Below are 56065 nucleotides of genomic sequence, written 5' to 3' on the forward strand. Positions count from 1 at the left end.
GCGTCGACAACCAGCCCGCCGACACCGACAACTGCCACACCGCCAGCAAAAGAATCGGTAGCACCCACGGTGCCACGCGATGGCTCAATTTTTCAAAGTTCATGGCGGCGCCTCAACTCTGTGACGCAGCTTTGGGAAGGATATCGTTGGCGACCATCTCGCCAAACGGGCTGACGTAACCGGCGCTTTTCGGCAGCTCGGGACGTTCGATATCCAGGTGGGGAAACAGCAGTTCCGCGACGCGATACGACTCTTCCAGGTGTGGGTAACCGGAGAAGATAAAGGTGTCGATGCCCAGTGCGGCGTATTCCTTCACGCGTTCCGCCACGGTGGGGCCATCGCCCACCAGCGCGGTGCCCGCACCGCCACGTACCAGGCCGACGCCAGCCCACAGGTTGGGGCTGACTTCCAGGTTGTCGCGGTTGCCGCCATGCAAGGCAGCCATGCGTTGCTGGCCGACGGAATCGAAGCGCGCCAGGGAGGCCTGGGCACGGGCGATGGTGTCGTCGTCCAGGTGGGAGATCAGTTTGTCGGCGGCTTTCCACGCCTCTTCGTTGGTTTCACGCACGATCACATGCAGGCGAATACCGAAGCGCACGGTGCGCCCCAGTTTCGCGGCCTTGGCCCGCACCTGCGCGATTTTTTCCGCGACAGCCGCCGGCGGCTCGCCCCAGGTCAGCACCATTTCCACTTGTTCGGCTGCCAGGTCCTGGGCCGCTTCGGAGGAGCCGCCGAAGTACAGTGGCGGACGCGGCTGCTGGATCGGCGGGTAGAGCAATTTCGCGCCTTTGACACTGATGTGCTCGCCGTCGTAATCGACGGTTTCGCCTTCCAGCACACGCCGCCAGATCCGCGTGAATTCTACCGAGGCCTGGTAGCGCTCTTCATGGCTCAAGAACAAACCGTCGCCGGCCAACTCTTCCGGATCACCGCCCGTCACCAGGTTGAACAGTGCACGGCCACCGGACAGGCGATCCAGGGTCGCGGCCTGGCGCGCGGCCACCGTCGGGGAAATGATCCCGGGGCGCAGTGCGACAAGGAATTTCAAACGCTGGGTCACCGGAATCAGCGAAGCCGCCACCAGCCACGAATCTTCGCAGGAGCGACCGGTTGGGATCAGCACCCCACCGAACCCGAGGCGGTCCGCCGCCTGGGCCACTTGCTGCAGATAACCGTGATCAACGGCGCGAGCGCCTTCGGCGGTGCCAAGGTAATGGCCGTCGCCGTGGGTAGGCAGGAACCAGAAAATATTGAGGCTCATGGAGTTGTCTCCTGAAGAAGTCGGATTACGGCGCTTTGGCCACAGCGGCAGGTGGCGTCCAGATCACGTCCTTGATGTTCAAGGGTTTGGGGATCAATTTGAGTTGGTAGAACCTGTCGGCGATTTTCTGTTGGGCCGCCACCACTTCCGGCGTCAGGAAATGCGCACCGTAGCCTTGGCGTTTCACCGAGGTCAGGGTGATGTCAGCCGGCAGGCCGAGCAGCGGCGCCACTTGTTCAGTGACTTCCTGCGGGTTGGCCTTGGACCATTCGCCCACGGCGCGCACTTCTTCAATCAGCGCCTTGACCACTTCAGGGTGTTTTTCGGCGTAGGGCTTGGTTGCCAGGTAGAACTGATGGTTGTCGGCGATGCCGGTACCGTCACGCAGGGTGCGCGCTTGCAGCTGTTTCTCGGCGGCCGCCTGGTAGGGGTCCCAGATCACCCACGCATCGACACTGCCACGCTCGAACGCGGCACGCGCATCGGCGGGCGGCAGGAAGACGGTCTGCACGTCGGTGTATTTGAGGCCGGCATCTTCCAGCGCACGCACCAGCAGGTAGTGCACGTTGGAGCCTTTGTTCAGCACGATTTTCTTGCCCTTGAGCTCGGCCACCGATTTGATCGTCGAATCTTTCGGCACCAGGATCGCTTCACTGGTCGGCGCTGGAGGCTCATAGGCCACGTAGACCAGATCGGCACCGGCCGCCTGGGCGAATACCGGCGGGGTTTCGCCCGTGACGCCAAAGTCGATCGAGCCGACGTTCAGGCCTTCGAGCAATTGCGGGCCGCCGGGAAACTCGGTCCACTGCACCTGCACGCCCTCGGCGGCCAGGCGTTTTTCCAGGGTGCCCTTGGCCTTGAGCAGCACCAGGGTGCCGTATTTCTGGTAACCGATACGCAAGGTTTCGGCAGCCTGGGCTTGAACCATGGCGCCGAAGGACACAGCCGCAGCAAACAGTGCGACCAGACCACGACGCAAGATGACAGTGCGCATGGCGCTCTCTCCAAATAGTGCGATTAGGGGGTTGGCTGCACCTGCTTGGCCGTTGGCGGCTGAGTAAGGTGAGTACTTCTAAATGGCTGGCTGAGGCTCAGATGCTCCAGCGAGCACTCAACAAACGTTCATTCAACACATGGGGGTCAAGCGGTTTCGGGCGACGGGCCATGGCGCCGTACAGCGTCTCCAGGGCCTCGTGCAAACGGTGTTCGAGCACAGGCACCAGTTGCGCCTGGGCACTGCCTTCGCCATAGGCGATCTGGCTGTCTTCGGCAAAGATGCCGTGAAGCAATTCCTGCGCCTTGAGGGCCGACAAAACCGGCTTCAAGGCGTAATCCACCGCCAGCATGTGGGCGATGCTGCCGCCGGTAGCCATCGGCAACACAATCTTGTGAGCCAGGGCGCGTTCGGGCAGCAGGTCGAGCACGGTCTTCAGCGCGCCCGAGAACGACGCCTTGTACACCGGCGTGGCGATCACCAGGCCATCGGCGTTGGCCACCTGCTGCAACAGGTCAATGACCTTGGGACTGTCGAAGCGCGCGTGCAGCAAGTCTTCAGCCGGGAAGTCCCGTATCTGGTAACTCACCACTTCCACCCCTTTGTCTTGCAACCACTGACGGGTTTTATCCAGCAAGACCCCGGAGCGGGAACGCTGGCTGGGACTGCCTCCAAGTGTTACGACCAACATGCAGGAATTCCTTGAGCAGGTGTCGGCGGTTCGCTGTGTGACGATGGCGCCAAGATGGAACAGACCTTATCAGCAGATTTATATATCTTTAAATCTTATTTTTTCATGTGTTTATTCTTTAAATGCATATGAGAGCTATCAAATCCCAGGCGAAAAAAAAGGCCGTCGAAACGGCCTGAAAACCCTTGCTATGTGAGTCGTCGGAACTATCGCTATCGCCGGCAAGCCAGCTCCTACAAATGGAATGCGATCACCTGCAGGAACCGGCTCGCCGGCGATGGCGGGATCAGCCTTAACGATTAGGCTGAGGGGTAAGGCGCAGATACGGCTTCACCGCCCGGTAACCCTTCGGAAAGCGCTTCTTGATTTCTTCCTCGTCCTTGAGCGAAGGCACGATCACCACTTCATCACCGTCCTGCCAGTTGGCGGGGGTGGCGACCTTGTGGTTGTCGGTCAGCTGCAACGAGTCGATGACCCGCAGGATTTCGTGGAAGTTGCGGCCGGTGCTGGCCGGGTAGGTGATGGTCAGGCGAATCTTTTTGTTCGGATCGATCACGAACAGGGAGCGCACGGTGAGGGTGTCACTGGCGTTCGGGTGGATCAGGTCATAAAGGTCCGACACCTTGCGATCGGCATCCGCCAGGATCGGGAAGTTGACGATGGTGTTCTGGGTTTCGTTGATGTCTTCGATCCACTTGTGGTGCGAGTCCACCGGGTCTACGGACAGCGCGATGGCCTTGACACCGCGCTTGGCGAACTCGTCCTTGAGCTTGGCAGTGAAGCCCAGCTCGGTGGTGCACACCGGGGTGAAGTCCGCCGGGTGGGAAAACAACACACCCCAGCTATCGCCCAGCCATTCGTGGAAACGAATCTTGCCGGCGCTGGAATCCTGTTCGAAGTCGGGGGCGATATCGCCCAGTCTTAGGCTCATGGTGTGGCTCCTGGTGAGTGCTTATGGAGCCCACTGTGCATGGATTGACGATTATTTAAAAAGAATAAATATCGATTTATCTAGACGATAAAGGAATATTAAAAATCTGTTCATTGGACGCCGCAACGGGCGAGGAGCAACATCCGCTTCAAGGTTCGAGAAGGCCTTGAGACGCTGTAAAAAGAGGGGTTCAGGAAGGGCCTGCGGGGGTTTGGCCCGACTTGAAACGCAAGACACCTTGCCCGGCGTAGCGCCGGGCAAGGTTTACAGTCTTACTACAGCTTCACGCTACTAGAACAGTGGCAGCGAGTAGCTGACGATCAGGCGGTTTTCGTCCTGGGAGCGGGTGCTCGCCAGGTCGGTACGCCACATAGCGTTTTTCCAGGCGAAGCCGAGGTTTTTCAACGGGCCTTCTGGAATCACGTAGGCAACGGTGATGTCGCGTTCCCACTCGGACTGGCCGGTGGTTTCAGCGCGGGCAGTAGTGTTGGCGATGGTGTCGATGTCGCTACCTTTAAGGTACACAACGCCCGCAGTCAGACCAGGTACGCCAACCTTGGCGAAGTCGTAGGCGTAACGAGCTTGCCAGGTACGCTCACCGGCACGTGCAAACTTCTGGATCTGCATATCGGTGGTGATATACGCCGACGAACCGTCACCCTGGTTCAACCAAGGGAAGTCGCTGCTGCCGTTGCTCACCTGATAGCCGCCACCAAAGGTGTGACCTGCCACGGTGTACAGGAAAAGGCCGCTGTACAGGTTGTTATCAACCTTGCCTTTACCAGCACGGAAGCCGTTGTAGTTACCAGTGGTGTAATAAGCAGAATCGTGACCGTTTGCACCGTCATCAGAGCTATTGAAATAGCGCAAATCGGATTTCAGTACGCCTGGACCGATCGACCAGTTGTGAGTCAGACCGAGGAAGTGCTGCTTATAGAAATCTTCCAGGTTGCCGTAGTAGTACTGTGCAGTCAGGTCCTTGGTGAGTTTGTAATCACCACCAGCGTAGTAAAACTTGTTGCTGTCGCGGAAGGTAACGCCACGGGTATTAGCACCGGCAAGCGACAGACTTTCGTTGTTGGTGGAGTTACGACCCTTGGCCTTTTCGATCTGACCGGCAACCAGAGTCAAATCCTTGATGTCGTTGGTGGTGATCTGGCCACCTTGGAAGGTTTGCGGCAGCAGACGACCGTCGTTGGTCACGATCACTGGCAGCTTAGGCTGCAGGGTGCCCAGCTTCAGTTCGGTTTGGGAGATCTTGACCTTACCGGTTACGCCCAGGCTGGCGTAATCGTTGACGGCTTTGTTGCCATCGCTTGGGAACACGGTGCCGCCGGAAGCGGAGCCAGTGTAGTTACCGTGTTCTGCACGGCTGGAATCGAGGCGTACGCCATAAAGGCCGATCGCGTCAACACCGAACTGAACAGTACCTTGGGTGTAACCCGAGATGAAACGCAGGTCGAAGCCTTGGCCCCATTCGGCGTTTTTGCTCGCCGAGTTAGAGGTGCCACGGTGGCCATCACGGTTATCGGTGTTGATGTAGAAGTTACGCAGCCCCAGTGTTGCCTTGCTATCTTCGATGAAACCGGCGGAGTTTGCCTGTTGGGCAATCGCAGCTACAGCCACGGCCAACGCCAATGTTGACTTCTTCATGTACCGCTCCTCTCATTTCTAATTTTTGTATTTCTTTGGTCTCGGGTCTGACGCCCTCGATCCACAGATGCGCGATTAGCGCCAGATAGTGACTACCAAGTCAATCGTAACCTTGTGTGTCTACTACCTTCGTCTAATCGCAGTTAATTTGGTCCCTGCAGGGTAATGAGTTTTTCATACACCCAAAAAGAATTGTTTCATTCTTTTTCATACGATTCGGGAATAAGACTTTCCATGGCGCGAACGGGTCAGCATAGACGAGCCGCTCCATAAGCTAATTCCCAAAGGGTATTTGTTAGCGCTTTTTTAGATCGATTAGTGTGGCCGTACCGTTTCATACGTCACCCACGATCAAAAAGGCGACGCCATCATGGCCAAAGGCACATCCTCCCGTCAATTTGTTACAGTTTTTGTGTCACTAATACTTTCTTTTGGTGTCAAAGCCGCCGATTTAACCGTCGGCTACCAAACGGGTATCGATCCCAGCAAAGTCCCACAGGCCGATGGCCTCTATGAAAAGGCCATTGGCGAGAAAATTGCCTGGCGCCGATTCAACAGCGGGCCGGAAGTCGTCACCGCGATCGCCTCGGGTGATGTGCAAATCGGCAACCTCGGTTCCAGCCCCCTCGCCGCAGCTGCATCGCGCAATCTACCGATCGTCGCGTTTATCGTATCGGCGCAGATCAATACTTCTGAAGCATTGGTGGTGCGCAACGGCAGCGGCATCGACAAACCCGAAGACCTGGTCGGCAAGACCATCGCCACGCCCTTTGTCTCCACCTCTCATTACAGCCTGCTCGGTGCATTGAAGCATTGGGGGCTGGACACCCGGAAAGTCAAAGTGGTGAACCTGCAACCCGCCGAAATTGCCGCCGCGTGGAAACGGGGTGATATCGACGGCGCTTTTGTCTGGTCACCTGCGCTCGGAGAGATCCGCAAGACCGGCAAGACCCTGACAGACGCGGCCCAGGTGGGTCAGTGGGGCGCACCGACGTTTGAGGTGTGGGTAGCACGCAAGGATTTTGCGCAAAAACATCCTGACGTAGTGGCCAGGTTTGCCAAGGTCACGCTGGACTCTTTCGCTGACTACGCCGCCCATAAAGATGCCTGGACAGTGGACTCCGAGCCGGTACAGAAAATCGCCAAACTGACAGGATCAAACGCCGCCGACATTCCAGAGCTGTTGGCCGGTACCACCTTCCCGGACGCCAAGGCGCAGCAGACCGACGCACTGCTCAAAGGCGGCACGGCGAAGGCGATTGGAGAGACGGCGAAGTTCTTGAAGGAACAAGGCAAGGTCGAGACGGTGCTGCCGGACTATTCGGCCTTTGTGACCGACCAATTCATCAAGCCCTGACCCTGCAGGAGCCGGCTTGCCGGCTCCTGCAGAATGGGGGTTACAGCGCCTTTTCGAAGATCTTCGAATTACGCTGGTAGTTGTACAGCGACGCCCGTGCCGACGGCAGGCGATCAACACTGCTCGGCACAAAGCCCCGCTCGCGGAACCAGTGGGCGGTACGCGTGGTAAGCACGAACAAGGTCTTCAAACCCTGGGCCCGCGCACGAGTTTCGATGCGTTCGAGCAGCTCATCACCGCGCCCGCCGTGGCGGTATTCCGGGTTCACCGCCAGACACGCCAGCTCACCTGCGTCCGAATCCGCGATCTGATACAGCGCCGCACAGGCGATGATCATGCCTTCGCGCTCGACCACACTGAATTGCTCGATCTCACGCTCCAGCACTTCGCGCGAACGACGCACCAGGATGCCCTGTTCTTCCAGCGGGCTGATCAGGTCCAGCAAGCCACCGACGTCTTCAATCGCCGCCTCACGGACCAGCTCGAATTGTTCCTGGGCCACCAGCGTACCGCCGCCGTCCCGGGTGAACAGTTCGGTGAGCAGCGCGCCGTCTTCGGCGTAACTGACGATATGGCTGCGCCCGACGCCGCCACGGCAAGCCTCGGCGGCGGCATCCAACAGCTCGGCCTGGTAGTTGCTGCCCAGGCGTTGCAGGTGCGCCGGCACTTGCTGCGGACGCAGCTCGCGGACCAGGCGACCATTTTCATCGATCAGGCCGAGGTCGGCGCCGAACAGCAACAGCTTGTCGGCTCCCAGGTCGATGGCGGCGCGAGTGGCGACGTCTTCGCAGGCCAGGTTGAAGATCTCACCCGTCGGCGAATAGCCCAGCGGCGACAGCAACACGATGGAACGCTCGTCCAGCAGGCGATTGATACCCTTGCGGTCGACGCGGCGCACTTCGCCTGTGTGGTGGTAATCAACGCCTTCGAGCACGCCGATAGGTCGTGCGGTCACCAGGTTGCCGCTGGCCACCCGCAGGCGCGAGCCCTGCATCGGCGACGAGGCCATGTCCATGGAAAGGCGCGCTTCGATGGCGATGCGCAGGTGGCCGACCGCGTCGATCACACACTCCAGGGTTGCGGCATCGGTGATGCGCAGGCCTTCGTGGTAAGCCGGGGTCAGGCCGCGCGCCTCAAGGCGCGCTTCGATCTGTGGGCGCGAACCGTGCACCAGCACCAGGCGCACGCCGAGGCTGTGCAGCAGCACAAGGTCGTGGACGATATTGCCGAAGTTCGGATGTTCCACACCGTCGCCAGGCAGCATGACCACGAAGGTGCAGTCCCGGTGAGCATTGATGTAGGGCGAAGCGTGACGAAGCCAATTGACGTATTCGGGCATAAAACCTGGGCCTGTAATAAAAAGCAGCCGAAAAAGGATGAATCGTGAAAACGCACAGCGGGCTGATGGTTATCGTCGGAACAGGCTTGGCGACACGCTCGCTCTCCTTCTATGTACGAACAGGCAAGGGTTAATTTATGCAGGTTTCAGGCAGTAATGTTCGATCAATTCACGCAATAGACGCACTGTAGGCGTCAAGCGTGACATTTCGAGGTACTCGCCCGGCTGGTGGGCGCAGGCGATATCGCCAGGGCCGAGCACCAGGGTTTCACAACCAAGGCGCTGAAGATAAGGCGCTTCCGTGCCGAACGCTACTGCTTCGGCACGATGACCGGTCAATCGTTCCGCAACCCGCACCAACTCGGCGTCTTCGGCTTGCTCGAACGGCGGCACTTCGGGGAACAACGGCGCATAGTCGATCTTGACCTTGTGGCGCTCGGCCAAGGGTTCGAGCTTCTGCCGGATCGCGGCGCGCAGCACCTGCGGGTCCATGCCGGGCAATGGCCGCAGGTCGAATTCCAGGGAGCACTGGCCGCAGATACGGTTGGGGTTGTCGCCACCATGAATGCAGCCGAAGTTCATGGTCGGCTGCGGTACGCTGAATTGCGGGTTGCGGTATTCGCGCTGCCAGGCCAGGCGCAGGCCGCGCAGTTCGCCGATGGCGTCATGCATGGCCTCCAGGGCACTGTGGCCAAGGCTCGGATCCGACGAATGGCCGCTTTGGCCGAGGATGTCGATGCGTTCCATCATCACACCTTTGTGCAGGCGGATCGGCTTGAGGCCGGTAGGCTCGCCGATCACCGCCGCACGGCCCAACGGGCGACCTGCCTCGGCCAGCGCGCGGGCGCCGGACATGGAGCTTTCTTCATCACAGGTGGCCAGGATCAGCAACGGCTGCTTGAACGGCTGATCGAGCAACGGCAACACGGCCTCAATCGCCAGCGCGAAAAAACCCTTCATGTCGCAGCTGCCCAGTCCTACCCAGCGGCCGTCGACTTCCGTCAGCTTGAGCGGATCGGTCTTCCACAACGCAGCGTCATACGGAACGGTATCGCTATGGCCGGCCAGCACCAGGCCGCCGGGGCCACTGCCGAAGCTGGCGAGCAGGTTGAATTTGCCGGGGCTGACCTGCTGGATGTCGATGGCGAAACCCAGGTCGCCCAGCCAACCTGCGAGCAAATCGATGACCGGTCGGTTGGTCTGGTCGAGAGACGCTTGGGTACAACTGACCGAAGGCGCGGCAATCAGCGCGGCGAACTGCTCTTTCATGGACGGTAATGGCATGCGCAGCCTCTCAACTTCCCGGATGAGCCCCACTATAGAGCCATCTGCACGACACAATAAACCGTTGCGGCGCGTTGCCGGGCTCAGTCCTGTACACTGCACGGCCTTGGCAGCCACTCTTTTCCCCGGCTGCGCTCCCGATCCTGGATTTTCCGGCCATGCAGAAAGAAACCGAAATCAAGCTCCGCGTCAGCCGCGAAACACTCGCCGCGCTGCGTGAGCACCCGCTACTGAAAAAACGCAACAAAAGTGGCTGGGAACGCCGTGAGTTGATGAACCAGTACTTCGACACCCCCGAACGCGACCTGGCCCAGGCCAAGGTCGCGCTGCGCCTGCGCAAGGACGGTGACGACGTGATCCAGACCCTCAAGACCCGTGGCCAGAGCGTCGCCGGTTTGTCGGAACGTAACGAGTACAACTGGGAATTGCCCAAAGCCAAGCTCGACGTGAAGAAGCTCGACGGCGACTGCTGGCCCGAGCAACTGGCCGAGCTGGATAAAAAGACCCTCAAGCCAATCTTCACCACTGACTTCGTGCGTGAGCGCGCCGAAATCGCCTGGGGCCGAGGCAAGGCCAAAGTCGTGATCGAAGCGGCCCTGGACCTCGGACACGTGGTGGTCGGCAAGCAGAAAGAAGAAATCTGCGAGCTGGAACTGGAACTGCGCGAAGGCGAACCGGCGGCCCTGCTGGAACTGGCCGCCGAGTTGGCCGCCACCCTCGCACTGATGCCGTGCGACATCAGCAAGGCCGAGCGCGGCTACCGCCTGTACGACGCCAGCAGCTACTCCCTGAGCCTGCCAGCGCCGCAGTTGCACGCCGAAATGCCGTTGGATGACGCATTCGCCGCGATCATGTGGCACCTGTTGGGCAGCAGCCAGCGCCTGGCCGAGCAATACCGTTTCAATGGCCACTGGCGCCTGTTGCAGGACTGGGTCGACAACCTCGGCGAACTGCGTGCCCTGATCGGCAGCCTCGGCCAGGCCGCACCGCGTCAATCCACCAGCGAACTGCGCAGCGCATTGGATGCCCTGCTGGAAGACTGGCGCCCGCTGGTGCAGGCCGGTGACGACGATGAAGACATTCGCAAAGCCGCGCCGGAGCAGTTCATCGAAGAATTGGACGACGTGCGCTGGGGCCTGTTCTCACTGAACGCTTCGCGCTGGCTGCTGGCGCGAGCCTGGACGGCCGATCGCAATGTGCGCGGCAACCGCCAGGGCGCCGCGCAAATCACCAACTGGCTGCCGCGCCTGCTCGCCGACGATGCCGTCGCCCTGCAACTGCCGCGCTACCAGCAGCAACCGGAGGACCTCGCCGAGCAACTGCCGCGTATCGAACGCATCCAGGCCTGGCTGCATCATGCCCGCCAGGTGGTGGACATTCCGGAACTGGACCGTCTGTACGGTGAGCTGAACAAGCTGGTGCAACTGGCCAACCAGCCGATCACCGATGAATCGCTGGATGCGCGCATGCACCAGGCGATTGCGGTGTATCAGAACCGCGCGTGGAAGACCCTGCTGCGTCTGTAAGCGCTATCGCCAGCAAGCCGGCGCCTGCATTGGCATGCATTCCCCTGTGGGAGCCGGGCTTGGCCGCGATGCGGCCGGCTCGGTCAGCGCAGGACCGGCAGGCTGGTGGTCGACTTGATCTCGGATAACGCGACAATCGAGTTGACCTCCTGGATCCCCGGCACCATCGACAGCTTTTCGAAGAAAAACCGCTCGTACGCCTCAATATCCGCCGTCACGATGCGCAACAGAAAATCCACCGCCCCCATCAGCACATAGCACTCCAGCACTTCCGGAAACCCGCGAATCGCCTCGGTGAACTCCGTGAAGTTGGACCGCCCGTGGGCGTTGAGTTTGATCTCGGCGAAAATCTGCGTGTTGAGGCCGATCTTCTTGCGATCCAGCAGGGTGACCTGGCCACGGATCACGCCCTCCTCCTTGAGCCGCTGGATACGCCGCCAGCACGGCGACTGGGACAGGCCGACCTGCTCGGCGATCTGCGCGCTGGAAAGCGAGGCATCCTCTTGCAGCAGGGCCAGGATGCGGCGGTCGTAGGCGTCCAATTCGCTGTGCATAAAAATACCTGTTCTGATGCTTATCTTGAATTGATTGAGTTTTTTAATCGTCAATTGCGCCCATCTTAGATAAGAAATCTCCGGTGGCGAATGTAAAAATTTCTCCAGTCGAATCTGGAGAGTCAGCATGCACGCCGTCGAAACCACCCACCCTGCCACCCGCGTCGATGCATGGGCCGTCAGCAGCGCCCATTGCCAGGCGCATTATCAGATCGTTGCCGAGGCTGAACCCGATGTGGTGTGCCGGGTACTCAACTATTTCGCCCTGCAGTTCCTCACCCCCGCGCGGGTGTCGGTGAACCGCGAGGCAGACCTGCTGTACATCGAAATCATGATGGATGGCTTGAGCTGGCACCGCGCCCAAGTGATCGGTGAAAAGATTCGAAACCTGATCAGCGTGTGCTCGCTGCACGTGGACCAAGCCGACTGCGTAGGGGCTCAGGCGCTGGTGGCAGCGATTCGGTAAAAGGCTGCAATACACGCGGGGAGGAAGATATCCAGGCGCTGGCTAGCGTGTAGCTTACATCCGCTGCCAGCCAGGAAACCCGCATGCCCCTTGACCGTCGATTGGAACTGCATCAACTGCTGCCGGCATTGGTCGACGATGGGCTGGTCACACCCGAGGTGGCGCAACGGTTGGCGACCCTGCCGGCCAGTCACAGCCGGCATCCACTGGAATGCATCGCTGCCGAAGGCCCCTGCCTGGAAACCCTGACCCAGTGGCTGGCCGAGCATGTCGGCCAAGCGTATCTGCGCATCGACCCGCTGAAGATCGACGTGGCGACGATTGTGCCGCTGATGTCCTACGCCTTCGCCCAACGCCACGCCATCCTGGCGGTCGCGGTGGATGCGCAGACCGTCACGGTCGCCAGCGCCCAGCCCTATATCACCAGCTGGGAAGCCGGACTTGCCCAAGTGCTCAAGCGCTCGATCCAGCGCAGGGTGGCCAACCCGCAAGAGATCCAACGCTGCATCGGCGAGTTTTATCGGTTGGCGAAGTCCGTCAGTGGCGCAGAGCAAAAGGTCGCGACGCCCGGCACTGCAGACCTGCTCAACCTCGGTGCCAGTGACCAGGAGGCAGATGCCAATGACGCGCATATCGTCAATATCGTCGACTGGCTGTTGCAGTACGCATTCGGCCAACGGGCCAGTGATATCCATGTCGAACCGTGCCGCGACCAGGGCCGGGTGCGCTTTCGCATCGACGGGCTATTGCACGACGTTTATCAGTTTGCGCCCCAGGTCACGATGGCGGTGGTCAGCCGCTTGAAAAGCCTGGGCCGCATGAACGTCGCGGACAAACGCAAACCCCAGGACGGTCGGATCAAGACCAAGAGCCCGACAGGTGCAGAAGTTGAGCTGCGCCTCTCGACCTTGCCCACCGCGTTTGGCGAGAAACTGGTGATGCGGATTTTCGACCCGCAGGTGCTGCTCAGGGATTTTGACCAATTGGGCCTTTCCAGCGACGACCAGCAACGCTGGCAGGCCATGACCCGCCAGGCCAATGGCATCATCCTGGTGACCGGGCCGACCGGCTCAGGCAAGACCAGCACCCTTTACACCACGCTCAAGCAACTGGCGACCCGCGAGGTCAACCTGTGCACCGTGGAAGACCCGATCGAGATGGTTGAGCCTTCGTTCAACCAGATGCAGGTGCAGCACAGCATCGGCCTGACCTTCGCCAGCGGCATCCGCGCCCTGCTGCGCCAGGACCCGGACATCATCATGATCGGCGAGATTCGCGACCAGGAAACCGCAGAAATGGCGATCCAGGCTGCGCTGACCGGACATCTCGTGCTGTCGACTTTGCATACCAACGATGCACCGGGTGCCATCAGCCGCCTGCAGGAACTGGGAATTGCTCATTATTTGATCAAGGCTACGCTACTGGGAGTCATGGCACAGCGCCTGGTGCGCCTGTTATGCCCTCACTGCAAGCGCGCCATGGATGACACCCACGAGGCCAGCGGTTGCGTTGAGTGCCGACACAGCGGCTACCGCGGCCGTGCCGGGGTCTACGAGGTGATGGTCATGACTGAACACCTCAAGGCCCTGATCACGCCCGGCGCCGATGTGCACGCCCTGCGTCAGGCGGCCATTGCCCAGGGCATGTGCAGCTTGCGCATGGCCGGCATGCACAAGGTAAAGGCGGGGCTCACCTCGCTCGCGGAAGTATTACGGGTAACGCCTGGGGATTCGGTAACAAATCCTTTGCTGGTTGCGCGGTGAAAGCGTCTTTATCGGTGACAACCCCGTTACAATCGGCCGGCTGTCGCTTTACTGACATTCTTAGATAAGGAATCGCTATGCAGATCGGAACCGTACTGCTTCTTTTCGTGGGGTTGGCCGTCGCCATCCTCTTCATGGGTTTCAAGGTAGTGCCCCAAGGCTACCAGTGGACGGTCGAGCGCTTCGGCCGCTACACCAACACCCTCAAGCCCGGCCTGAACATCATCATCCCGGTCATGGACCGCATCGGTCGCAAGATCAACGTGATGGAAAGCGTGCTGGATATCCCGCCGCAGGAAGTGATCACCGCCGACAACGCCACCGTGCAGATCGACGCCGTGTGCTTCTTCCAGGTGGTCAATACCGCCCAGGCCGCCTACGAGGTCAACAACCTCGAGCACGCCATCCGCAACCTGCTGCAAACCAATATCCGTACGGTGCTCGGCTCGATGGAGCTGGATGCGATGCTCAGCCAGCGTGACGGCATCAACGAAAAACTGCTGAAAACCGTGGATGAAGCCACCGCCCCCTGGGGTATCAAGATCACCCGTATCGAGATCAAGGACATCAGCCCGCCCGCCGACCTGATGGCTGCCATGTCCGGCCAGATGAAAGCCGAGCGGATCAAGCGTGCACAAATCCTCGAGGCCGAAGGCCTGCGGGCATCGGCGATCCTGACCGCCGAAGGCAAGAAGCAGGCGCAGATCCTCGAAGCCGAAGGTAGCCGTCAGGCGGCCTTCCTTGAGTCCGAGGCCCGTGAGCGCCAGGCCGAAGCCGAAGCGCGCGCCACCCAGGTGGTGTCGGAGGCGATCGCATCGGGCAACGTGCAGGCGGTCAACTACTTCGTCGCGCAAAAATACATCGACGCCCTGGGCAAGCTGGCTTCGGCCAACAACAGCAAGGTCATCCTGATGCCGCTGGAAGCCAGCCAAGTAATCGGCGCGGTCGGCGGTATCGGTGAGATCGTCAAGGCAACGTTCGACAGCAAGAAAGGCTGAGGCCATCGCCATGTGGGATTTCCTGCTGAATTTGTCATTCTGGGATTGGCTGGCGCTCGGCACCGTGCTGTTGATACTCGAAGTGTTCGGCGCTGGTGGCTACCTGCTGTGGATGGGCATCGCAGCAGCCGCAGTCGGCGTGATCAAGTTCCTGGTCCCGCCCTTGGGACTGGAATGGCAACTGCTGCTGTTCGCCGTATTGTCGATCCTCACGGCGGTGTATTGGTGGAAACGCCAGCGCAGCAGCGCCAAGGTCAGTGACCAACCAGGGCTGAACGAACGTGGCTCCGAGCTGGTGGGGCGCACCTTTGTGGTGCATCAGGCAATTGTCGAGGGTCGCGGCAAGGTAAAAGTCGGCGATGGCGTGTGGATGGTCACCGGTCCCGACAGCCCTGTAGGCGCTCACGTACGGGTAATTGGTCGGGAAGGTGCCGTATTGAAGGTTGAAACTGTTTAGTCAGTGATGGAACTCGGCTGGGCTTACTACAATCATAAAGTACAGATAACCCACCCGGAGTCACCCATCATGCGTCTCAAATATGCTGTCGCAACCCTTGCTGTGCTTTCCCTCCCTGTCGGTTCAGCCATGGCCGACAGCTTCTGGCGCAATGTCATCTCGTCGGGCGCCACCACCGGCTCGACGTACCTGACTTTCAAGGACCACAAGCTGGTGGTCGCCGCACAAGACGACGCCGGCAGCTTTGTTGCCAGCGACGGCGGCATCCGTGGCCCATACCTGGAAGCTGCGATGCAGAAAGTCCGCGCCGATAACCCTGGCCTGCAGGCCACGGACATGGAGCTGGCCAACGCCATCCTCGCGAAAAACGCTGTCACCGAGTGATTTTCACTCCCTGAAGAATGCCGCTGATAAAGCGGCATTTTTTTGCCCGTGACACGACGATTCATTCACGGATGACAGGCTATATTCAGTCTAGCCGTGCAACCATGCCGGTACTGATACCTTGCCTACTCATCGCCAATCTGAAACGGATGCCTTCGTCGTCATGAGCCAACAGCCTTTTCTGCCATTTTCCAAACCCACCATCGATGAAGCCACCATCTCGGCGGTGGGCGATGTATTGCGCTCGGGCTGGATCACCAGCGGGCCAAAAGTGCAGGCATTCGAGGCGCAGCTGTCGGAATACTTTGGCGGTCGCCCGGTGCGTACGTTCAACTCGGGCACCTGCACCATGGAGATAGCCCTGCGCATCGCGGGCATCGGCCCAGGTGATGAAGTCATCACCACGCCGATCTCCTGGGTTGCCACGGCCAACGTGATCCTGGAAGTGGGCGCCACGCCGGTGTTCGCCGACATCGACCCGGTCACTCGCAATATCGACCTGGCCCAGGTCGAAGCAGCGATTACCCCGCGTACCAAGGCGATCATCCCGGTGTACCTCGCCGGTCTGCCGCTGGATATGCCGATGCTCTATGCCCTGGCTAACAAGTACAACTTGCGCATCATTGAAGACGCGGCCCAGGCGCTGGGGTCCAGCTGGGATGGCGAGCGCATTGGGGCCACGGGTGACTTCGTGTCGTTCAGCTTCCAGGCCAACAAGAACATCACCTCCTCCGAGGGCGGTTGCCTGGTGCTGAATAACGCTGAAGAAGCGCGCCTGGCAGAAAAATATCGCCTGCAGGGCGTCACCCGCACGGGTTTCGACGGCCTGGATGTGGATGTGCTGGGCGGCAAGTTCAACATGACCGATATCGCCGCCGCCATCGGCTTGGGGCAGTTCGCGCATATCGAGAAGATCACCGCCCATCGCCAGAATCTGGCGCGACACTACTTCAAGTGCTTTGGCAGCGACTTCGAGGAAAAGTATGGCGCGCAATTGCCGCCGGCGGACTTCGAGAACAGTAACTGGCACCTGTTCCAGCTGGTGCTGCCGGAGCGTCAGGACGGCCTGCCCGCCCGCGCCACCTTCATGGAGCAGATGCAAGCCCATGGCGTCGGCATTGGCTATCACTACCCGCCGATCCACCTGCTGAGCCTGTATCGGGCGCAGGGATTCAAGGAAGGCATGTTTCCGGTAGCCGAGCGTGTGGGACGTTTGATCGTGTCGTTGCCGATGTTTACGGCGATGACAGAGGCAGATGTGGAGCGTTCGGTGGCAGCCGTCAAGGCAGTGCTGCAAGCCGGCTAGTCACAATCGACTGTGAGAGCTGGCTTGCCTGCGACTGCATCACCTGGGTATCACTGATACACCGAGGTGCCCGCATCGCAGGCAAGCCAGCGCCTACATGGTTTACTCGCCGATGGCAGCTTTGTAGCCGGCGGCGTCCAGCAGTTTTTCCAGGTCAGCCGGGTTGCTTGGCTTGAGCTTGAAGATCCACGCGCCATACGGGTCAGAGTTCAGCAGCTCAGGGCTACCACTCAGCTCTTCGTTGACGGCAATCACTTCGCCTGCCACCGGGGCATAGATATCCGAAGCGGCCTTGACCGACTCCACCACACCCGCCTGATCAGTCGCGCCAAACTGGGCGCCAACCTCGGCCAGCTCAACAAACACCACGTCCCCCAGCGCTTCCTGAGCGTGGTCGGAAATACCGACAGTCACCGTGCCGTCAGCTTCCAGACGGGCCCATTCGTGACTTTCAGCAAAACGCAGGTCGGCAGGGATATCGCTCATAATCTGTGTCCTCAAGAAGTAATGTCAGCGGCCATTGGCCTGCCGGAAATAGTTAGATCAGGGTTTTGCCATGGCGCACGAAGGTCGGCTTGACCACTCGAACCGGGTACCACTTGCCGCGGATTTCCACTTCGGCCCGATCGGCTGTCGCCGTCGGTACACGCGCCAGGGCAATGGATTTGCTCAGCGTAGGAGAGAAACTACCACTGGTGATCTCTCCTTCGCCAACATTGGCGATACGAACCACCTGATGAGCGCGTAAAACCCCGCGTTCTTCAAGCACCAGCCCGACCAGTTTGAACTGCACACCCGCCGCCAGTTCAGCTTCCAGCGCGGCGCGCCCGATGAACTCGCGTTCGGCCGGCTCCCAGGCAATGCTCCAGGCCATGTTGGCCGCCAGCGGCGAAACGTCCTGGTGGATATCCTGGCCGTACAGGTTCATGCCGGCCTCCAGGCGCAGCGTATCGCGGGCGCCAAGGCCGATGGGTGAAATACCGGCACCCACCAGGTCATTGAAGAAGCCCGGGGCCTGATCGGCAGGCAGCACAATTTCCAGGCCGTCTTCACCGGTATAACCGGTGCGGGCGATAAACCAGTCGCCATCGGCCTGGCCTTCGAAGGGCTTGAGCTGGTGGATCAGGGTGGCGCGCACCTGGGTCACCAGTTCGGCGATCTTCTGCCGGGCGTGCGGGCCTTGAATGGCCAGCATGGCCAACTCGGGGCGCTCATGCAGCTGCACCGCGTAGCTGCCCAACTGCGCCTGCATCCAGGCCATGTCCTGGTCGCGGGTGGCAGCATTGACCACCAGGCGGTAGCCGGTTTCGGTACGGTAGACGATCATGTCGTCCACTACTCCGCCCTGCTCATTGAGCATGGCGCTGTAGAGCGCACGGCCGCAGCCATGCAAACGATCGACATCATTGGCCAGCAGGTGCTGGAGCCATTCCTTGGCCTGGGGGCCGGTGACATCGATCACGGTCATATGAGATACATCAAACACCCCGCAGTCGCGTCGCACCTGATGGTGTTCTTCAACTTGCGAGCCGTAGTGCAGAGGCATATCCCAACCGCCAAAATCGACCATTTTCGCGCCTAGGGCGAGATGCAGGTCATACAGAGGCGTACGCTGTCCCATGGGTTTCTCCTTCCGGGCGTGGCGAAGGTGCGCAGCGTTGCCGTCCGCGCTGGACACCTTGATTTACAAGGCCTGCAGCCACGCACAGCGACTCGATCCGAAAGACGGACCGCACCGAATGCCGCGCATTGTAGCCTCAAGCCGTAGGACTGGCACCTAACCGATTTGCCGGGCAGAGCGTCGGATCAGCCCGATCACCGGCAGCAAGCCCACCAACACCAGGGTCAAGGCCGGTAATGACGCCCGCGCCCACTCCCCTTCGCTGGTCATTTCGAAAATCCGCACGGCCAGGGTGTCCCAGCCAAAAGGCCGCATCAGCAGGGTTGCGGGCATTTCCTTGAGCACATCGACAAATACCAGCAGCGCCGCGCTCAATGTCCCGGGCAGCAACAGCGGCAGATACACTTTGCAAAACAGTCGTGGACCACTCACCCCGAGACTGCGCGCCGCCTCCGGCAGGGACGGGCGGATGCGTGCCAGGCTGTTTTCCAGCGGACCATAGGCCACCGCCAGGAAACGCACCAGATACGCCAGCACCAGCGCCGACAGGCTACCCAACAGCAAGGGCTTGCCCGCGCCGCCGAGCCATGCCGACAGCGGCACCACCAGCTCACGGTCCAGGTAACTGAACGCCAGCATGATCGACACAGCCAGCACCGAGCCCGGCAGGGCGTAGCCGACGTTGGCCAGGCTGATGCCGGAGCGAATGGCCCGGGTCGGCGCCAGGCGGTTGGCGAACGCCAACAGCAACGCCACGCTGACGGTGATCAGTGCCGCGATGCCGCCCAGGTAGAGGGTATGCACGATCAGGCCTGAATAACGTTCATCCAGGTCGAAGCGGCCACGCTGCCAGAACCAGGCGACCAGTTGCAGCATCGGAATCACAAAGGCACAGGCAAACACCAGGCCACACCAACTGCTGGCCGCGACCGCCTTGAACCCTCGCAAGTGATACAGGGCTTTACCCCGTGGTCGTTCATTGCCTGGGCGGCTGGCGCCCCGTGCGCGCCGCTCGCCATACAGCACCAGCATCACCACCAACAGCAACAGGCTGGCCAGCTGGGCTGCGCTGGACAGACTGAAAAAGCCGTACCAAGTCTTGTAGATGGCGGTGGTGAAGGTGTCGAAGTTGAACACCGAGACCGCGCCGAAATCCGCCAGGGTCTCCATCAATGCCAGCGCCACACCCGCGCCAATCGCCGGCCGCGCCATGGGCAAAGCGACACGCCAGAACGCTTGCCAGGGCGATTGCCCCAACACCCGCGCGGCTTCCATCAGGCCTTTTCCCTGGGCCAGAAACGCGGTGCGCGCCAGCAGGTACACGTAGGGATAGAACACCAGCACCAACACAATGATCACGCCGCTGGTTGATCGAACTCGCGGCAGGCGCAAGCCGGTGCCAAACCATTCGCGCAGAAGGGTTTGCACCGGGCCGGCGAAGTCCAGCAAGCCGACGAACACAAACGCAAGCACATAGGCCGGAATAGCGAAGGGCAGCATCAACGCCCAATCCAGCCAGCGCCTGCCGGGGAATTCGCAGAGGCTGGTCAGCCAGGCCAGGCTCACGCCCAACAGGGTGACGCCAATGCCAACGCCCAGCACCAGGGTCAGGGTGTTGCCCAAGAGGCGAGGCATCTGGGTTTCCCACAGATGGGACCAGATTTGCGCATCGATGCTTTGCCAGGACAGCAACAGTACGCTCAGCGGCAGCAGCACCAGGGCAGCGACGGTGAAGACCGGCAGGTACCAGCGGCGTTGGGCGGGGTGGGCCAAGGAGAAGCTCTCAGAAAAATAAAGATTTTGAAGGCGCCGCTAACCAATGTGGGAGCGGGCTTGCTCGCGAANACTCAGGTATCGACTGACACGGCGCTTTCGCGAGCAAGCCCGCTCCCACAATTAGATCGGCGGTGTCTTGAAAATTGTACTCAGTTCCAACCCGCCCGATCCATCAAACGAATCGCCTCGGCCTGGCGCTTGCCCGCGACTTCAACCGGCAAGGTGTCGGCGACGAACTTGCCCCAGGTCGCCACTTCGGCCGACGGCGGTACCGCCGGGTTGGCCGGGAACTCCTGGTTTACATCGGCAAAGATCTTCTGCGCCTCAGGCGTGGTCATCCACTCCACCAAGGCCTTGGCGGCTTCCGGGTGTGGCGCGTTTTTGGTCAGGCCGATACCCGACAGGTTCACATGCACGCCACGGTCGCCCTGGTTTGGCCAGAACAGCTTCACCGCGAGCGCCGGGTTCTGCTTGTGCAGGCGGCCGTAATAGTAGGTGTTGACGATACCCACGTCGCATTGGCCGGCGTTGATCGCCTCCAGTACCGCGATGTCGTCCGAGAACACATCGGTGGACAGGTTGTTGACCCAGCCCTTGACGATTTCTTCGGTCTTGGCCGCACCATGGGTTTCGATCAGGGTCGCGGTCAGCGACTGGTTGTAGACCTTCTTCGCCGTGCGCAGGCACAGGCGGCCTTCCCATTGCTTGTCGGCCAAGGCCTCATAAGTGGTCAGGTCACCCGGTTTGACCCGGTCGGTTGAATAGGCAATGGTCCGCGCGCGCAGGCTCAAACCGGTCCAGGCGTGGTTTGAGGAGCGGTATTGCAGGGGGATGTTCTTGTCGATTACCGCGGAGGTGAACGGCTGCAGGATGCCCATTTGCTCGGCCTGCCAGAGGTTGCCGGCGTCGACGGTCAGCAACAGGTCGGCGGTGGCGTTTTCGCCCTCGGCCTTGATGCGCTGCATCAGCGGGGCTTCCTTGTCGGTAATGAACTTCACCTTTACACCGGTCTTCTGGGTGTAGGCGTCGAACACCGGCTTGATCAGTTCGTCGATGCGCGAGGAGTAGACCACGACTTCATCGGCGGCCTGCACGGTGGTGCTGCCGACAAGGGTGAGTGCCAGGGCAGTCAGGAGGCGCTTGGGTGCCAACATGGGTGCGGTCTCTCATTTGCAAAAAGAAGGCAAATGATAAGGACTCACATTTAGTGGCGCTTGGCGGAGGCGTTACCAGATGTTGCACGAGGCTCGCCTCGTCGCCGGCAAGCCGGCGCCTACACAGATCGCGTTGAGCTCATGGCTTGGCCAGTTCCGGGAGATCGCCGGTCAGGCCCAACGCCTGGCGCACAAACACCGCCTTGGCTTCCGGCATCTGGTCGACCAGCTTCAAGCCCGCATTGCGCAACCAGCGCAACGGCAGTTGGTCGGCCTGGAACAGGCGCTCAAAGCCCTCCATCGCCGCCATCAGTGCCAGGTTGTGGGGCATGCGCCGGCGTTCGTAGCGGCTCAGCACTTTCACATCGGCCAGGCGCTCGCCGCGCTCGGTCGCCGACAACAGCACCTCGGCCAGCACCGCCGCGTCGAGAAAGCCCAGGTTCACGCCCTGCCCCGCCAACGGGTGGATCACGTGGGCCGCATCGCCGATCAGCGCCAGGCCTTCGGCCACATAGCGCTTGGCGTGACGCTGACGCAATGGCACGCAGACGCGCGGGTCGGCGCTGATCACCGTGCCGAGTCGCCCCTCAAAGGCGCGCTCGAGTTCACGGCAAAAGCTTTCGTCATCCAGCGCCATCAAGCGTTCGGATTCTGCCGGTGTGGTCGACCAGACAATCGAGCACCAGTCTTCCTGTCCATCGCGAGCCAGCGGCAAGAACGCCAGCGGGCCGGTGTCGGTAAAGCGTTGCCACGCCGTGCGCTGGTGCGGTTGGCTGCTGCGCACGCTGGTGACGATAGCGTTATGCAGGTAATCCCATTCGCGGGTCGCGGTGCCGGTCAGGCGGCGTACCGCGGAGTTGGCGCCATCGGCGGCCACCACCAGCGGCGCGCGCAGCTTGCGACCGTCGGCCAGGGTCAGCAGCCAGTCGTCGCCGGAGCGGCGCATCTGTTCCAGGCGCGCATTGGCCAACAGGCCCAGGTCGCAGTCGTGCAAGCGGTCGAGCAAGGCATCCTGCACCACGCGGTTCTCGACGATGTGCCCGAGCACCTCGGCATGCACGCTGGCCGCCGAAAAGTGAATCTGCCCGGTGCCGCTGCCATCCCACACCTGCATCTCGCCGTAAGGGCTGGCACGTCGCGAGACGATGCCGTCCCACACACCCAGGCGCTCAAGGATGCGCTGGCTGGCGGTCGACAAGGCGCTCACCCGTGGCTCGAAGGCCGCTTCGGGGTCAAACGGCTTGACGCTCAGCGGGCTGCCATCCAGCAGCAGCACCTGCAGGCCACTGCCTTGCAACGCCAGCGCCAGGGCGCTTCCGACCATTCCGGCCCCGACAATCAGCACATCTGCGCGCATGTCCATGCTTTAAGCCTGTCTCGCTGGCGGCTTGCGCCGCACGTAAAGGGTTTTGTCGACCCGCGCCACCAGGGTGCCGGAGCCGTCATGAATCTGCACTTTGAGATGCGGCAGGTACTTCTCGCCACCCTCGGTCTGTCGACGAATCTCATCGAGCAAGGCGTCGTCGATGGAAAACTCGGCATACACCGGGCCCTTGCCCGGCGAGACAAAGTCGATGCTCGCGGCCTTGTCCCAGACGATATAGTCGCGGCCCAGGTTTTCCATCAACAGCAGCATGTAGAACGGGTCGACCATCGAATACAGGCTGCCGCCAAACTGCGTGCCCACGTAATTGCGGTTGTACCAGCCCAGGCCCATGCGCACCTTGGCATGCCGAAAGTCGGCACTGAGCGCCTGTACGCGCACGCCCGCGCCGAGGTACGGCGGGTACAGGGTCAAGAACCAGCGCAGCAGCCGCGCCTTGCCCACGCGCCGGGTCAGCCAGCTACGCATTGGGACGCGTGCCCAGGCCCATGGCCTGACGGGCGAACCAGCGCTTGGCCGGGGGCAACAGATCCAGCCCCAGCAGCCCCATATTGCGACCCAGCGCGACCAACGGTTGCGCACTGCCAAACAGCCGCGTGACCTGGTCGGAGAAGCCCACGGTCAGTTGCTGGTCGAGGCGCTGGCGCTCGCGATAGCCTTGCAAGGTCGCCAGGTCACCCGGCACCGCCGGCCCGGCCAACAACGCCTCGGCCAAGGCATTCGCATCACGCAGGGACAGGTTGAACCCCTGCCCGGCAATCGGATGCAGACTGTGGGCGGCGTTGCCGAGGATCGCCAGGTGCGAGCGCACTTGTTCTTCGGCTTCCACCAGGGTCAGCGGATACAGATGACGCGCGCCCACTTGCTTCAGGGTACCCAGGCGGTAGCCGAACACACCCTGCAGCTCGCTCAGGAAACTGCGCTCATCAAGGTTGGCAAGGCGCTGTGCGTCCATGCCGATGCGGGTCCAGACCAGCGCGCAGCGGTTGTCCGGCAGCGGCAGCAAGGCCATCGGGCCTTCATCGGTAAAGCGCTCGAACGCTTCGCCGTTATGGGCTTCGCTCGGGGTGATGTTGGCGATCAGCGCGCTCTGGTTGTAGGGGCGCGTTTTCACGCCGATGCCCAGTTGCTCGCGCAAGCCGGAGCGGCCGCCATCGGCCAGCACCGCCAGGTCGCACTCAAGCACGGTTTCATCATTGAGGGTCAGGCGATAGCCATCCGGCAGCGGTTCCATGCGCGTGACTTCCGCCGGGCAGCGCCAGCTCACCACGTCTTTGTCCAGGCCCTGCCACAGGCATTGGCCCAGCCAGGCGTTTTCCACCACGTAGCCGAGGGCCGGGACCCCCTCCTCCATGGCGGACAGGCGTGCGGTGGAGAACCGCCCACGGTCCGACACATGAATCTGCTTGATCGGCTCGGCGCGGCGGGAAATGTCCTGCCAGATGCCCAGCCGCTGATAGATCTGCCGGGCCCCGAACGACAGCGCCGAAGAGCGCGCATCGTAGCTTGGCTGATAGCTGTCGCCCGGCGCGAAGGGCTCGATCAGCACGATCTTCCAGCCCCGCGCCTTGGCCCCGGCTTGCAACGCCAGCGCCAGGCTGGCACCCACCAGGCCGCCACCGATAATCGCCAGGTTGACCCGGCTCATCGGGCAGCCGCCATCAGTGCTTCAATCTCGGCGACAGCCTTGGGCACGCCGCCGGTCAGAATTTCACAGCCTTGCTTGGTCACCACCACGTCGTCCTCGATACGTACGCCAATGCCACGCCATTTCTTCGCCACGGCCTGGTTATCCGGCGAAATATAGATGCCCGGTTCCACGGTCAACGCCATGCCGACTTCCAGCACGCGCCATTCGCCGCCCACCTTGTACTCGCCCACGTCATGCACATCCATGCCCAGCCAGTGGCCGGCACGGTGCATATAGAACGGTTTGTAGGCTTCGCTGGCGATCAATTCGTCGACGTCACCCTGCAGCAGTCCCAGCTTTACCAGCCCCGCGGTGATGACTTGCACCGTTGCCTCATGGGCCTGGTTCCAGTGTTTATTTGGCGCGATCTCGGCAAAGGCGGCTTCCTGGGAAGCCAGCACAATCTCGTAGATTGCCCTCTGTTCCGGGGAAAACTTGCCATTGACCGGCCAGGTGCGCGTGATGTCGCTGGCGTAGCAATCGATCTCGCAACCGGCGTCGATCAGCACCAGGTCGCCGTCCTTGAGCACCGCATCATTCTGCTGGTAATGCAGGATGCAGCTGTTGCGCCCGGCGGCGACGATGGAGCCATAGGCCGGCATCTTCGCGCCGCCCTTGCGAAATTCGTAATCCAGCTCGGCTTCCAGGCTGAACTCGTGCAGGCCGGCGCGGCTGGCTTGCATCGCCTTCACGTGGGCGGCGCAGGAGATTCGCGCGGCCTCGCGCATTACCTTCACTTCTGCCGCCGATTTATACAGGCGCATGTCGTGGAGCAGATGATCCAGGGCAACAAACTCGTTCGGCGGCTGGGCGCCCAGGTGCGCTTTAGAGCGGATCACGTTGATCCACTCCATCAGGTGCCGGTCGAATTCGGCATTGCTGCCCATGGCCGAATACACCCGGTCGCGACCTTCGATCAGGCCGGGCAGGATGTCGTCGATATCGGTGATGGGGAAGGCATCGTCGGCGCCGAAGTCACGCACCGCGCCTTCGGTGCCGGCGCGCAGGCCGTCCCACAGTTCGCGTTCGGCATTGCGTTCGCGGCAGAACAGCACGTACTCGCCATGCTGGCGACCGGGCATCAGCACGATCACCGCTTCGGGCTCGGGAAAACCGCTGAGGTACTGGAAGTCGCTGTCCTGGCGATAGACATGCTCGACATCGCGATTGCGAATGGCCACGGCGGCGGCCGGCAGGATCGCGATGCTGTTGGGTTCCATCTGCGCCATGAGCGCCTTGCGGCGCCGGGTGTATTCCGCTTTGGGGATATGGATCATGGGCAGAGGGGTGTCCTTTCTTAGTGCAGCGACGGCTTGGGGGCGGCCGGTTCAGCGGACTTCTTGGTCTCGGTGAACAGCAGCAGCGGCGCGACGCGCAGGTATTCCATGACTTCCATGTAGTCGCTTTCGCCGTCTTCGGACTCTTCCAGGGCGTCTTGCACCTGGGAGATGGCCGCCAGGTCCTGCAGCACTTCCTGGGCATCGGTGCTCAGGTCCAGGCCGCCGGCATTCACGCCGAAGCCGTGCAGGAAACCCTGGCACCATTGGCCCAGTGCGGCAGCACGGTCGGCGAGTGGCGCGTCATCGGTCGGCAGCAGCAGGACCACGGTGACGTCATCACCGGTCAGTTCGCCCTTGACCATCTCTTGCAGGCCGATCAGCGCGTTACGCACGTTTTCGGTCGGTTCGGTTTCCAGCAGCTCGGCCACGTCGGCCAGCCAGTTGTCGGCATCGAAGCCCACGCCGGTGCAGCTGCGACCGAGCAACACGCCGTGCAGTTCGGCAGGCGAGCAAGGGTGGCCGCTGGAGCTCAGCAGTTTGGAAAAAGCGTCGTACGGGGAGTTCTGAATGGGCATGGTGAGCTAGGCGCCAGACGGCGCAATGTCTAGAATGGAGCGCTGTATCCTAGCACCGGCAGACGTACCAAGACTATCAAGGGCGTCAGATCGTTTATCCTGCAGTTGCCATTCATCAGACAAATCCAGTGGAACCCAATGGAAGACACCGACCTGCAAGCGCTGATGGCCAGACTCGAATTGCTAATTACTCGGGTCGAGCAACTTAAGAGTCAAAACGGACTCCTATTAGCTCAGGAAAAGACCTGGCGCGAGGAACGCGCTCACCTCATTGAAAAAAACGAAATCGCCCGGCGTAAGGTCGAATCGATGATTTCGCGCCTGAAGGCCCTGGAGCAAGACTCATGAGTTCAAGCAATAGCGTCACCGTGCAGATCCTCGACAAAGAGTATTCGATCATCTGCCCGCAGGAAGAGCGCAACAACCTGGTGAGCGCCGCCCGCTACCTGGACGGCAAGATGCGTGAGATCCGCAGCAGCGGCAAAGTCATCGGCGCCGATCGCATCGCCGTGATGGCCGCGCTGAACATCACCCACGATTTGCTGCATAAGCAGGAACGCCCTGACGTGCAGGCCAGCGGCTCGACGCGCGAGCAGGTGCGTGACCTGCTGGAACGTGTTGATCTGGTGCTTTCCAGCGATTCAGACGCACCCAAGGGCTGATTGCCGAGACGGTTTAGGGTATACTCGCCCCACTCCCTGGCGTGTTTGCCAGTCGGCGATGTCCCTGAGCCGATTCGCACTACCCTGGAAGTTGCACGTTGGGCTGGTGTGCATGTCCGCTAGACGGAAAGCCTTAAAGCCTACTGCTTCTTCCACCTTGAACTTTCGGGTTCAAGGGCTAAGTCGACAGCGGCTCTGTCGGGGAGCCTGAATTCCAAATCAATGCCAGTCCCAGGACTGGCATTGTTTTATGAGCCGAAAAACCATGACCGAACCTGCGCCGCTTTCCCGTCCGCAACTTCGACGCATGTTGCGCAACGCCCGCCGCGCCCTCACGCCGAGCGAGCAGCGCCGGGCCGCCCAAGGCCTGTATCGGCAACTGGCACAGCACCCGCTGTTTCGCCGGGCCAAACATATTTCCTTGTACCTGCCGACGGACGGTGAAATCGATCCGCGCCCGCTGCTGCGTGCCGCTCAGCGCCGGGGCAAGGCCACGTACCTGCCGGTGCTCAGCGCCTGGCCACGGACCAAGATGGTGTTCCAGCGCGTGCGGCCTGGGGAGAAACTCTTGCCCAACCGTTTTCGCATCCTTGAGCCACGGGTCAATCTCAGCCGGCAACGCAAGGTCTGGGCGCTGGACCTGGTGCTGCTGCCGTTGGTGGGATTCGACGACGCGGGCGGACGCCTGGGCATGGGCGGTGGTTTCTACGACCGCAGCCTGGCCTATCTGGCTCGCCGCCAAAGCTGGCGCAAGCCGACGCTGCTGGGCCTGGCCCATGAATGTCAGAAAGTCGAACGACTGGTGCAGGCGAGTTGGGACGTGCCGTTGGCGGGCACTGTCAGTGACAAGGGATGGTATATCGCACAGGCGCCACTGGAGTCAGCGGCGCCTTGAAAGAAGGGTTAACGCTTGAACGGCTGTGGCTGCTGTTGAGCCAGTTCAACGGGAGCATCGGTCTTGTTCGACCACAGGCTTTGCGCATACCCGGTGGTCACGACACCCAGACCAAACAAAATCACCAAAATCCATAGTAAATCCGGTTTACGTTGCATCGATTGCCCCCCTTCAGGCACCTCGTACACGATGACAACAACGTTCCAAAGTAGTCCGTTGCAGCTGCGTCAAGCTTAAAATCCCGGCATTCTGCGTTAACGTGAACCAACACGCAAACCTTGGCGCCAACCGACTGTCGGTTTGTCATGGAATTGCCTGACAACTTTCCCAATGCCTGTTTCAGGAGCCCAAAAATGGCCTACTGGCTGATGAAATCCGAGCCCGACGAACTCTCCATCAAAGGCCTGGAAAAGCTTGGCGAAGCCCGCTGGGACGGGGTGCGCAACTACCAGGCGAGAAATTTCCTGCGCGCCATGGCGGTGGGTGACCAATTTTTCTTCTACCACTCCAGTTGCCCCGAGCCAGGTATCGCCGGCATCGGCAAAATCGTCGCGGCGGCGTACCCGGATCCCACCGCACTGGAACCCGACAGCCACTATTTCGACGCCAAGGCCAACGCCGAGAAAAATCCGTGGAGTGCGATCAACGTCGCCCATGTCGAAACGTTTGCCAATGTGCTGGGCCTTGGCTACCTGAAGCAACAGGCCGCACTTGCCGAACTGCCGCTGGTGCAAAAAGGCAGCCGCCTCTCGGTGATGCCGGTCACTGCCGAGCAATGGTCGGCGATACTCGCACTGCGCTGATAGAGCAGAACCCTGCGGTCACGTTCCCGGCGCATGCATCTGCACGGTAACCGGGTTAGGCTTGCGCTTCATTTGACCGGTATCAAGGCCCGCTGAGGCAACACCGGTCAAACTAGGACGCTAACGCCGCAGGATGCACCCATGTCGACGAACCACCGCACCTCCCAGCTATTTGCCACGTTGCTGATCCTGTTACTGGTCGCCGCCGGCGGCTTTGGTTACTGGAAGTCCACCCAGGACCGCCTGCCCGAAGGCCTGAGCATGGGTAACGGCCGCCTGGAATCCACTGAAGTGCAGATCGCCGCGAAGATCCCCGGGCGCCTCGCCGAAGTGCGGGTGGATGAAGGCGACAAAGTGCTCAAGGGCCAACTGCTGGCCCGCATGGACACCCGCACCCTGGAGGCCCAGCGCGCCCAGGCTGAAGCCGAGGTGCTGCGCGCCAGGGAAAACTTCGCCGCCGCCGAGGCCAATGTGCAACTGCGCCAGAGCGAGCAATTGCTCGCCAACCAGGAACTCAAGCGGACCCAGGAGTTGTACAAGCGCGGCTTCGCCAGCAGCCAGTTGATCGACCAACAGCAGGCGCGCCAGAACACCGGCAATGCCGCCGTGATTGCCGCGCAAGCCCAGGTCAATTCGGTGAAAGCCGCGATTGGCGCCGCCCAGGCCCAGGTCGCCCAGCTCACCAGCGAAATCGATGACAGCAGCCTGCGCGCGCCCATCGACGGGATTATCCAGCTGCGCCTGGCCGAGCCCGGTGAAGTGCTTGGCGCCGGGGGGCGCGTGCTGTTGCTGATCGATCCGCACGATCAGTACATGAACCTCTACCTGCCCGCCTCCGTCACCGGGCGCCTGACCGTCGGCAGTGAGGCACGCGTGCTGCTCGACGCCCTGCCCGATCAGCCGCTGCCGGCCAAGATCAGCTTTGTCGCGGCCAAATCCCAGTTCACACCCAAGGAAGTCGAAACCCGCGACGAACGCCAGAAACTGGTGTTTCGCGTCAAACTGCGCCTGACCGAACCCAGCGCCGTGCCGCAAGCCAAGCCCGGCATGCCCGGCGCCGGCTATGTGCGTACGGCGGATATCGACTGGCCGGCCAACCTGCAATGACCGGCCTGGCGCTGCACGCCACCGGGATCAACCACCGCTACGGCAAACAACAGGCACTGCTCGACATCGCCTTCAGCCTGCCCGCGGGCACTCGCTGCGGGCTGATCGGCCCGGATGGCGCGGGCAAGTCGAGCCTGCTGGGGCTGATCGCCGGGGTCAAGAAACTGCAGGACGGCCAGTTGGAAGTGCTCGGCGGCTCCATAGCCGATCGTCGTCATCGCAACAGCCTCTACCCGCGCATCGCGTTCATGCCCCAGGGCCTGGGCGGCAACCTGTATCCCGAACTGTCGATCAGCGAGAACATTCGCTTCTTCGCGACATTGTTCGGCCTGTCGAAAGCCGATTGCGACCAGCGCATGCACAACCTGCTGCTGGCCACCGACCTCGCCCGTTTCGCCGAGCGCCCTGCCGGCAAGCTCTCCGGCGGCATGAAACAGAAGCTCGGCCTGTGCTGTGCACTGATCCACGACCCGGACCTGTTGATCCTCGACGAACCCACCACCGGCGTCGACCCGCTGTCGCGCCGGCGCTTCTGGGAACTGGTGGAAACCGTGCGCAGCGAGCGCCCGCAACTGACATTGCTGGTGGCCACGGCCTACATGGAAGAGGCCGAGCAGTTCGAACATTGCCTGATGCTCGACCGTGGCAAGCTGATCGCCGATGGCCTGAGCCGGGACCTGGCGGCGACGACACCCAGCGGCAAACTGGATGAAGCGTTTACGCACTTCCAGGGCGACAGCGCCCACAACAACCAGCCACTGGTGATCCCGCCAAGGGAAAACGCCAACACTGATATCGCCATCGAAGCCCACGACCTGACCCTGCGCTTTGGGGATTTCACTGCGGTGAACAAGGTCAGCTTCGCGATTGGGCGGGGAGAGATTTTCGGCTTCCTCGGCTCCAACGGATGTGGCAAGACCACCACCATGAAAGTCCTCACCGGGCTGATGCCAGCCACTGAAGGCAGTGCCATGCTGCTGGGCAATCCGGTGAATGCCAAGGACCTGGCCACCCGCAAGCGTGTGGGCTTCATGTCGCAGAGTTTCTCGCTGTACGGCGAACTCAGCGTGCGCCAGAACCTGGTATTGCACGCGCAACTGTTCGACCTGCCCAAGGCCGACAGCGGCCCGCGCATCGATGAGCTGATCCAGCGCTTCGACCTCGGTGACGTCGCCGAGCAGCCGTCCGGGGAACTGCCTCTGGGCCTGCGCCAGCGTTTGTCCTTGGCAGTGGCGGTGCTGCACCGCCCGGAAGTGCTGATCCTCGATGAGCCGACCTCGGGCGTCGACCCGGCAGCGCGGGATGATTTCTGGCGGCTGTTGGTCGAGCTGTCGCGCGAACAAGGCGTGACGATTTTCCTGTCCACCCACTTTATGAACGAAGCCCAGCGCTGCGATCGCATCTCTTTGATGCATGCGGGCAAGGTGCTGGCCTGTGATACGCCGGACGCGCTGCAGCGGCAGTTCCACGGCGACACCTTGGAGGCCGCATTCGTCACCTGCCTGGAGCAAGCCCAGGGCGAAGCCGAACCCACCGCGCCCGCGCAAACCGTCAGCGAAACCAGCACACCGCCGGTCAGCAAGCGCGGTTTCAGCCTCTCGCGCCTGTTGGCGGTGGCGAGTCGTGAAGGCAAGGAGCTGCTGCGCGACAAGGTGCGCATGGCGTTCGCCCTGCTTGGGGCGATGTTCATGATGGTGATCTTCGGCTACGGCATTTCCCTGGACGTGGAAAATCTCGCTTTCGCCGTCTACGACCAGGACCAGACGCCGCAAAGCCGCGCCTACCTGGAAGCCTTTCGCAGCTCGCGCTATTTCGCCGAACAACCCGCCATCCGCGACGCCACCGAGTTGCACCGGCGCCTGCAACGTTCAGAAATCAAACTGGCCCTGGAAATCCCGCCGGGGTTCGGGCGTGACCTCTACGCCGGTCGCCAACCCACGGTGGCTGCGTGGCTCGACGGTGGCATGCCGTTTCAGGCGGAAACCAGCCGTAACTACGTGGAAGCGGTGCACCAGGGCAATCTCCAGCAACTGGCCGAACTGAGCAGCCTGCCCCGCAGCAGCCAGGCTGCCGTCAAACTCGAAACGCGCTTTCGCTATAACCAGGACGTGGTCAGCGTGAATGCCATCGGTCCGGGAGTGATGGCACTGATCCTGGCGTTTATCCCGGCAATGCTCACCGCCCTGGGCATCGTGCGGGAGAAGGAGCTGGGTTCGATCACCAACTTCTACGCCACACCGCTGACCCGCCTGGAATTCCTGCTCGGCAAACAGGCGCCGTACCTTGCGGTGAGCCTGGTCAACCTGGCGCTGTTGGTGGCGATGAACCGCTGGCTGTTCGGCGTGCCATTCAAGGGCAGCGGCCTGACCCTGGCATTCGGCGGCCTGCTGTACGTGCTGGCCACCACCAGCATGGGCCTGCTGATTTCTGCATTCACCCGCACCCAGATCGCCGCGATCCTTGGCACCATGATCATCACCAGCCTGCCGACCATCCAGTTCTCCGGCCTGATCGTGCCGCGCTCGTCCCTGGAAGGTGCGGCCGCCCTGATGGGCACGCTGTTTCCGGCCGGACACTTCCTGGATATTGCCGTGGGCACCTTCACCAAAGCCCTCGACCTGCGCCAGTTATGGCCACAGTGCCTGGCGCTGTTCGGATTTTTCGTCGGGTTCACCGGGCTGAGCCTGGTCATGCTCAAGAAGCAGGAGGCCTGATGCACACGCTTTCTCACATCCTGCGCCTGGGCCTCAAGGAACTCACCAGCCTGCGTCACGACAGCGTGCTGCTGCTGTTTCTGTTCTACGCCTTTACCGTGGCCATCTACATGCCCGCCGCAGGCTCGGTGATTGGCGTGCACAACGCCAGCGTGGCATTTGTCGATGAAGACCACAGTGCACTTTCACGGCAGATGGCCGAAGCCCTGCAACCACCGGAGTTCCAGACGCCTGCGCCGCTGGCCTACGACCAGTTGGACAAGGTCATGGACAGCGGTGAATACACCTTCGTGATCAACGTGCCGGCAAACTTCCAGGCCGACCTGTTGGCCGGTCGCCAGCCAGGCGTGCAGGTGAATGTCGACGCCACGGCGATGAGCCAGGCATTCATGGGCGCGGGCTACATCGGGCGGATTTTCCAGCGCGAATTGCTCAACTACAGCGGTCAAACCGATGCTGCGAGCAAGACGCCCGCCCTGCTGACCACCCGGGCGCTGTTCAACACCAACCTGGAGGGCGGCTGGTTCCTGGCGGTGATCCAGATCGTCAACAACATCACCATCCTCGCCATTGTCCTGACCGGCACCGCGCTGCTGCGCGAGCGCGAGCACGGCACCCTTGATCACCTGCTGGTGCTGCCGCTGACGGCGCTGGAAATCATGCTGGCGAAAATCTGGAGCAACATGCTGGTGGTGGTGCTGTGTACCTGGCTGTCGCTGGAGGTGGTGGTCAAAGGCTTGCTCGGCGTGCCGCTGGCCGGATCCCTGAGCCTGTTTCTGTTAGTGACGGCGCTGTACCTGTTTGCCAGCACCGCGCTGGGTATCTTCCTCGCCACCCTGGCCCGCTCGACACCACAGTTCGGCTTGCTGGCGATCCCGGTGATCATCCCGATGCTGTTGCTCTCCGGCGGTAGCACGCCGCTGGACAGCATGCCCGAATGGTTGCAGTGGGTGATGCAGGGCTCGCCTTCGACACACTTTGTAAGCCTGAGCGCGGCGATTCTGTTTCGGGATGCGGGGGTGAGCGTGGTGTGGCCTGACTTGTTGGCGCTGGCCGGGATTGGCTTGCTGTTTTTTGCGGTGGCGTTGGCCAGGTTCCGTAAAAGCCTGGCCTCCTAACGTCTATGAACCGGTTCTCGTGGCGAGCGGGCTTGTTGTGGCGAGCGGGCTTGCCCCGCGTTGGGCTGCGCAGCAGCCCTGATCGAGTTTCACATTTCTTCAGACACACCGAGGCGTAGGGTTTTGGGGCGGCTTCGCCACCCAACGCGGGGCAAGCCCGCTCGCCACGACAAGCCTGTTCTGCCGCGTTACTGGATGATCAGGTTGTTGAACAACAGGTCTTCCACCACCGGTTTGCCCGTCTCGTCGTTCATCACTTGCTGGGTCTGCTTGAGCGCTTCCTGGCGCAGCTTTTCCTTGCCTTCAATGGTGCTCATGGTCTCGCTGGTCTGCTGGGTGAACAGCGCTACCAACTGGTTGCGGATCAACGCATCGTTGGCTTTGACCGCTGCGGCAGCCTCGGGGCCAGTGACGCGCAGGGCGATGTCGGCCTTGAATACCTTGAGTTTCGCCGTGCCGTCCAGGCCGTAGTTGCCCACGAACGGCGGGCTCAGGCTGATATAGCTGACCTTCGGCGCCTCGCCTTCTTTGGCTTCTTCGGCCTGTGCTGCCATCGGCAAGGTCAGGGCCAGCATCAACAGGATCCACGCTTTCACAGTTCATTCCTCAAATTCGGTTGCCCGGTAGCATAACGCTAGCAAGGCTGAGTACAAGCTTATAGCGGCTTATCAGGCCGGGGCATGCTCGTTGACCCACGGGCGTACCCTCCTACACTTATCGGCCACGATGCCAAAAGGAATAGTCCGATGAAAGCTGTGCTGTGCAAAGCCTTCGGCCCCGCCGAAACCCTGGTGCTGGAAGAGACCGCAAGCCCTACGATCAAGAAGAACGAAATCCTGCTGGACGTGCATGCCGCCGGGGTGAATTTCCCGGACACCCTGATCATCGAGGGCAAGTACCAGTTCAAGCCGCCCTTCCCGTTCTCGCCCGGTGGCGAAGCGGCGGGCGTAGTCAGTGAAGTGGGAGAAAAGGTCAGCCACCTGAAAGTCGGTGACCGGGTCATGGCGCTGACCGGCTGGGGCAGCTTTGCCGAACAGGTCGCGGTGCCCGGCTATAACGTGCTGCCGATCCCGCCGAGCATGGACTTCAACACCGCCGCCGCCTTCAGCATGACCTACGGCACTTCGATGCACGCGCTGAAACAGCGCGCCAACCTGCAACCCGGCGAAACCCTGCTGGTCCTCGGTGCCTCCGGTGGCGTCGGCCTGGCCGCCGTGGAAATCGGCAAGGCCATGGGCGCGCGGGTGATCGCCGCCGCCAGCAGCGCCGACAAGCTGGCCGTGGCCAAGGCTGCGGGCGCCGATGAGTTGATCAACTACAGCGAAGCCAGCCTCAAGGACGAGATCAAGCGCCTGACCGACGGCAACGGCGCCGATGTGATCTACGACCCGGTGGGTGGCGAGCTGTTTGACCAGGCCATCCGCGCCATCGCCTGGAACGGCCGCCTGTTGGTGGTGGGCTTTGCCAGCGGACGCATCCCGGAACTGCCGGTCAACCTGGCGCTGCTCAAGGGCGCGGCAGTGGTCGGGGTGTTCTGGGGCTCGTTTGCGCAACGCCAGCCGCAGGACAATGCGGCGAACTTCCAGCAACTGTTCAGTTGGTATGCCGAGGGCAAGCTCAAGCCGCTGGTCTCGCAGGTGTACCCGCTGGAGCAAGCCGCCCAGGCGATCAATGACCTGGGGCAGCGCAGGGCGGTGGGCAAAGTCGTGGTCCAAACCCGCTGACCAACTGAAATGTGGCCGAGGTGGAAGCTGGCTTGCCTGCGATAGCGGTGGGTCAGCCAACACAAGTGCAGCTGCGAGACCACTCTCGCAGGCAAGCCAGCTCCCACCGTTGATCTCCTTAGGCCTCGAGACCTGATACCGACCATCACTTATCTATTAGCGACATGTTCGTAAGAGAACATGCGATTGCTCCCATTTCCTGTATTTGCGGATAAGAGGCAATGCTATTTTCGGTAACGAAACTGTAACATTCGCATCCGCAGTCAAAACAAGAAATTTGGAGCTCTTGAATGTTTGCTTTCTTTCGTCCTGCCGCACACCAGGCACCCCTGCCTGAAGAAAAAATAGACAGCACTTACCGACGCCTGCGCTGGCAGATCTTCGCCGGTATTTTCTTCGGTTATGCCGGCTACTACCTGCTGCGCAAAAACTTCTCGCTGGCCATGCCCTACCTGATCGACGAGGGTTACACCCGAGGTGAGCTGGGCCTGGCGATGTCGGCCATCGCGATTGCGTACGGCCTGTCCAAGTTCCTCATGGGCCTGGTGTCCGACCGCTCCAACCCGCGCTACTTCCTGCCCTTCGGCCTGCTGGTGTCGGCGGGGGTGATGTTCATTTTCGGTTTCGCGCCTTGGGCCACGTCCAGCGTGACGATGATGTTCATTTTGCTGTTCATCAACGGTTGGGCCCAGGGCATGGGCTGGCCGCCAAGCGGGCGGACCATGGTGCACTGGTGGTCGCAGAAAGAACGCGGCGGCGTGGTCTCCGTGTGGAACGTGGCGCACAACGTCGGTGGCGGCCTGATCGGCCCGCTGTTCCTGCTCGGCATGGCGTGGTTCAACGACTGGCACGCAGCGTTCTACGTCCCGGCCACCGTGGCGTTGCTGGTGGCGGCCTTCGCCTTCATTACCATGCGCGACACCCCGCAATCGGTAGGCCTGCCGCCGATCGAGCAATACAAGAATGATTACCCGGAAGGCTACGACGCCAGCCACGAAGACGAATTCAGCGCCAAGGAAATCTTCGTCAAATACGTGCTGCGCAACAAAATGCTGTGGTACATCGCGTTCGCCAACGTGTTCGTCTACCTGCTGCGCTACGGCGTGCTGGACTGGGCGCCGACTTACCTCAAGGAAGCCAAGCACTTCACGGTCGACAAGTCGTCCTGGGCGTACTTCTTCTATGAGTGGGCGGGCATTCCGGGCACGCTGCTGTGCGGCTGGATGTCGGACAAGATCTTCCGGGGCAACCGTGGCCTGACCGGCATCGTGTTCATGGCGCTGGTGACCGTGGCGACCCTGGTCTACTGGCTCAACCCGCCAGGCAACCCGGTGATCGACATGATCGCGCTGTTCTCCATCGGCTTTCTGATCTATGGCCCGGTGATGCTGATCGGCCTGCAGGCGCTGGAACTGGCACCGAAGAAAGCCGCCGGTACAGCTGCGGGTTTCACCGGTCTGTTCGGTTACCTTGGGGGTTCGGTGGCGGCGAGTGCGGCCATGGGCTACACCGTGGACCATTTCGGCTGGGACGGTGGTTTCGTGCTGCTGATCGCCGCGTGCCTGCTGGCTATCGCGTTCCTGATCCCCACGCTGTGGCACACCAACAGCGTCAGCGCGGCGCGCTAACCGCCTGAGCAATCCTTGGCACACCGCTTGAGCCGCGCCTCCAGGTTTTTATCTGGCATGGCGTGGCTACGCAGGGCGTTGACGGTCTGCTCGACATAATCGCGAGTCGTGCCGTAACGCCCGCAAGCGCTTTCCAGCACATGATTGAGCACTTCGTCGGGCAAGTTCCCGGCGTAGCTGGGCAAGTGCCGCTCCAACACAAACCCCAACGCCTGCACCTGGCTGCCATCTTCCAGACGGCAACTGAGCCAATGTGGCCGGTACGAGGGATAGGGCATTTCGCGGCGCCACAGGGCGTAGAGCGACGCTTCCAGCTGATCTTCCGGCAGCCGATAGGCAAATCCGCTGCAGGAACCCCCGCGATCCAGCCCGAATACCAGCCCCGGCAACTCCGGCGTACCCCGATGTTCGTGAGACCACAGGTACAGGCCCCGGTGATAACCGTGGACCCGTGCCCGCACCCGCTCGGTGGACGAGCATTCAGGGCGCCAGATCAGCGAACCATACGCAAATAGCCAGACCGGCCCACCCTTGTGCCGACCCATGGTGGCCTGCATCGAGCTCAACAACTGTTCGTGAGTGAGTTGCGGCCCCAGATCGAGCCGCGGAGGGTAAGCCAATTGCAAAAGATCGGATTCAATGGCGGTCATGGCGAAAAGCGGTACGCCTCCTGTGTGTTACCAGTTGTAAGCAACTTTACCGTAATAAAACGCGCCGCTGTAACCGTACGGCGAAAAAGTGCTATAGGCGAGATTGCCACCACTGCTGGCGAAGGCGTTGACCTTTTCCGGGTATTTATCGGTGACGTTGTCGCCGCCCAGGGTGAACGTCCAGTTCTTCAGCTTGTAGTCCGCTGACAAATCCAGCACCCAGGCGGCCTTGAAGGTCTGGTCGTTGACCTTGTCCGCCTGGTAGCTGGTGAATTCACCATAGCGCACCAGGTTGCTGTGCAACGCCCAATTTCCGAAGGTGAAGTCGTTACCCAGGCTCAGCTTGTGCTGCGGCGTGGTATCGCCGAGCAACCCTATGCGCTCGCGACGGTCCACACGCAGCAGGTTCACGCCCAGGCTATCGAGAATCGCCGGGTTGGCCTTCACGTCCGTCACCTTGGTGTGGTTGTAGTTGTAACCTACGGTGCTGTTCCAGCGGATGCCGTTATCGAACTGGTAGCGATAGTTGGCTACCAGGTCGACGCCGTCGGTGCTGGTGTCGGTGGCATTGGTGAAATAGCGGGCACTGGTGTAGTTGATGTTGCCGACGCCATTGGCTTGCAGGTAGGCAATGGCCGCGGGGTTGAGGTTGAGGTTTGACGACAGGCTGATGCGATCGCGGATGTCGATGCGGTAGACATCGAGCGTCACGGTCAGGTCATCGGCGGGCTCCAGCACCAGGCCGAGGCTGTAGTTGCGCGATTTCTCGGCCTTGAGGTCTTCAGCGCCGAGCAGGCGGGCGACCTGGCTGTTGGCGGGAAAGGTACCCGCTTCCTGGATAGTGCTGCCGATCAACTGCGACGAGGTGTAGGCAAAGTTCTGCTGGGCCAGGGACGGCGCGCGAAAGCCATTCGAGACACTGCCCCGCAAGGCCACCTGCGGCGTGAAGTCATAACGCGCCGACAACGAGCCGCTGACATTGGAGCCGAAGTCGCTGTAGTCCTCATGGCGCACGGCCGCAGAAGCGCTGAGTTTCTCGGTGAAATTGGTTTCCAGGTCCAGGTACTGGGCCCAGTTATGCCGCGAGCTGGTGCCGGCATCGGCATCGCGGAATCCACCCAGGCCGGAGCTGCCGGTCTGGTAGTAGGACGCCGGCTCACCCGCCTCGATCTCGTAGCCCTGGTGCAGGTATTCGCCGCCGAACGCTACCGAAACCGGATACGGCAGCCAGCCCACATCGAACTCACGGGACAGGTCCAGGCTGACTTGTTTCTGATCGTTGCTCAGCGTGCCGTTATCGAACTTGCGCGGCGTGGCCAGGCCCAGGGAGGTGTTGATGGTTTCGGTGCTCAGCTCGTATTGGTTCTTGCCATAGTTGGCCGACAAATCGTAATGCCAGTCATAGGCCAGCAGGCCGCGCAGGCCTACCACCAGCGAGGTGTCCTCCAGGTTGCCCTTGATCAGCGGCAGGTAGCCGTTGGGGTTGAGCGCCGGAATGTTGTTGGAGGCATTGCTCGCCCGATAGAACGCCGCCGTCTCGCCCCGCCGCTTGCTATAGCCACCGAAGGTGTAGAACTCCAGCCCATCGTTGAACGAATACTCGGAGTTGAACGCCAGCTTGCCTTCATTGGTGGCCGGTTCACCCTGGCGAAACACCTGCTGGCCGTAGGTGGTAGAGCCTACGCTGGCGGGTCGGAAGTCTTTACCGGCGCGGTTGGTGTAATCGTTGTCCGCCCCCTCGGCCGAGAGGTTGATGAAACCGTTGTCCCCTACTGCCAGGCCGGTGTTGCCGCTGATATTGCGTTGGATACCATCGCCTTTCTTGTACTCGCCAAACTTGCTGGAGATCGAGCCGCCATGGTCGGCGTGCTTGAGGATCACGTTGATCACCCCGGCAATGGCATCGGAGCCATAGCGCGCGGAAGCACCGTCGCGCAGCACTTCAATGTGGTCCACCGCCGACAGCGGGATCGCATTGAGGTCTGCCGGTGCCGAACCACGGCCTACCGCCCCGCCCAGGTTGACGAACGCGCTGGTGTGGCGGCGCTTGCCGTTGACCAGCACGAGCACCTGGTCCGGCGACAACCCGCGCAGCTGCGCCGGGCGAACCAGCTCGGCGCCGTCTACCAGGCTTGGGCGCGGGAAGTTGATCGACGGAATCAGCCGCGCCAACACTGCCCCCAGCTCATCGGAGCCGGTACTGCGCAAGCTATCGCCGGAAATCACATCGATAGGCGACAGCGACGCACTGGCCGTGCGCTCCTGGGCGCGGGTACCGGTAACGATGACGGTGTCGAGTTTGGGTGCATCGGCGGCGGGCGTTTGCGCCGCCAGGACTGGATTGAATCCCACAGCGGTCAGCAAATTGGCCGACAAAATCGCTGTGTACAACGCGTGTTTCTTGTAGCTCCCCATACCGCTCCCCTAAATCAAAATTCAGAACGTCAGTGTCCTGAGTTCGTACGATCGATCCGGCTGGCGGGCGGTAGCGGTCAGTTGTTGGTCATTGGAAGAAAAATCGGTAGTCCGTTGAGATATAGCTTAAAGATATTTATGTAACAAATTAAATACCTTTAAAGAATAAGCGAATGCATAAGCACGGCGCCCCACTCGTCAGGATTGAGGGTGGCAATCCCGTTACTTTCAGCCCGGGTTCAGCCTTGGGAATGCTCCTGCCGTCAAAATAGCGCGCACATCACGACCCACCTAGCCGCCGATCAAACCGACTATCGAGGTCGCACCCATGAAGACATTTCGACTGCCTGGCCTGTTGTTTCTCGCCCAGGCCACCACTGCGCTGGCGGGAGAGACACCGCCGGCAAACGACGACAAAGGTTTCTGGTACGCGCAGACCAGTGTCTACACCCGACACTTTGCGCCCGATCCGGACCACAACAACCACCAGGACCTGATCGGCCTGGAACGCAATGAGGCGTCAGGCTTTGTGTATGGCGGGGCGACATTTCGCAATTCGTTCCGCCAGCGTTCCTACTACGCCTACGCGGGCAAGCGCTATGACATGTCGGACTATCCGGTGTACTTGAAGCTGACAGGCGGGGCGATCCAGGGTTATCGCGGCGAATACCGCGACAAGATCCCCTTGAACCGTTTCGGCGTGGCCCCGGTGATCATTCCGTCGGTAGGCACCCATTACGGGCCGGTGGCGGCAGAGTTTGTGCTGTTGGGGTTCAATGCGGCGATGGTGACGACTGGCGTGCGCTTCTGAAGCTGACACGGTGCGAGCCAATGTGGGAGCGGGCTTGCGATTGCGGTATGCCAGTCAGCAGATATTGCGCTGACCCACCGCTATCGCAGGCAAGCCAGCTCCCACATTTGGACTGTATTTCAAGGTTGGAACCGAGTTGTATCGACCGCTCAAACGCCGGTGCCTCGAACCCCAAGCCCGAACAGCAATCAAAACTGTGGGAGCGGGCTTGCTCGCGAAAGCGGTGGGTCAGTTGCTGAAGATGCTGGCTGGTCTGGCGCCTTCGCGAGCAAGCCCGCTCCCACATTTGGGTTGTATTTCAAGGTGGGAATCCAGTTGTGCCGACCGCTCAAAATGCCGGCGCCTCGGGTCCCAAGCCCGAAAAGCGATCAAAACTGTGGGAGCGGGCTTGCTCGCGAAAGCGGTGGGTCAGTCGCTGAAGATGCTGGCTGATCTGGCGCCTTCGCGAGCAAGCCCGCTCCCACATTTGGGCTGTATTTCAAGGTTGGAACCGAGTTGTGCCGACCGCTCAAAATGCCGGCGCCTCGAATCCCAAGCTCGAACAGCAATCAAAACTGTGGGAGCGGGCTTGCCCGCGAAAGCGGTGGGTCAGTTGCTGAAGATGCTGGCTGATCTGGCGCCTTCGCGAGTAAGCCCGCTCCCACATTTGGGTTGTATTTCAAGGTTGAAACCGAGTTGTACCGACCGCTCAAACGCCGGTGCCTCGGGTCCCAAGCCCGAACAGCAATCAAAACTGTGGGAGCGGGCTTGCTCGCGAAAGCGGTGGGTCAGTCGCTGAAGATGCTGACTGATCTGGCGCCTTCGCGAGCAAGCCCGCTCCCACATTTGGGTTGTATTTCAAGGTTGGAACCGAGTTGTACCGACCGTTCAAATGCCAGTACCGCGCCTCGAATCCCAAGCCCGAACAGCAATCAAACTGTGGGAGCGGGCTTGCCCGCGAAAGCGGTGTGTCAGTCGCTGAAGAGGGTGACTGATCTGGCGCCTTCGCGAGCAAGCCCGCTCCCACATTTGGGCTGTATTTGATGTTTGCTCGGCTCAGGGCCGAGGCGCGTAGGCGAACACATCGGCGCGCATCTGGTGTGCATCCATGCCGGCGTCGACCAGCGCGTCCAGGGTGCCGTAGATCATCGCCGGTGAGCCGCTGGCGTAGACATGCACCGCCTTGAGGTCGGCAATGTCTTCGCACACGGCTTCATGCAGCAGGCCGCAGCGCCCTTCCCAGCCGCACAGGTCGCTGACAACCTTGTGCAGGAACAGGTTGGGCAGTTGCTGCCACTGGTCCCAATGCTCGATCTGGTAGAAATCTTCCGGTCGACGCACGCCCCAATACAGGTGCACCGGGTGCTTGAAGCCGGATGCGCGGCAGTGCTCGATCAGGCTGTGCATCTGCGCCATGCCGGTGCCGGCGGCGATCAACACCAGCGGCCCGTCCGGCAGCTCCGCCAGGTGGGTGTCACCGAACGGCAGTTCGACACGCGCCATCTGGTTGCGCTGCAGCTGCTCCAACAGGCTGCGCGCGCTGTCTTCGCGGACCAGCACATGCAGCTCCAGCTCGCGCCCGGCGTGAGGCGCCGACGCCAGGGAAAACGCCGACTTCTCACCGTTCTCCCGTTCGATCATCAGGTATTGCCCGGCGTGGTAACGCACGGCCTTGCCGGCCGGAGCCCGCAGGCGCACGCGCCACACATCGCCACCGACATCCACGCACTCACTCAATTGGCACGACAACTTGCGCAACGGCAACTCTCCCGGCGCCAGCACGCCATCCCACAATACGATGCAATCTTCCAGCGGCTCGGCGATGCAGGTGTAGAACTCACCGTGGTCACGCACCTCACCGCCTTGTTGCACCCGGCCCTCAACCAGCAACGCGGCACACACATGGCACACCCCATTGCGGCACGCCTGGGGACACTCGTAGCCCAGGCGACGCGCGCCTTCGAGGATTCGCTCGCCGGGGACCAGCTCCAGCACCGCGCCGGAAGGTTGCAGGGTTACACGCATCAATCTATTCCCAATTCTTTCCAGATCGCATCGACACGCGCCGTCACGGCTTCATCCTTGACGATGACCCGACCCCACTCACGGGTGGTTTCGCCCGGCCATTTATGCGTGGCATCCAGGCCCATCTTCGACCCCAGGCCCGACACCGGCGAGGCGAAGTCGAGGTAGTCGATCGGCGTGTTGTCGATCATCACCGTGTCGCGCTTGGGGTCCATGCGCGTGGTGATGGCCCAGATCACGTCGTTCCAGTCGCGGGCGTTGATGTCGTCGTCGGTGACGATAACGAACTTGGTGTACATGAACTGTCGCAAAAACGACCACACACCCAGCATGACGCGCTTGGCATGGCCCGGGTACGACTTCTTCATGGTCACGATGGCCATGCGGTACGAGCAGCCTTCGGGCGGCAGGTAGAAATCGGTGATCTCCGGGAATTGCTTCTGCAGGATCGGCACGAACACTTCGTTCAGCGCCACGCCGAGAATTGCCGGCTCATCCGGCGGACGGCCGGTGTAGGTGCTGTGGTAGATCGGCTTGATCCGATGGGTGATGCGCTCGACGGTGAACACCGGAAAGCTGTCGACTTCGTTGTAGTAGCCGGTATGGTCGCCGTAAGGGCCCTCATCCGCCATCTCGCCAGGGTGAATCACACCTTCGAGGATGATTTCGGCGGTGGCCGGCACTTGCAGGTCGTTGCCGCGGCACTTCACCAGTTCGGTACGGTTACCGCGCAACAGGCCGGCAAAAGCGTACTCGGAAAGGCTGTCCGGCACCGGGGTGACGGCACCGAGGATGGTCGCCGGGTCGGCGCCGAGGGCCACGGACACCGGGAACGGCTTGCCGGGGTGCTTCTCGCACCACTCGCGGAAATCCAGGGCGCCGCCACGGTGGCTCAGCCAACGCATGATCACCTTGTTGCGGCCGATCACTTGCTGGCGATAGATGCCGAGGTTCTGGCGATCCTTGTTCGGGCCCTTGGTGACGGTCAGGCCCCAGGTGATCAGCGGGCCGACATCGCCGGGCCAGCAGGTTTGCACGGGGAGCATGGCAAGGTCGACGTCATCGCCTTCGATGACCACTTCCTGGCACACCGCGTCCTTGACCACCTTGGGCGCCATGGCAATGATCTTGCGGAAGATCGGCAGCTTCGACCAGGCATCCTTGAGACCCTTGGGTGGCTCAGGCTCCTTGAGGAACGCCAGCAGCTTGCCGATCTCGCGCAGTTCGCTGACCGACTCGGCGCCCATGCCAAACGCTACGCGCTCGGGAGTGCCGAACAGGTTGCCGAGCACCGGGATATCGAAACCGGTCGGCTTCTCGAACAGCAGCGCCGGGCCCTTATTGCGCAGGGTACGGTCGCAAATCTCAGTCATTTCCAGCACCGGCGAAATCGGCATCTGGATACGTTTCAACTCTCCGCGCTGCTCAAGTTGCTGCACGAAATCCCGAAGATCCTTGAATTTCATTAACCATGCCACCCGTAAAATAGGCGTACATCCTACCTGCTCTGGCGGCGGCTGGCAGCTTATCGCGGTGCATTTGCGTGCCGAAGGTGCTTAAAAAACGCACGAAAAAAAATGGCGCCCCTGGGGGCGCCATTTTTTCGGACCTGAAACGTCGTATTACTTACGCTTCATCGACAGGAAGAACTCGTCGTTGGTCTTGGTGGTTTTCAGCTTGTCGATCAGGAACTCGATGGCGGCGACTTCGTCCATCGGGTGCAGCAGCTTGCGCAGGATCCACATGCGCTGCAGTTCGTCGTCGGCAGTCAGCAACTCTTCGCGGCGGGTGCCGGAGCGGTTGATGTTGATGGCCGGGAAGACGCGTTTTTCCGCGATGCGACGGTCCAGGGGCAGTTCCATGTTGCCGGTACCCTTGAACTCTTCGTAGATCACTTCGTCCATCTTCGAGCCGGTTTCAACCAGCGCGGTGGCGATGATGGTCAGCGAACCGCCTTCCTCGATGTTGCGCGCGGCGCCGAAGAAACGCTTCGGTTTCTCCAGGGCGTGGGCGTCGACACCACCGGTCAATACCTTGCCGGAGCTCGGGATCACGGTGTTGTAGGCACGGGCCAGGCGGGTGATGGAGTCGAGCAGGATCACCACGTCTTTCTTGTGCTCGACCAGGCGCTTGGCCTTTTCGATCACCATTTCGGCAACCTGCACGTGGCGGGTTGGCGGCTCATCGAACGTGGAGGCAACCACTTCGCCGCGCACGGTGCGCTGCATTTCGGTCACTTCTTCCGGACGCTCATCGATCAGCAGCACGATCAGGTGAACTTCAGGATTGTTACGCGCGATGTTCGCGGCAATGTTCTGCAGCATGATGGTCTTGCCGGCTTTCGGCGGTGCGACGATCAGGCCACGCTGGCCCTTGCCGATCGGGGCGCACAGGTCGATCACACGACCGGTCAAGTCTTCGGTGGAACCGTTACCGGCTTCCATCTTCATGCGCACGGTCGGGAACAGCGGGGTCAGGTTCTCGAAGAGAATCTTGTTTTTCGCGTTCTCGGGGCGATCGAAGTTGATCGTGTCGACCTTGAGCAGGGCGAAATAACGCTCACCTTCCTTCGGAGGGCGGATCTTGCCAACGATGGTGTCACCGGTGCGCAAGTTGAAGCGACGGATCTGGCTCGGCGAGACGTAGATATCGTCTGGGCCGGCGAGATAGGAGGCGTCTGCAGAGCGGAGGAAGCCGAAGCCGTCCTGGAGAATCTCCAGCACGCCATCACCGGAGATTTCCTCGCCGCTTTTCGCGTGCTTCTTGAGCAGGGAGAAAATCACGTCCTGCTTGCGCGAACGGGCCATATTTTCTATGCCCATTTCTTCGGCCAATTGGAGCAGGTCGGTAATCGGCTTTTGCTTGAGTTCAGTCAGATTCATATAGGAATGACGTAATCATTTATGGAGGGGGGAAATTAAGCTTTTGGCTTAATGAGGCCGCGCCGCAGAGAAGGCGACAGGATCGCGTACTAATCGAAAAGGAATGCGTCGGCGACGGCTTGCAGGGGGCAGTGGAGAAACCAGTGCGGGGCCGAATGTACCACCTGAGTTTCGGAGCGTCTAGCCCTGTTTCACGAAAAAGCCCCGCAATTTGCGGGGCTTTTTTGACGACGTTTAGATGTTCGCGTCGAGGAAAGCTTGCAGCTGGGACTTCGACAGCGCGCCGACCTTGGTGGCTTCGACGTTGCCGTTCTTGAACAGCATCAACGTAGGGATACCACGCACGCCATGCTTGGCCGGGGTTTCCTGGTTGTCGTCGATGTTCAGCTTGGCAATGGTCAACTTGCCTTCGTAGGTGGTTGCAATGTCGTCCAGGACCGGAGCGATCATTTTGCAAGGGCCACACCATTCAGCCCAGTAGTCAACCAGCACCGGGCCAGCAGCCTTGAGTACTTCGGCCTCAAAGGTCGCGTCGGTGACGTGCTTGATAAGATCGTTGCTCATGGATGTCTCCGGATTGTAAGCAAAAAAAACGTTGCCCATCATAGCCGCCCTTCCCCCGTTCAGGAAGCCGCCTCTGATTGAGTCTTCCTATGATGGCGCATGAGTTTGGGTATGGCCCGACTCAGGGCGTGACGGGCGTCACGAAGGCGATGCCAGTGCGCAATGCCGCATTGCGCACGTGTTCCTGCATGGTTTTTTGTGCCGCCGCACTGGCGCGACGGGCCAGGGCGCGCAGGATCCTGCGGTGCTCCTGCCAGGTCTCCATGGCCCGCTCCGGCCGGATGAACGGTAGTTTCTGGCTCTCCAGGAACACCTCGGCGCTGGCACTCAGGATGCTCACCATCGCCTGATTGCCGCTGGCCAGGAGGATGCGCTGGTGGAATTCGAAGTCCAGCCGGGCCGCCGCTTCAAAGTCACCGGCCTTGAGCACCTTGCGCATCGCCTCGACGTTATCTTCCAGGCTGTCCAGCTCATCGAGGGTCAAGGTCATCGCCGCCAACCCTGCCGCAAACCCCTCGAGGGCGTAGCGCAACTGGAAGATATCCAACGGCGTGGCCTGCGCCGCGAAGGGCCAGGCAAACCCCGGCGCCTCTTCTGCCGCCTGCACGAACACGCCCTTGCCTGGCTGCACGCTGACCACCCCCAGGGCACTGAGGGACGACAACGCTTCGCGCAATGACGCCCGACTCACCCCCAACTGCACCGCCAGGTCGCGCTGGGACGGCAGGGCGTCGCCCGGCCCGAAGCCTTGCTCCTTGATCAGTTTACGGATGGCCTGCAGGGCCGCTTCCGGTACGGCTTGGGCGATGGAATTCATAAAAAACTCAAGGTTCTCGTCATCAGAGCGGCTAGTTGTAAAGCTATTCGAAGGCCACGGCAAGCCACGCCCCAAAGGGGCTCGCGGGGTTTTACCGGCGCTCGAAAAAGGTGCGAAAAGCCATCTGACTGTTCAGACCAGTAAGACCACCAAACCTCAACAAATCCCGGCCCTTCAGACGATTCCGAGAGGGCTGGCATGGGCTGTGCACTGAGCAAAATCAGAAAATTCCTTCGCCCTTCTCGGAGAGTTGCCATGACCAAGCGCTACAGCGCCCTGCTCACTGCCCTGTTTGCCAGCCTGATGCTGAGCCAGGCACCCGCCCAGGCCAACGGTCTGGACGATATTGTCGCCCGTGGCACCCTAAAGGTCGCCGTGCCCCAGGACTTCCCGCCCTTCGGCTCAGTCGGCCCGGACATGAAGCCTCGCGGCTTGGACATCGACACCGCCAAGCTGCTGGCCGACCAGCTCAAGGTCAAGCTGGAACTGACCCCGGTCAACAGCACCAACCGCATTCCGTTCCTCACCACTGGCAAGGTCGACCTGGTGATTTCCAGCCTGGGTAAAAACCCCGAGCGCGAAAAGGTCATCGACTTCTCCCGGGCCTATGCACCGTTCTACCTCGCCGTATTCGGCCCGCCTGACGCGGCGATCAGCACCACCGACGACCTCAAGGGCAAGACCATCAGCGTGACCCGTGGCGCCATTGAAGACATCGAGCTGACCGCCGTGGCACCCAAAGAGGCCACGATCAAGCGCTTCGAAGACAACAACTCGACCATCGCCGCCTACTTGGCCGGCCAGGTCGACCTCATCGCCAGCGGCAACGTAGTGATGGTGGCGATCAGCGAGCGCAACCCGAAACGCGTGCCGGCGCTGAAAGTGAAACTCAAGGATTCGCCGGTGTACGTCGGCGTGAACAAGAACGAGCCGGCGTTGCTGGAGAAGGTCAACCAGATCCTGGTCGCGGCAAAAGCTGACGGCAGCCTGGAAAAGAATGCAATGCAATGGCTGAAAGAGCCACTGCCTGCCGATCTGTGAAGCGGAGCTGATTGATGGCCTATCAATTCGACTTTGTGCCGGTGCTGGCCAATACCGACCTGCTGTTGCGCGGCGCGCTGTTCACCCTTGAGCTGACCGCCATCGGCGCCATCCTGGGGGTAGCCCTGGGCACCGTCGGCGCGGTGGTGCGGGCGTGGAAGATCCAGCCGTTTGCGTGGTTCTTCGGGGTGTACGTCGAGTTGATCCGCAACACGCCGTTCCTGGTGCAGTTGTTTTTCATCTTCTTCGGCCTGCCGTCCCTGGGGCTGAAGATCACCGAATGGCAAGCCGCCGTGCTGGCGATGGTGATCAACCTGGGGGCCTACTCCACCGAGATCATCCGCGCCGGCATCCAGGCCATCCCGCGTGGGCAACTGGAAGCCGCTGCGGCGCTGGCAATGACGCGCTTCGAGGCGTTCCGCCATGTGGTGCTGCTGCCGGCGCTGGGCAAGGTGTGGCCGGCCCTGAGCAGCCAGATCATCATCGTGATGCTCGGTTCGGCGGTGTGTTCGCAGATCGCCGCCGAGGAGTTGAGCTTTGCCGCCAACTTTATCCAGTCGCGCAATTTCCGTGCGTTCGAAACCTATGCCCTGACCACCCTGGTGTACCTGTGCATGGCGCTGATGATTCGCCAGTTGCTGAACTGGATCGGCCGCCGGTTTGTGATGAGGAACAGCCGATGAGTGATTTCTCCTTCTGGGACATCGTGCGCAACCTCGCCATCGGCTTGCAGTGGACGTTGCTGCTGTCGCTGGTGGCGTTTATCGGCGGCGGCGTGATCGGCTTGTTGGTGATGACGATGCGCATCAGCCGCAAAGCCTTCCCGCGCAATGTCGCCCGCACCTACATTGAACTGTTCCAGGGCACGCCGCTGTTGATGCAGCTGTTCCTGGTGTTTTTTGGCATTGCCCTGCTCGGGGTGGATATTTCGCCGTGGCTGGCAGCCGCGATTGCCCTGACGCTGTTTACCAGCGCCTACCTCGCCGAAATCTGGCGCGGCTGCGTCGACTCCATCGCCCACGGGCAATGGGAAGCCTCGGCCAGCCTGGCGTTGAACCCGTTGGAGCAACTGCGCTACGTGATCCTGCCGCAAGCCCTGCGGATTGCCGTGGCGCCGACCGTGGGTTTCTCGGTGCAAGTCATCAAGGGCACCGCGGTAACCTCGATCATTGGCTTCACCGAGCTGACCAAGACCGGCGGCATGCTCGCCAACGCCACCTTCGAACCATTCATGGTCTACGGCCTGGTCGCCCTCGGTTACTTCCTGCTCTGCTACCCCTTGTCCCTCAGTGCCCGCTACCTGGAAAGGAGACTGCATGCCTCTGCTTAGAATTTCCGCCCTGCATAAGTATTACGGCGATCACCATGTACTCAAGAGCATCGACCTGACCGTCGAAGAAGGCCAGGTGGTGGCGATCATCGGCCGCAGCGGCTCGGGCAAGTCCACCTTGCTGCGCACACTCAATGGCCTGGAATCCATCAACGACGGCGTGATCGAAGTCGATGGCGAGTACCTCGATGCCGCCCGTGCCGATCTGCGCAGCCTGCGACAGAAAGTCGGGATGGTGTTCCAGCAGTTCAACCTGTTTCCGCACCTGACGGTTGGCGAAAACGTAATGCTCGCGCCGCAGGTGGTGCAGAAAGTGCCGAAAGCCAAGGCGGCCCAACTGGCCCGGCAGATGCTGGAGCGCGTCGGGCTGGGCGAGAAATTCGATGCCTTCCCCGATCGCCTGTCCGGCGGCCAGCAACAGCGGGTCGCCATCGCCCGCGCCCTGGCCATGTCGCCCAAGGTACTGCTATGCGATGAAATCACCTCGGCCCTCGATCCGGAGTTGGTCAATGAAGTGCTCAGCGTGGTACGCCAACTGGCCAAGGACGGCATGACCCTGATCATGGTGACCCACGAGATGCGCTTCGCCCGGGAAGTGGGCGACAAACTGGTGTTCATGCACCAGGGCAAGGTGCATGAAGTGGGCGACCCCAAAGTGCTGTTCGCCAACCCGCAAACCCCTGAGTTCGCCAACTTCATCGGCTCAGTGGAGCAGCCGGACTGACCAGTTCGAAACGGCCCTGCCCCTCCAGCACTGTCTGGCTGCGTACCTGCAGGGCACTGGTGGGCAGGTCGGTATCGATTTCGACCTGAGCCGTCAGTCGCTTGCCGGCCGCCTGAGCCACCAGGACCTGGCCTGGCAACAACTGCCCGTCGGCGGTCTCACCAGGCCGATGTGCCAGCGTCCACTCGACAACGCGCCCATCCACCTGGGCCTGCAGGAGAGCCAGGCGAAAGCGCCCCTGCCGGCCAAACAGATACCCTTGCCCGTCTGCTGCGCCGATAAATCTCACGCCGATAGCCGAGGGCTCCACACACAGCACATTGAGCTGCACCCTGCGCTTACCGAGGGCAAGCAAGGGGCTTTCGGCACGCGACTCGTTGCGGATGACGCCATAGTCGATACGCGGCTGGCTGACGGACAGCCGGCAGTTTTCTGCCTGTACACCCTCAGCGATCAACACCGTACAGAACAGGGCAAGACACTTGGTCTTGAACTTAAAGGACATGGCACACCGCCGAGGTTGTCTCATAGAATTTGTCATTGTCGGCCTCGGCCTCGGGAACAACGTTGAGCCGGCAAGAGGATGAGTCCGGCAGTGCAACCCTGAGGTCTAGCGAGTCATTGACGTCATTCAGGAAGATCATGCCGTCACCCACCACACTGGTCAGGAAGCGCTTGTTTTTGTCGAACACCGCAGCGCCCTGTGGCAGCGCTTGGCCTTGCTCATCAGTGGCGGTGAGCAGTACACGGCGCACGCTCACCACATCGAATGCCACGGTATTGACCGACCCTCGCCCGGCAGCCAGCACTTGGGTGCCGTTTTTCAGGTCAACGCGTTTTGGCAGGGACTGGGTCTGCACTTCAATGCGGCTGTCGGTATAGGCGGGCAAGCCCGGGATTACGGCCTGTCCGCTGAAGTCCGTCCATACCGGGCCGTACGGGGTGTCGAGCTTCGCAGCGCCGATATTGCCCACCGATGCAATGCCAAATGTGTCCTGCACCGCATACGGCGAGAAGGTCACCCCGCCGGCGTGAGCCACCACGCCACCCTGTAACTGCCCGTTGTATAGAGTGCCCAGCGGGTCCTGGCTGACGCCCAGGCCGACCCGCGTGTAACGTGGCATCAGCTCCACCTGGCCGCGCATCGATTGCTCGCGGGCACTGAGGTCACGCTCGACGCCCACCTCGTAATTGACGTAATCATTGACCCGCTCACTGAGCGCAGTGCCGGCACGGGATTGATCACCACGCCGACTGATATAGCTGTTCACGCGACGGTCACTGCCCAGCGGCACGCTGACCTGCAGCCGCACGGACAGATCATTGTCCAGGGCCGCATCGCGACGATTGTCATCGCGTGTGCCGTCACGGCGTGACTGACGGCCGCCCACCTGTGAGTCGGCCACCAACGCGACATCGGCGTGCCGGAACGATTTATTCCACGATGCAAACACATGGTCGGCCGATTGCCCATCAAACTGGGCACTGCGGGTATAGCCCAGGGAAAATGCTCCCAGGGTGGTGTCGACCCAGCTCACACCTGCCGTGTACTGATTTTTGAAACGCGCATCCAGGTCATCGACCCTGGCTGAGCGGCCCGCTTCATGGACTTCGCGATAGCCACGGGTCTGCGTGGTCGCGCTGAGGTTGACGTCCACATTGGCGTGGACCGGGCTGCTCACCGATACGCTGCTGCGAGCCCCGGATACCGCGTCACGGCTATCACGAGACACGTTATGGCGAGCCCCCACGGAAACCCGCTGGAACAGCACACTGCCCAGGGTGCCACCTGCCGACCAATATTCATCGGTGCTCAACAAGCCAAGGCCGGCGGACGAATCGCGTCCCAGGCCCCACGTGCCGCTGCCCATGGCGACCACCGGCGTGGGGCCTTGTTCATGTGCATTCTTGCGCACCTTGCCCAACGAGAAATAATACCCAGGTGCCGCCGGCGTACTCCCTGCGAACGACGCCGCCGGCACCACGAAACTGCGCTTGGCGCCCCGCACATCGATGACACTGACCTCCAGGTCGCTGGTGCTGTTGAGCAACGGCAAACCGGTCAGCCGAAAGGGGCCTTCGGGCACCAGCGTGCTGTGAATCAGCACGCCGGACTGGCGCACCTCAATGCGCGACTGGCTTTGGGCCAACCCCTCGACCACGGCGTTGTTACTGCCTGCCGGCGCTCGCGATTGGCCATCGGGAGAAAACTGCACGCCGGATAACTGCAGGCCACCAAACAGCGGGTTGTTGCTGGAGAGTTGCCCCACCTGGAAGGTCGATTGCAACGCACTCAGGTCTCGCTGGGCGTAGGCGTACAGGTGCTCGTTGCGGGCCACACCGTTGTCGGATACATAGAATTGGCGGCTGCGAACAATCCAGTCGCCGAGGTTGAAGCCGGCCTCGGTATAGGCCGAAACGAAGCGATTGGGTCCACTGTCCGAATAGCTGTTGAACCCCTGTACGTCATAGTTGAATAACGCCGCCGCACCACCCCGGGCAAATTGCCCCGCCTCCCATTGCGGCTCACGCAGTGATCCGGTGGGCACCACCAACGCGATCTCCTCGTTGCCGGGGCGCAGGCGCACCATCGTCGTCGGGAACGCGCCAAGGAAGTCATGGCAAGCCTGGTCTGCAGTCGCGCCTTTGTGAAGCACGCGGCCAGGCTCGATCAACCCGGCTTTTTCCAGCAGCCCCTTGGTAAAACACAATTGCCCCTGGGCGTCGAACCGAGCATCGACCAACCCCAGCGGATTGCCATTGACCTGCAGCCCCACCACCTGCACGCCCTCGCGAAAGCGCGCGGCACTGCGAAAGTAGTCGGAGACCTTCGGGTCGATACCGTGGGTGGTGAGTGCCGCGAGGTCGAACCCCTCCCCCAACTCCAGCGCCGGGGCGAAGCCGGGCAGCCCCCATAGCGTCGCCATCCCCATCAATAGCGTGGGTCGGCGCGGCCACACAAAAGCCACACGCCTGTTATTCGACTGGTTGTTCATCGGTCGATCAACCCTCGTCGGCATTGATCAGGGCCCGATAGCTATCCGCCGAAAACCCGTAGAGCGTGGCCGGCCTGATCTCGACGCCCGTCACGCCCTCCAGCGCGCCGTCGACCTGCACCGCAAGCGCTTCCCCCGGCAACACATAGGTGCGCGGCAAGGTGGCGAGCCCCCCTTGGGGCAGCAACTGCACCTGTGGCTCCAGGCGTACCACGTAAGCGCTGTCGTTGTGGACCGTAAGACTTTTGCCCGCACGCTTCCACTTCAGCAGCTCCCAGGGCGTGTCGTGCACAGGAAGATCCTTTGGGTGCAGGATCAGCGGTAAATTCTGCCGCAAGGTGATACCAATCGTCGCACCGCCTGGGCCGCGTGCCTGGGGGATGCCCTCGAAAGACACCCGCTTCAATCGCTGGGTCTTCAGGGGTTCCTTCAATGTGGCGATAAAACGTACCAACTGGGTTTCACCCGCCTCCACGCGTGTGATGGGCGGCGTCACGATCAACAGAGGCTCGACGTCTTCGGGCACATTTTCCACGACTGAGTGAAGTAGCGCCGGCCCAGGGTCGGTATTCTTGATATTTATCGTTGCTTCGCCCTGTGCTTCATAAAGCACAACGACGGTGGTTTCCGGCAACATGCCATCCGCGAGGGCAACACTGTTAAAACACAACAACAAACCTGCACAAAACAACCGCGCATTATTTATGACTGAAAGACTAAGCACCCAGTATTCCCCACGACATAAGTTGGCGATTGATAATCAGGCCCGGATAAAACAGCCGACAAGAAATACACACATTTCTGATCGGCTATCATTCAGTCGCTTAGATGTAACTCAACTCAAGTGTTGCGCGCCCATCAAGGGTAATGTCACGACTCAAGTCCAGGTCTTGCGCCCTGTTGATCACTGCGCGCACCGCAATGGTCCCGGTCAGCTGAGGAATCGAGGCCGGGGAAATCGCAGTGCCGCTGCGCCACGAGTATTGAGAGGGCGATTGGGCAACCTTACCGTCGCTGCTCTGCCAGCCACCGGAACCGACACGCATGATCGGAAACAGCGTCGCAGTGCTTGTCCTCAGGTCCCTGAGGGTGACCGCAAAGCCGCCGGTGCGCCGACCAGACACCATGCCCAAGCCATAGTTATGCGTTTCGGTATAACCCGAACCCAATGCATTGAGGATCCCCGAGACCTTGCTGGCGGACTGCAGGTCGACAAATCTCAGTCCGAACGTCATGGGTGTGCTGCCGCAACTGACGCTCAGGGGCGTGGTTCGTTCGGCCAGGGGGTTGAAGGCGGTCTGCTGCAACGTGCCCGAGGGAATATCGCCGTAGTTGATAATCCCGCCACCGGTCATGCTGAGGTTGCAGGCTGTGGGCTTGATAGTGCCCCTGACAATCAGCTCGGCACTGGTGGACGCATGAACATTGAGGGCGCCAGCCAGGCACGCGATACCAAGAGTCAATCCAACAATTTTTTTCATAATCGACCTGTCATCTAAAGTTAGGAGGCGCCTTTATTTGCGCTTGAATAAACAAGCCATAAATAAATAACACCACGGCAAGATTGCCGAGTGACAGTCTGTCGCTTTGATGCCCGAACAAAGAATAAGACGACACCGTGATTACTGTGGGAGTGATATAAACAAACTGTCATCTGAGCGCGCCGCAACAGTAGTCCCGAACCACTTAACGAATAGAACCCTGACGTTTAATTTGTAGGCGAAATCATAATCAGCCGTCCATAAGCACGAAGTTATATATTCCTACAGCTTCCAACGACTGTGCTAACAGTGGTGCGGAAAGTTTGACTACATTTCCTACAGTAATCGCCTACAGACGACCTGAGAGAAATTCCCGCAGCACTACGCGTTGGCGTTGGCGGTCGATCGTGGCACGATGGCAAGGTTATCGACCGAGACCCCCAAACCATGCCGCAATCCCAAGCCAAGAATCTGTCCCTGATCGCCGCCATCGACCTGGGCTCCAACAGCTTTCACATGGTCGTGGCCAAGGCCCAGAACGGCGAAATCCGCATCCTTGAGCGGCTCGGCGAGAAAGTGCAACTGGCCGCCGGGATCGACGACGAGCGTCAGCTCAATGAAGAATCCATGCAGCGCGGGCTCGATTGCCTCAAGCGTTTTGCCCAACTGATCAACGGCATGCCCCTGGGCGCCGTACGAATCGTCGGCACCAACGCCCTGCGCGAAGCACGCAACCGCGGCGAATTCATCCGCCGCGCCGAGGAAATCCTCGGGCACCCGGTGGAGGTCATCTCCGGCCGTGAAGAGGCGCGCCTGATCTACCTGGGTGTCTCGCACACGCTGGCCGACACACCGGGCAAGCGCCTGGTCGCGGACATCGGCGGCGGCAGTACCGAGTTCATCATCGGCCAACGCTTCGAACCACTGCTGCGCGAAAGCCTGCAGATGGGCTGCGTCAGCTTTACCCAACGCTATTTCAAGGACGGCAAGATCACCCCGGCACGCTACGCCCAGGCCTACACGGCGGCGCGCCTGGAGATCATGAGCATCGAACACGCCCTGCATCGCCTGACCTGGGATGAAGCCATCGGTTCGTCCGGCACCATCCGTGCCATCGGCCTGGCCTTGAAAGCCGGCGGTCATGGCACCGGCGAGGTCAACGCCGAAGGCCTGGCGTGGCTCAAGCGCAAGCTGTTCAAACTGGGCGATGCCGAGAAAATCGACTTCGACGGCATCAAGCCCGACCGTCGCGCCA

54 protein-coding genes and 1 other RNA gene (2 of these 55 running past the window's edge) are annotated in these 56065 nt (G+C 61.2%); 24 read left to right on the plus strand and 31 right to left on the minus strand.

What is annotated here, in order from left to right:
* From ssuC to BBG20_RS08790, 6 genes are all read right to left on the minus strand, one after another.
* Window positions 1–103: the start of an aliphatic sulfonate ABC transporter permease SsuC gene (gene ssuC, locus BBG20_RS08765; protein WP_065902302.1), read on the minus strand. Its footprint begins 686 nt before the window's first position; the window shows 103 of its 789 coding nt (coding positions 1–103); it begins with the start codon at window positions 101–103; its stop codon lies beyond the left edge, outside the window.
* A 9-nt stretch (window positions 104–112) separates the two neighbouring features.
* Window positions 113–1261 (minus strand): FMNH2-dependent alkanesulfonate monooxygenase, encoded by a 1149-nt coding sequence (ssuD, locus tag BBG20_RS08770; protein WP_065902304.1) that lies wholly within the window; start codon window positions 1259–1261, stop codon window positions 113–115.
* Window positions 1262–1286: 25 nt separating this feature from the next.
* Window positions 1287–2255: a sulfonate ABC transporter substrate-binding protein gene (locus BBG20_RS08775; protein ID WP_065902306.1), complete on the minus strand. Its 969-nt coding sequence runs from the start codon at window positions 2253–2255 to the stop codon at window positions 1287–1289.
* A 97-nt stretch (window positions 2256–2352) separates the two neighbouring features.
* A complete protein-coding gene (ssuE, locus tag BBG20_RS08780; protein WP_015886424.1) occupies window positions 2353–2946 on the minus strand; it encodes an NADPH-dependent FMN reductase in 594 nt (197 codons plus the stop codon).
* A 292-nt stretch (window positions 2947–3238) separates the two neighbouring features.
* Complete coding sequence (locus BBG20_RS08785; protein WP_003213910.1) at window positions 3239–3877, minus strand: peroxiredoxin; 639 nt, start codon at window positions 3875–3877, stop codon at window positions 3239–3241.
* 291 nt (window positions 3878–4168) lie between these two features.
* Window positions 4169–5530 carry an OprD family porin gene (locus tag BBG20_RS08790; RefSeq protein WP_065902308.1) on the minus strand — a complete coding sequence of 454 codons (1362 nt, stop codon included), beginning with the start codon at window positions 5528–5530 and terminating at the stop codon, window positions 4169–4171.
* Between the two features lie 370 nt (window positions 5531–5900).
* On the opposite strand from BBG20_RS08790, the gene tauA reads away from it, so the two are divergent.
* Entirely contained in the window at window positions 5901–6887 is a 987-nt protein-coding gene (gene tauA, locus BBG20_RS08795) for a taurine ABC transporter substrate-binding protein (protein ID WP_065902310.1), read from the plus strand.
* Between the two features lie 40 nt (window positions 6888–6927).
* On the opposite strand, the gene argA is transcribed toward tauA, so the two are convergent.
* Both argA and argE read right to left on the minus strand, forming a co-directional pair.
* The gene (gene argA, locus BBG20_RS08800) at window positions 6928–8226 is read right to left on the minus strand and encodes an amino-acid N-acetyltransferase (protein WP_065902312.1); all 1299 of its coding nucleotides are present in this window, start codon (window positions 8224–8226) and stop codon (window positions 6928–6930) included.
* A 135-nt stretch (window positions 8227–8361) separates the two neighbouring features.
* Window positions 8362–9510 (minus strand): acetylornithine deacetylase, encoded by a 1149-nt coding sequence (gene argE / locus BBG20_RS08805; RefSeq protein WP_065902314.1) that lies wholly within the window; start codon window positions 9508–9510, stop codon window positions 8362–8364.
* Between the two features lie 158 nt (window positions 9511–9668).
* On the opposite strand from argE, the gene BBG20_RS08810 reads away from it, so the two are divergent.
* Entirely contained in the window at window positions 9669–11036 is a 1368-nt protein-coding gene (locus BBG20_RS08810) for a CYTH domain-containing protein (RefSeq protein ID WP_065902316.1), read from the plus strand.
* A gap of 83 nt (window positions 11037–11119) precedes the next feature.
* On the opposite strand, the gene BBG20_RS08815 is transcribed toward BBG20_RS08810, so the two are convergent.
* Window positions 11120–11590: an Lrp/AsnC family transcriptional regulator gene (locus tag BBG20_RS08815; RefSeq protein WP_065902318.1), complete on the minus strand. Its 471-nt coding sequence runs from the start codon at window positions 11588–11590 to the stop codon at window positions 11120–11122.
* Between the two features lie 127 nt (window positions 11591–11717).
* Between BBG20_RS08815 and BBG20_RS08820 the strand changes: the two genes are divergently transcribed.
* The 6 genes from BBG20_RS08820 to BBG20_RS08845 all read left to right on the plus strand — a co-directional run bounded on the left by BBG20_RS08820 (window position 11718) and on the right by BBG20_RS08845 (window position 16964).
* Window positions 11718–12056, plus strand: coding sequence for a hypothetical protein (locus BBG20_RS08820; RefSeq protein WP_065902320.1), 339 nt, complete (start codon window positions 11718–11720; stop codon window positions 12054–12056).
* 83 nt (window positions 12057–12139) lie between these two features.
* Window positions 12140–13819, plus strand: coding sequence for a GspE/PulE family protein (locus BBG20_RS08825; protein WP_065902322.1), 1680 nt, complete (start codon window positions 12140–12142; stop codon window positions 13817–13819).
* A gap of 77 nt (window positions 13820–13896) precedes the next feature.
* The gene (locus BBG20_RS08830) at window positions 13897–14817 is read left to right on the plus strand and encodes an SPFH domain-containing protein (RefSeq protein WP_065902324.1); all 921 of its coding nucleotides are present in this window, start codon (window positions 13897–13899) and stop codon (window positions 14815–14817) included.
* Between the two features lie 10 nt (window positions 14818–14827).
* Entirely contained in the window at window positions 14828–15274 is a 447-nt protein-coding gene (locus BBG20_RS08835; RefSeq protein ID WP_065902326.1) for an NfeD family protein, read from the plus strand.
* Window positions 15275–15343: 69 nt separating this feature from the next.
* A complete protein-coding gene (locus BBG20_RS08840) occupies window positions 15344–15658 on the plus strand; it encodes a DUF2388 domain-containing protein (protein ID WP_003176799.1) in 315 nt (104 codons plus the stop codon).
* A gap of 163 nt (window positions 15659–15821) precedes the next feature.
* Window positions 15822–16964 (plus strand): DegT/DnrJ/EryC1/StrS family aminotransferase, encoded by a 1143-nt coding sequence (locus BBG20_RS08845; protein ID WP_065902328.1) that lies wholly within the window; start codon window positions 15822–15824, stop codon window positions 16962–16964.
* Between the two features lie 102 nt (window positions 16965–17066).
* Here the strand turns inward: BBG20_RS08845 and gcvH are convergent, their stop codons facing one another.
* The 9 genes from gcvH to BBG20_RS08890 form a co-directional block, all read right to left on the minus strand.
* Window positions 17067–17450 (minus strand): glycine cleavage system protein GcvH, encoded by a 384-nt coding sequence (gcvH, locus tag BBG20_RS08850; protein ID WP_065902330.1) that lies wholly within the window; start codon window positions 17448–17450, stop codon window positions 17067–17069.
* Window positions 17451–17502: 52 nt separating this feature from the next.
* A complete protein-coding gene (gene gcvT / locus BBG20_RS08855) occupies window positions 17503–18585 on the minus strand; it encodes a glycine cleavage system aminomethyltransferase GcvT (RefSeq protein ID WP_065902332.1) in 1083 nt (360 codons plus the stop codon).
* A 156-nt stretch (window positions 18586–18741) separates the two neighbouring features.
* The gene (locus BBG20_RS08860) at window positions 18742–20358 is read right to left on the minus strand and encodes an ABC transporter permease (protein ID WP_065902334.1); all 1617 of its coding nucleotides are present in this window, start codon (window positions 20356–20358) and stop codon (window positions 18742–18744) included.
* A 152-nt stretch (window positions 20359–20510) separates the two neighbouring features.
* Window positions 20511–21515 (minus strand): extracellular solute-binding protein, encoded by a 1005-nt coding sequence (locus BBG20_RS08865; RefSeq protein WP_065902336.1) that lies wholly within the window; start codon window positions 21513–21515, stop codon window positions 20511–20513.
* Window positions 21516–21654: 139 nt separating this feature from the next.
* Complete coding sequence (locus BBG20_RS08870; protein ID WP_162946171.1) at window positions 21655–22872, minus strand: 2-octaprenyl-3-methyl-6-methoxy-1,4-benzoquinol hydroxylase; 1218 nt, start codon at window positions 22870–22872, stop codon at window positions 21655–21657.
* Window positions 22873–22881: 9 nt separating this feature from the next.
* Window positions 22882–23367: a DUF4442 domain-containing protein gene (locus BBG20_RS08875; protein WP_065902340.1), complete on the minus strand. Its 486-nt coding sequence runs from the start codon at window positions 23365–23367 to the stop codon at window positions 22882–22884.
* On the minus strand, window positions 23360–24547 hold the full coding sequence (gene ubiH / locus BBG20_RS08880) for a 2-octaprenyl-6-methoxyphenyl hydroxylase (RefSeq protein WP_065902342.1): 1188 nt from the start codon (window positions 24545–24547) through the stop codon (window positions 23360–23362). The genes BBG20_RS08875 and ubiH overlap by 8 nt, the downstream gene beginning before the upstream one ends.
* Window positions 24544–25866, minus strand: a complete 1323-nt coding sequence (gene pepP, locus BBG20_RS08885; RefSeq protein ID WP_065902344.1) for a Xaa-Pro aminopeptidase — start codon at window positions 25864–25866, stop codon at window positions 24544–24546. Before pepP ends, ubiH begins: the two co-directional genes overlap by 4 nt.
* Before the next feature lie 20 nt (window positions 25867–25886).
* Window positions 25887–26444 carry a YecA/YgfB family protein gene (locus BBG20_RS08890; protein ID WP_065902346.1) on the minus strand — a complete coding sequence of 186 codons (558 nt, stop codon included), beginning with the start codon at window positions 26442–26444 and terminating at the stop codon, window positions 25887–25889.
* A gap of 138 nt (window positions 26445–26582) precedes the next feature.
* Here BBG20_RS08890 and BBG20_RS08895 point away from each other — a divergent pair, with 138 nt between their 5' ends.
* From BBG20_RS08895 to BBG20_RS08910, 4 genes are all read left to right on the plus strand, one after another.
* Window positions 26583–26792, plus strand: a complete 210-nt coding sequence (locus BBG20_RS08895; RefSeq protein WP_007982902.1) for a TIGR02449 family protein — start codon at window positions 26583–26585, stop codon at window positions 26790–26792.
* The gene (locus BBG20_RS08900; RefSeq protein ID WP_003176812.1) at window positions 26789–27106 is read left to right on the plus strand and encodes a cell division protein ZapA; all 318 of its coding nucleotides are present in this window, start codon (window positions 26789–26791) and stop codon (window positions 27104–27106) included. Before BBG20_RS08895 ends, BBG20_RS08900 begins: the two co-directional genes overlap by 4 nt.
* A gap of 30 nt (window positions 27107–27136) precedes the next feature.
* A non-coding RNA gene (gene ssrS / locus BBG20_RS08905) (6S RNA) lies at window positions 27137–27315 on the plus strand.
* A gap of 56 nt (window positions 27316–27371) precedes the next feature.
* Window positions 27372–28001: a 5-formyltetrahydrofolate cyclo-ligase gene (locus tag BBG20_RS08910; RefSeq protein ID WP_065902348.1), complete on the plus strand. Its 630-nt coding sequence runs from the start codon at window positions 27372–27374 to the stop codon at window positions 27999–28001.
* An 8-nt stretch (window positions 28002–28009) separates the two neighbouring features.
* Here BBG20_RS08910 and BBG20_RS32915 read toward each other — a convergent pair whose 3' ends face one another.
* Window positions 28010–28159: a hypothetical protein gene (locus BBG20_RS32915; protein ID WP_010207387.1), complete on the minus strand. Its 150-nt coding sequence runs from the start codon at window positions 28157–28159 to the stop codon at window positions 28010–28012.
* Window positions 28160–28354: 195 nt separating this feature from the next.
* On the opposite strand from BBG20_RS32915, the gene BBG20_RS08915 reads away from it, so the two are divergent.
* From BBG20_RS08915 to BBG20_RS08930, 4 genes are all read left to right on the plus strand, one after another.
* A complete protein-coding gene (locus BBG20_RS08915; RefSeq protein WP_065902350.1) occupies window positions 28355–28804 on the plus strand; it encodes an EVE domain-containing protein in 450 nt (149 codons plus the stop codon).
* A 141-nt stretch (window positions 28805–28945) separates the two neighbouring features.
* Window positions 28946–29911: an HlyD family secretion protein gene (locus BBG20_RS08920; protein ID WP_065902352.1), complete on the plus strand. Its 966-nt coding sequence runs from the start codon at window positions 28946–28948 to the stop codon at window positions 29909–29911.
* On the plus strand, window positions 29908–32625 hold the full coding sequence (gene rbbA / locus BBG20_RS08925; RefSeq protein WP_065902354.1) for a ribosome-associated ATPase/putative transporter RbbA: 2718 nt from the start codon (window positions 29908–29910) through the stop codon (window positions 32623–32625). Before BBG20_RS08920 ends, rbbA begins: the two co-directional genes overlap by 4 nt.
* A complete protein-coding gene (locus BBG20_RS08930) occupies window positions 32625–33743 on the plus strand; it encodes an ABC transporter permease (RefSeq protein ID WP_065902356.1) in 1119 nt (372 codons plus the stop codon). Before rbbA ends, BBG20_RS08930 begins: the two co-directional genes overlap by 1 nt.
* 188 nt (window positions 33744–33931) lie before the next feature.
* On the opposite strand, the gene BBG20_RS08935 is transcribed toward BBG20_RS08930, so the two are convergent.
* Window positions 33932–34339 carry a flagellar basal body-associated protein FliL gene (locus tag BBG20_RS08935; RefSeq protein ID WP_065902358.1) on the minus strand — a complete coding sequence of 136 codons (408 nt, stop codon included), beginning with the start codon at window positions 34337–34339 and terminating at the stop codon, window positions 33932–33934.
* Window positions 34340–34489: 150 nt separating this feature from the next.
* Between BBG20_RS08935 and BBG20_RS08940 the strand changes: the two genes are divergently transcribed.
* Together BBG20_RS08940 and glpT are read left to right on the plus strand one after the other, a co-directional pair.
* Window positions 34490–35467 carry an NADPH:quinone oxidoreductase family protein gene (locus BBG20_RS08940; RefSeq protein WP_065902360.1) on the plus strand — a complete coding sequence of 326 codons (978 nt, stop codon included), beginning with the start codon at window positions 34490–34492 and terminating at the stop codon, window positions 35465–35467.
* Between the two features lie 290 nt (window positions 35468–35757).
* The gene (gene glpT / locus BBG20_RS08945) at window positions 35758–37095 is read left to right on the plus strand and encodes a glycerol-3-phosphate transporter (protein WP_065902361.1); all 1338 of its coding nucleotides are present in this window, start codon (window positions 35758–35760) and stop codon (window positions 37093–37095) included.
* On the opposite strand, the gene BBG20_RS08950 is transcribed toward glpT, so the two are convergent.
* Both BBG20_RS08950 and BBG20_RS08955 read right to left on the minus strand, forming a co-directional pair.
* Window positions 37092–37745, minus strand: coding sequence for a gamma-glutamylcyclotransferase (locus BBG20_RS08950; protein WP_065902362.1), 654 nt, complete (start codon window positions 37743–37745; stop codon window positions 37092–37094). The genes glpT and BBG20_RS08950 overlap by 4 nt on opposite strands.
* Window positions 37746–37772: 27 nt before the next feature.
* Complete coding sequence (locus BBG20_RS08955; protein ID WP_065902363.1) at window positions 37773–40160, minus strand: TonB-dependent receptor plug domain-containing protein; 2388 nt, start codon at window positions 40158–40160, stop codon at window positions 37773–37775.
* A 328-nt stretch (window positions 40161–40488) separates the two neighbouring features.
* On the opposite strand from BBG20_RS08955, the gene BBG20_RS08960 reads away from it, so the two are divergent.
* Window positions 40489–40971, plus strand: a complete 483-nt coding sequence (locus tag BBG20_RS08960; protein WP_065902364.1) for a sn-glycerol-3-phosphate transporter — start codon at window positions 40489–40491, stop codon at window positions 40969–40971.
* Between the two features lie 1035 nt (window positions 40972–42006).
* On the opposite strand, the gene BBG20_RS08965 is transcribed toward BBG20_RS08960, so the two are convergent.
* From BBG20_RS08965 to BBG20_RS08985, 5 genes are all read right to left on the minus strand, one after another.
* On the minus strand, window positions 42007–42975 hold the full coding sequence (locus tag BBG20_RS08965) for a CDP-6-deoxy-delta-3,4-glucoseen reductase (protein ID WP_065902366.1): 969 nt from the start codon (window positions 42973–42975) through the stop codon (window positions 42007–42009).
* Window positions 42975–44441, minus strand: a complete 1467-nt coding sequence (ubiD, locus tag BBG20_RS08970; protein WP_065902367.1) for a 4-hydroxy-3-polyprenylbenzoate decarboxylase — start codon at window positions 44439–44441, stop codon at window positions 42975–42977. The genes BBG20_RS08965 and ubiD overlap by 1 nt, the downstream gene beginning before the upstream one ends.
* Window positions 44442–44597: 156 nt before the next feature.
* A complete protein-coding gene (rho, locus tag BBG20_RS08975; protein ID WP_003176825.1) occupies window positions 44598–45857 on the minus strand; it encodes a transcription termination factor Rho in 1260 nt (419 codons plus the stop codon).
* Between the two features lie 234 nt (window positions 45858–46091).
* Window positions 46092–46421 carry a thioredoxin TrxA gene (trxA, locus tag BBG20_RS08980; RefSeq protein ID WP_015886460.1) on the minus strand — a complete coding sequence of 110 codons (330 nt, stop codon included), beginning with the start codon at window positions 46419–46421 and terminating at the stop codon, window positions 46092–46094.
* Window positions 46422–46542: 121 nt separating this feature from the next.
* Window positions 46543–47238, minus strand: coding sequence for a FadR/GntR family transcriptional regulator (locus BBG20_RS08985; protein ID WP_065902368.1), 696 nt, complete (start codon window positions 47236–47238; stop codon window positions 46543–46545).
* A 255-nt stretch (window positions 47239–47493) separates the two neighbouring features.
* On the opposite strand from BBG20_RS08985, the gene BBG20_RS08990 reads away from it, so the two are divergent.
* From BBG20_RS08990 to BBG20_RS09005, 4 genes are read left to right on the plus strand one after another with little or no spacing between them, the layout of a single operon-like run.
* On the plus strand, window positions 47494–48279 hold the full coding sequence (locus BBG20_RS08990) for a transporter substrate-binding domain-containing protein (RefSeq protein WP_065902369.1): 786 nt from the start codon (window positions 47494–47496) through the stop codon (window positions 48277–48279).
* 14 nt (window positions 48280–48293) lie between these two features.
* Entirely contained in the window at window positions 48294–48962 is a 669-nt protein-coding gene (locus tag BBG20_RS08995; protein ID WP_065902371.1) for an amino acid ABC transporter permease, read from the plus strand.
* On the plus strand, window positions 48959–49609 hold the full coding sequence (locus BBG20_RS09000) for an amino acid ABC transporter permease (protein WP_065902373.1): 651 nt from the start codon (window positions 48959–48961) through the stop codon (window positions 49607–49609). The genes BBG20_RS08995 and BBG20_RS09000 overlap by 4 nt, the downstream gene beginning before the upstream one ends.
* Window positions 49596–50333 carry an amino acid ABC transporter ATP-binding protein gene (locus BBG20_RS09005; RefSeq protein ID WP_065902374.1) on the plus strand — a complete coding sequence of 246 codons (738 nt, stop codon included), beginning with the start codon at window positions 49596–49598 and terminating at the stop codon, window positions 50331–50333. The genes BBG20_RS09000 and BBG20_RS09005 overlap by 14 nt, the downstream gene beginning before the upstream one ends.
* On the opposite strand, the gene BBG20_RS09010 is transcribed toward BBG20_RS09005, so the two are convergent.
* From BBG20_RS09010 to BBG20_RS09025, 4 genes are all read right to left on the minus strand, one after another.
* Window positions 50305–50838 carry a DUF1120 domain-containing protein gene (locus BBG20_RS09010; protein ID WP_065902375.1) on the minus strand — a complete coding sequence of 178 codons (534 nt, stop codon included), beginning with the start codon at window positions 50836–50838 and terminating at the stop codon, window positions 50305–50307. The genes BBG20_RS09005 and BBG20_RS09010 overlap by 29 nt on opposite strands.
* Entirely contained in the window at window positions 50828–53266 is a 2439-nt protein-coding gene (locus tag BBG20_RS09015; RefSeq protein ID WP_065902889.1) for a fimbria/pilus outer membrane usher protein, read from the minus strand. Before BBG20_RS09015 ends, BBG20_RS09010 begins: the two co-directional genes overlap by 11 nt.
* Before the next feature lie 70 nt (window positions 53267–53336).
* Window positions 53337–54053 (minus strand): fimbria/pilus chaperone family protein, encoded by a 717-nt coding sequence (locus BBG20_RS09020; protein ID WP_083221350.1) that lies wholly within the window; start codon window positions 54051–54053, stop codon window positions 53337–53339.
* Between the two features lie 100 nt (window positions 54054–54153).
* Complete coding sequence (locus BBG20_RS09025; RefSeq protein WP_065902377.1) at window positions 54154–54810, minus strand: DUF1120 domain-containing protein; 657 nt, start codon at window positions 54808–54810, stop codon at window positions 54154–54156.
* A gap of 447 nt (window positions 54811–55257) precedes the next feature.
* Between BBG20_RS09025 and ppx the strand changes: the two genes are divergently transcribed.
* A protein-coding gene (gene ppx / locus BBG20_RS09030) for an exopolyphosphatase (protein WP_065902379.1) crosses the window boundary here: on the plus strand, window positions 55258–56065 show its 5' portion. It continues 695 nt past the right edge of the window; only the first 808 of its 1503 coding nucleotides appear in the window; the start codon lies at window positions 55258–55260; the stop codon falls past the right edge of the window.

Origin of the sequence: Pseudomonas aylmerensis (genome assembly GCF_001702265.1) — a bacterium.
Lineage (GTDB): Bacteria > Pseudomonadota > Gammaproteobacteria > Pseudomonadales > Pseudomonadaceae > Aquipseudomonas > Aquipseudomonas aylmerensis.

Bases quoted from the DNA above. Each gene is read 5' to 3' on its own strand.
- ssuD (WP_065902304.1), bottom strand. From the start codon at position 1,261: ATGAGCCTCAATATTTTCTGGTTCCTGCCTACCCACGGCGACGGCCAT.
- BBG20_RS08775 (WP_065902306.1), bottom strand. From the start codon at position 2,255: ATGCGCACTGTCATCTTGCGTCGTGGTCTGGTCGCACTGTTTGCTGCG.
- ssuE (WP_015886424.1), bottom strand. From the start codon at position 2,946: ATGTTGGTCGTAACACTTGGAGGCAGTCCCAGCCAGCGTTCCCGCTCC.
- BBG20_RS08785 (WP_003213910.1), bottom strand. From the start codon at position 3,877: ATGAGCCTAAGACTGGGCGATATCGCCCCCGACTTCGAACAGGATTCC.
- BBG20_RS08790 (WP_065902308.1), bottom strand. From the start codon at position 5,530: ATGAAGAAGTCAACATTGGCGTTGGCCGTGGCTGTAGCTGCGATTGCC.
- tauA (WP_065902310.1), top strand. From the start codon at position 5,901: ATGGCCAAAGGCACATCCTCCCGTCAATTTGTTACAGTTTTTGTGTCA.
- argA (WP_065902312.1), bottom strand. From the start codon at position 8,226: ATGCCCGAATACGTCAATTGGCTTCGTCACGCTTCGCCCTACATCAAT.
- argE (WP_065902314.1), bottom strand. From the start codon at position 9,510: ATGCCATTACCGTCCATGAAAGAGCAGTTCGCCGCGCTGATTGCCGCG.
- BBG20_RS08810 (WP_065902316.1), top strand. From the start codon at position 9,669: ATGCAGAAAGAAACCGAAATCAAGCTCCGCGTCAGCCGCGAAACACTC.
- BBG20_RS08815 (WP_065902318.1), bottom strand. From the start codon at position 11,590: ATGCACAGCGAATTGGACGCCTACGACCGCCGCATCCTGGCCCTGCTG.
- BBG20_RS08820 (WP_065902320.1), top strand. From the start codon at position 11,718: ATGCACGCCGTCGAAACCACCCACCCTGCCACCCGCGTCGATGCATGG.
- BBG20_RS08825 (WP_065902322.1), top strand. From the start codon at position 12,140: ATGCCCCTTGACCGTCGATTGGAACTGCATCAACTGCTGCCGGCATTG.
- BBG20_RS08830 (WP_065902324.1), top strand. From the start codon at position 13,897: ATGCAGATCGGAACCGTACTGCTTCTTTTCGTGGGGTTGGCCGTCGCC.
- BBG20_RS08835 (WP_065902326.1), top strand. From the start codon at position 14,828: ATGTGGGATTTCCTGCTGAATTTGTCATTCTGGGATTGGCTGGCGCTC.
- BBG20_RS08840 (WP_003176799.1), top strand. From the start codon at position 15,344: ATGCGTCTCAAATATGCTGTCGCAACCCTTGCTGTGCTTTCCCTCCCT.
- BBG20_RS08845 (WP_065902328.1), top strand. From the start codon at position 15,822: ATGAGCCAACAGCCTTTTCTGCCATTTTCCAAACCCACCATCGATGAA.
- gcvH (WP_065902330.1), bottom strand. From the start codon at position 17,450: ATGAGCGATATCCCTGCCGACCTGCGTTTTGCTGAAAGTCACGAATGG.
- gcvT (WP_065902332.1), bottom strand. From the start codon at position 18,585: ATGGGACAGCGTACGCCTCTGTATGACCTGCATCTCGCCCTAGGCGCG.
- BBG20_RS08865 (WP_065902336.1), bottom strand. From the start codon at position 21,515: ATGTTGGCACCCAAGCGCCTCCTGACTGCCCTGGCACTCACCCTTGTC.
- BBG20_RS08870 (WP_162946171.1), bottom strand. From the start codon at position 22,872: ATGCGCGCAGATGTGCTGATTGTCGGGGCCGGAATGGTCGGAAGCGCC.
- BBG20_RS08875 (WP_065902340.1), bottom strand. From the start codon at position 23,367: ATGCGTAGCTGGCTGACCCGGCGCGTGGGCAAGGCGCGGCTGCTGCGC.
- ubiH (WP_065902342.1), bottom strand. From the start codon at position 24,547: ATGAGCCGGGTCAACCTGGCGATTATCGGTGGCGGCCTGGTGGGTGCC.
- pepP (WP_065902344.1), bottom strand. From the start codon at position 25,866: ATGATCCATATCCCCAAAGCGGAATACACCCGGCGCCGCAAGGCGCTC.
- BBG20_RS08890 (WP_065902346.1), bottom strand. From the start codon at position 26,444: ATGCCCATTCAGAACTCCCCGTACGACGCTTTTTCCAAACTGCTGAGC.
- BBG20_RS08895 (WP_007982902.1), top strand. From the start codon at position 26,583: ATGGAAGACACCGACCTGCAAGCGCTGATGGCCAGACTCGAATTGCTA.
- BBG20_RS08900 (WP_003176812.1), top strand. From the start codon at position 26,789: ATGAGTTCAAGCAATAGCGTCACCGTGCAGATCCTCGACAAAGAGTAT.
- BBG20_RS08910 (WP_065902348.1), top strand. From the start codon at position 27,372: ATGACCGAACCTGCGCCGCTTTCCCGTCCGCAACTTCGACGCATGTTG.
- BBG20_RS32915 (WP_010207387.1), bottom strand. From the start codon at position 28,159: ATGCAACGTAAACCGGATTTACTATGGATTTTGGTGATTTTGTTTGGT.
- BBG20_RS08915 (WP_065902350.1), top strand. From the start codon at position 28,355: ATGGCCTACTGGCTGATGAAATCCGAGCCCGACGAACTCTCCATCAAA.
- BBG20_RS08920 (WP_065902352.1), top strand. From the start codon at position 28,946: ATGTCGACGAACCACCGCACCTCCCAGCTATTTGCCACGTTGCTGATC.
- rbbA (WP_065902354.1), top strand. From the start codon at position 29,908: ATGACCGGCCTGGCGCTGCACGCCACCGGGATCAACCACCGCTACGGC.
- BBG20_RS08930 (WP_065902356.1), top strand. From the start codon at position 32,625: ATGCACACGCTTTCTCACATCCTGCGCCTGGGCCTCAAGGAACTCACC.
- BBG20_RS08940 (WP_065902360.1), top strand. From the start codon at position 34,490: ATGAAAGCTGTGCTGTGCAAAGCCTTCGGCCCCGCCGAAACCCTGGTG.
- glpT (WP_065902361.1), top strand. From the start codon at position 35,758: ATGTTTGCTTTCTTTCGTCCTGCCGCACACCAGGCACCCCTGCCTGAA.
- BBG20_RS08950 (WP_065902362.1), bottom strand. From the start codon at position 37,745: ATGACCGCCATTGAATCCGATCTTTTGCAATTGGCTTACCCTCCGCGG.
- BBG20_RS08955 (WP_065902363.1), bottom strand. From the start codon at position 40,160: ATGGGGAGCTACAAGAAACACGCGTTGTACACAGCGATTTTGTCGGCC.
- BBG20_RS08960 (WP_065902364.1), top strand. From the start codon at position 40,489: ATGAAGACATTTCGACTGCCTGGCCTGTTGTTTCTCGCCCAGGCCACC.
- BBG20_RS08965 (WP_065902366.1), bottom strand. From the start codon at position 42,975: ATGCGTGTAACCCTGCAACCTTCCGGCGCGGTGCTGGAGCTGGTCCCC.
- ubiD (WP_065902367.1), bottom strand. From the start codon at position 44,441: ATGAAATTCAAGGATCTTCGGGATTTCGTGCAGCAACTTGAGCAGCGC.
- rho (WP_003176825.1), bottom strand. From the start codon at position 45,857: ATGAATCTGACTGAACTCAAGCAAAAGCCGATTACCGACCTGCTCCAA.
- trxA (WP_015886460.1), bottom strand. From the start codon at position 46,421: ATGAGCAACGATCTTATCAAGCACGTCACCGACGCGACCTTTGAGGCC.
- BBG20_RS08985 (WP_065902368.1), bottom strand. From the start codon at position 47,238: ATGAATTCCATCGCCCAAGCCGTACCGGAAGCGGCCCTGCAGGCCATC.
- BBG20_RS08990 (WP_065902369.1), top strand. From the start codon at position 47,494: ATGACCAAGCGCTACAGCGCCCTGCTCACTGCCCTGTTTGCCAGCCTG.
- BBG20_RS08995 (WP_065902371.1), top strand. From the start codon at position 48,294: ATGGCCTATCAATTCGACTTTGTGCCGGTGCTGGCCAATACCGACCTG.
- BBG20_RS09000 (WP_065902373.1), top strand. From the start codon at position 48,959: ATGAGTGATTTCTCCTTCTGGGACATCGTGCGCAACCTCGCCATCGGC.
- BBG20_RS09005 (WP_065902374.1), top strand. From the start codon at position 49,596: ATGCCTCTGCTTAGAATTTCCGCCCTGCATAAGTATTACGGCGATCAC.
- BBG20_RS09010 (WP_065902375.1), bottom strand. From the start codon at position 50,838: ATGTCCTTTAAGTTCAAGACCAAGTGTCTTGCCCTGTTCTGTACGGTG.
- BBG20_RS09015 (WP_065902889.1), bottom strand. From the start codon at position 53,266: ATGGGGATGGCGACGCTATGGGGGCTGCCCGGCTTCGCCCCGGCGCTG.
- BBG20_RS09025 (WP_065902377.1), bottom strand. From the start codon at position 54,810: ATGAAAAAAATTGTTGGATTGACTCTTGGTATCGCGTGCCTGGCTGGC.